The following is a 56,237-nucleotide window of genomic DNA, read 5'->3' on the forward strand; positions in this document are numbered from 1 at the left end:
GGAGTCGACGCGGAGCGTCGGCGACCGACGACAACGCCGCAGATGTGCGTGCCGGACCCCGCGACGCCGGCGTGATCCAAACGACAGGCCCTAGTGGTCGGGCGACGACGGGCCCGCCTGGTGTGATCAGGCGGGCCTTGCGGTTTCGGGGGACGATTGCGGAGGATGCCGGTGGGGACCGGGGCCCCCGTGCCGGTAACGGCAGGGGCGGACCGCTACCCGGAGTACGCAACAGGAGACAGCGATGTCCCAACAGGCTCAGACCAGGCCCCACGAGGCTCAGGAGCCCGAGACCCCGCATCTCGACTTCCAGGGCACCACGCCGTACGAGGACTACGTACAGGCGGATGTCCTGACCCACCTCCAGCACACCCTCTCCGACGACCCCGGCGAGATGGTCTTCCTGGTGACCACCCAGGTCATGGAGCTGTGGTTCACGGTGATCGTCCACGAGTGGGAGACCGCGGCCGGTGCGCTGCGCCGGGACGACGTGCCGACCGCCGTCGCCGCGCTGAAGCGTTCCGTACGTCAGCTGGAGGCGCTGAACGCCTCCTGGAAGCCGCTCGGACAGCTCACGCCGGCCCAGTTCAACTCGTACCGCAGCGCCCTCGGCGAGGGGTCCGGCTTCCAGTCCGCGATGTACCGCCGCATGGAGTTCCTGCTCGGCGACAAGGCCGCGTCCATGCTCGTCCCGCACCGCGGCGCGCCGCGCGTCCACGCCGAGCTGGAGAAGGCGCTGCACGAGCCGAGCCTGTACGACGAGGTGCTGCGGCTGCTCGCCCGGCGCGGGCACGCGGTCCCGGCCGCCGTGCTGGAGCGCGACGTCGCGCGGAAGTACGAGCCCTCGCCCGAGGTCGAGGCCGTGTGGACCGAGCTCTACGCCGGCGACGAGAGCGCTGAACTCGCCCGCCTCGGCGAGGCGTTGACGGACGTCGCGGAGCTGGTGTGGCGCTGGCGCAACGACCACCTCGTCGCCACCCGCCGCGCCATGGGCGCCAAGACCGGCACCGGCGGCTCCGCCGGGGTGGCCTGGCTGGAGAAGCGGGCGCAGAAGAACGTCTTCCCGGAGCTGTGGACGGCGAGGTCCCATGTCTGAGCCGCGCGGCAGGGCGAAGGAACTGGACGCGGCCGACGAACTCGCCGCTCTGCGTGACCGTTTCGTCCTCGACGACACCGTCTACCTGGACGGCAACTCGCTGGGCGCGCTGCCCGCGACGGTCCCCGGCCGGCTGGACGACGTCGTCCGCAGGCAGTGGGGCGAACTGCGCATCAGGTCCTGGGAGGAGAGCGGCTGGTGGACCGCGCCCGAGCGGATCGGCGACCGCATCGCCCCGCTGGTCGGTGCCGCCCCCGGGCAGATCGTCGTCGGCGACTCGACCAGCGTCAACGTCTTCAAGGCGGTCGTCGGCGCCGTGCGTCTCGCCGGGGACGGACGCGACGAGATCCTGGTCGACGCCACGACGTTCCCCTCGGACGGGTACATCGCCGAGTCGGCGGCCCGGATGACCGGGTGCACCCTGCGTCCGGTGGTCCCCGCCGAGGTGCCCGGGGCACTCGGTCCCCGCACGGCGGCGGTGCTCCTCAACCACGTCGACTACCGGACGGGCCGGCTGCACGACCTGCCCGCGCTGACGGCCGCCGTGCACGGGTCGGGGGCCCTCGCGGTCTGGGACCTGTGCCACAGCGCCGGAGCCCTGCCGGTCGGGCTCGACGCGCACGGGGTCGACCTCGCGGTCGGCTGCACGTACAAGTACCTGAACGGCGGTCCGGGTTCGCCCGCGTACCTCTATGTGCGCGCGGAGTTGCAGGACCGCTTCGACTCGCCGCTTCCCGGCTGGACCTCGCACGCCCAGCCCTTCGGCATGCGGCCCGAGTTCGAGCCCGCCCCCGGTGCCCTGCGCGGCCGGGTCGGCACCCCGGACATCCTCTCCATGCTCGCCCTGGAGGCCGCTCTGGAGGTGTGGGACGGCGTCCGTGTCGACGCGGTGCGCGCCAAGTCCCTCGCGCTCACGGACTTCTTCCTCGAGTGCGTCGCGGCGTACGTGCCCGAGGGGCGCGTCGAGTCGCTGACCCCGGCCGCGCACGCGGAGCGGGGCAGCCAGGTGGCGCTGCGCTGCGCGGACGCCGGTGAGGTCATGAAGCGGCTGATCGAGCGGGGGGTCGTCGGCGACTTCCGGCACCCGGACGTCCTCCGCTTCGGGTTCACCCCGCTGTACGTCGGGTTCGCGGACGTCGAGCGGGCGGCCCGGGTCCTGGCGGACGTGCTGGAGTAACGGGCGCCGTGAGCGCCGGTGGCGGCGAGGGCGGGGGCCTCACGCCCCCGCCCGGTCGGGCGTGCACCCGGATCCCCGGGCCGGGTCGGGCCGCGTGTGCGTGGATCCCCGGGCCGGGTCGGGCCGCGTGTGCGTGGATCCCCGGGCCGGGTCGGGCCGCGTGTGCGTGGATCCCCGGGCCGGGTCAAGCCGCGTACACCCGGATCCCCTAGCGGGTCAGCTGCGTGCGCCCGTATCGCCCGGCCGGTCAGGCTGTGTGCGCCCGTATTGCCCGGCCGGTCGGGCGTGCGCCCGGATCCCCTGGCGGGGCAGGCTGCGCGCACTCGGATCCCCGGACCGGGTCAGGCTGCGTGCGCGTGGATCCCCTGGCCGGGTCAGGCCGCGTACCCGTCCCGGCCGGTCAGGGCTGCTGCACCTCCCCGGCCGGGGAAGGCTGCGTGCACCCCGGTCGTCGGGGCAGGGCGCGTACGCCTCCGGCGTCGGGTCAGGGCTGCGTCGCGTACACCCCTGCCGTCGCCGCGGCCACCGCCGCCCGCGCCGCGCGGTCCGCGGCCGCCGGACCGGGGGCCGCCCCCGTGGTGAGCAGGGCGTAGTACAGGGGCGCGGACACCGCTCGTACGACCTGCGCCGCATCGGTGTCCGGCGGCAACTCCCCCCGCGCCACCGCCCGTTCGACGCACGGCACCCACTCCGCCACCCGCACCTCGTAGAAGCGCGCCAGCGCCTGCGCCGTACGCGCGTCACAGGTGGCCGCCGCGATGACCGCGCGGAACAGCGCGCCCTGCCGGGGATCGGCCAGCGTCCGCTGCACCAGTACGGCGTTGGCCCGCAGGTCCTCCAGCACGGACCCGGTGTCCGCGCGGGGCAGCGACTGCTCGGCCATGTCGGCGAGCAGGTCCGCGACCAGCCCGGTCACGTTGCCCCAGCGTCGGTACACCGTCGTCTTGCCCACCTCCGCGCGGCGGGCCACGTCCGCCAGGTCGAGGTGGGCGAACCCCTGCTCGGCGAGGACGTCCCCGGCCGCCCGCAGGACGGCGGCGCGGACCCGTGCGGTGCGGCCCCCGGGGCGTACGGTGCCGGGCTCGGCGGACATGGGGCCTCCTGAAGGGTGCGGTGCCGTGGACCCGGCCGGGTGCGCCGAGATGCGCGCCCGCTCAGCGTAACGAAACGGGAGGACCGTTTAACCCTCACCCAGCGTGACATCCACCTGTCCGCGCACGTCACCGGCCTGATACCGTCCCCGCCAACGGCCGGCCGCTTCCGGCGGCCCACCGTCCTCCCGTCCAATTCCGTTTCGCCGCTGAGAGGTTGGAGCATGCCGGACGACGCCGTCCCCCGCGATGATGAAGGCCGTGCCGACATCGCCCGCGACGCCGCCGAAGAGGCGTCCGCCCTCTCGCATCCGGCCGTCGAACCCGACTCCACCGCGGCCTACGGCGACCACCCCGACCAGGTCATCGACTTCTACGCCCCGCGCGGCCCCGCGACGAGCACCCCCGCTCCCCTCGTCGTCGTCCTGCACGGCGGCGCCTGGCGTGCCCCGCACGACCGCCGGCACGTCACCCCGTTCGCCGGCTTCCTGGCCCGCCGGGGCTTCGCCGTCGCCAACGTCGAGTACCGGCGGGGCGGTGCCGTCCCCGCGCAGGGCGGCACGGCCCCGGTCGCGGGCCGCTGGCCGGACACCTTCGACGACGTCGCGGCGGCGCTCGACGCCCTGCCGCGCCTCGCCCGGGAGGCACTGCCCCTGGCCGACCTGCGCCGGACCGTCGCCGTCGGTCACTCCGCGGGCGGCCACCTGGCCCTGTGGGCCGCCGCCCGGCACCTGCTCCCCGCCGACGCCCCCTGGTACACCGAGCGGCCGGCCCCGCTGCGCGGCGTCGTCGCGCTCGCCCCCCTCGCCGACTTCGGCCTCGCCGGGAAGCTGGACGTCTGCTCCGGCGCGGCCACCCAACTCCTCGGCGGCGCGGACAGGTTCGAGGAACGCCGGCCGTACGCCGACCCGGCGCTCCTCCTGCCGACCGGCATCGCCACCACCCTCGTCCAGGGCCGCGACGACATCGTGGTGCCGCAGGCCGTCGCCGAGTCGTACGCGGACGCGGCGGCGAAGGCGGGCGAGGTCGTCGGCCTGACCCTCCTGGAGGGCGTCGGCCACTTCCCGCTCATCGACCCCGCGGCGGACGCGTGCGCCGTGGTGGCCGAGGAGATCGCCCAGCTGGCGTGGTGAGCACGCGGACGCGCCGGGCTGCCCCGGGCGCGGGTGACCGGGCCGTTCCCGCGCCGCCGGTGACCTGGCCGTTCCCGGGGCGCTGAGCCGGCCGTTCCCGCGGCGCCGGGGAGCCGGCACCGCCCGTAGTACCTGAGACGGATCCCCGAGGACCCACCTCACTGGGGACGACCGCGGGCCCGTGTCCCGCCTACCGTTCCGTATGTGACCGAGACGACCCAGACGAAGACGATGCCGCTGCCCGGCGCCGAGCCGCGCAGCCCCGAGTTCCGGCTGGCCATGGACGCCCTGCGGAGGCTGCGCCAGGACCTGTTCCACGACGCCTTCGCCTACCGCCCCCTGGCGCCCCTGCGCACAAACCGCCGGCTCCCCGGGCGGGTCCGGCGGTACGCGGCGTGGACCCCGCACGCGACGGTCGGGGCGGCGGCCCTGCTGGTGCTGCTCATCGCCGTGGCGTCCGGTGACATCGGCGCGAGCATCCCCAATCTGCTGATCGTGATCCTCTCGGTCGGCCCCGTCCTGCTGACCCTGGTCAGGCCGGTCGCCGCCTTCTGGCTGTCCCTGGCGGCCACCGCGCTCGTCGCCGCGTTCAGCGACGAGTGGACCGACTGGCCCTGGGCGCCCGCGTCCTTCGCCGCCCACCTGGTCGTCCTGACGGTCGTCGCCGCCCGGACCCGTCCGCGCACCGGGGCGTGGATGTGGGCGCTGACCGCGGCCTACGCCTTCCTCGCCGAGGCGCTCCTGGGCGGCGGCCACTACGCGAGCAACAGCGTGCCGTTCCTGTTCGTCTCCGCGCTGGCGCTGCTGGTCGTCACCGTGCGCCAGGTCCGCCGCCAGGCCGAGCAGGAGGTGACCGCCCAGCAGACGGTCACCGCCCACGAGCGGTCCCGGCGCACGCTTCTGGAGGAGCGGACGAACATCGCCCGCGAGCTGCACGACGTGGTCGCCCACCACATGTCGGTGGTCGCCATCCAGGCCGAGGCCGCCCCCTACCGCGTGGAGAACCCGCCGCCCGAGCTGGAGAAGGCCTTCGCCACGATCCGGGAGAACGCGGTCGCGGCGCTGACCGAGCTGCGCCGCGTCCTCGGCGTCGTCCGGGCCGAGGACTACGAGGCCCCCGACGCCCCGCAGCCCACGCTCTTCGACCTCGACGCGCTTCTCGACAACGTGCGGGAAGCCGGCCTGCCCGTCGGCAAGGCGGTCACCGGCGCGGTGCGCGAGCTGCCGCAGGGGGTCGAGCTGTCGGCGTACCGGATCGTGCAGGAAGCACTCAGCAACACGCTGCGGCACGCGCCCGGGGCGACGGCCCGCGTCGAGATCGGCTACGTCCTCGGCGGGCTCGGCCTGCGCATAGTCAACGGCCCGGCGCCCCACCCGACGCTCCGGAAGTCCCCGCACGGCGCCGGACACGGCATCACCGGCATGCGCGAGCGCGTCACGATGCTGAACGGCGAGATGACCGCGGGCGGCACGGACGACGGCGGGTACGAGGTGTCGGTCTTCCTTCCCGTGGCACTCACCGAGGAGACGGCATGACGAGCGCGGCCGACGGCACCGGCGGCCCCGGTGCCCCCGGCACCATCCGGGTACTGATCGCCGACGACCAGGTGATGGTCCGCGAGGGCTTCTCCGTGCTGCTCGGCGCGATGCCGGACATCGAGGTGGTCGGCGAGGCGGTCAACGGGCGGGAAGCCGTCCGGCGGGTCCGTGAGCTGGCGCCGGACGTCGTCCTGATGGACATCCGCATGCCCGAGCTGAACGGCATCGAGGCGACCCGCGAGATCGTCGCCGCCGACACCACCGCGAAGGTGCTGGTGCTGACCACCTTCGACCTGGACGAGTACGTGTACCAGGCGCTGCGGGCGGGCGCCTCCGGCTTCCTCCTCAAGGACGCCTCGGCACGCCAGCTGGCCGAAGGCGTACGCGTGGTGGCGTCCGGTGAGGCGCTGCTCGCCCCGTCGGTGACCAGGCGGCTGATCACGGAGTTCTCCAAGCTCGCGGAGACGCCCCGGTTCCCGGCCGGAGCGCAGGCGGCGTACGGGGAGCTGACCGAGCGCGAGACGGAGGTCCTGGTGCTGATCGCGCAGGGCCTGTCGAACGCCGAGATCGCGAACCGTCTCGTCGTCGCCGAGTCCACCATCAAGACCCACGTCAGCCGCATCCTCGTCAAGCTGGGCCTGCGCGACCGCACCCAGGCGGCGGTGTTCGCGTACGAGGCGCGGCTGGTGCGCCCGGGGTGAGACCGCAGACGCCCGCGACGGCGTCCCCGGCCGGCACCCCTGGTCAGCCGGGGGTGCGGCGGGCTAGCGTCCGGACATGACTGCCTTCGACCCCTGGGACCCGGCATTTCTCGCCGACCCCTACCCCGCGTATGCCGAGCTGCGTGCCCAGGGCCGCGTGCACTTCTACGAGCCGACCGGCCAGTGGCTGGTGCCGCACCACGCGGACGTCTCGGCGCTGCTGCGGGACCGGCGCCTCGGGCGTACGTACCGGCACCGGTTCACGCACGAGGACTTCGGGCGCACGGCGCCGCCGCCGGAGCACGAGCCGTTCCACGTGCTGAACGACCACGGGATGCTCGACCTGGAGCCGCCGGACCACACCCGGATCCGGCGTCTGGTGTCCAAGGCGTTCACGCCGCGCACGGTGGAGGAGCTGCGGCCCTACGTGCACCGGCTGGCGTCCGGGCTGGTGGCCGACCTGGTGGACGCGGGCGGCGGTGATCTGCTGACCGACGTCGCCGAGCCGCTGCCGGTGGCGGTGATCGCCGAGATGCTGGGCATCCCGGAGTCGGACCGGGCGCCGCTGCGGCCGTGGTCGGCGGACATCTGCGGGATGTACGAGCTGAAGCCGTCGCGGGAGACGGCCGAGAAGGCGGTCCGTGCGTCGGTCGGGTTCACCGAGTACCTGCGGGAGCTGATCGAGGTCCGCCGCAAGGAGCCGGGCGACGACCTGGTCTCCGGGCTGATCGCGGCGCACGACGAGGGCGACCGGCTGACCGAGCAGGAGATGATCTCCACCTGCGTCCTGCTGCTGAACGCGGGCCACGAGGCGACGGTCAACGCCACGGTGAACGGCTGGTGGTCGCTGTTCCGCCACCCGGACCAGCTGGCGGCCCTGCGCGCCGACCGCTCGCTCGTCCCCACGGCGGTCGAGGAGCTGATGCGCTACGACACCCCGCTCCAGCTCTTCGAGCGCTGGGTGCTGGACGACATCGAGATCGACGGCACGACGATCCCGCGCGGCTCGGAGATCGCGATGCTCTTCGGTTCGGCCAACCACGACCCGGCCGTCTTCGCCGACCCCGGGAAGCTGGACCTCGCGCGCCGGGACAACCCCCACATCTCCTTCAGCGCGGGCATCCACTACTGCATCGGAGCGCCGCTGGCCCGGCTGGAGCTGGGCGCCTCCCTGGACGCGCTGCTGGTCCAGGCGCCCACCCTGCGCCCGGTGTCCGAACCGGAGCGCAAGCCGAACTTCGTGATCCGGGGCCTGGCCGGCCTGCCCGTGGAGGTCTGAGGACGCCGGCCGTCCCGCCGGACGGCTGACGGGGCCGGGCAGGCCGCACGGGGTCCAGGGGCGGAGCCCCCGGGGCCCCCGCTCACCCCGGGAGCGTCAGGCCCCACGCGTTCTCGCGGACGGTCCACGTCCGGGTCCGCACCGGGCCCGTGATGACCGCGTCCGCGCGGTAGCGGAAGTCCGCCCCTGACACCGTCACGCGCCGCCCGACCGCCCGCAGCGGCGAGGCCTCCGCGCCCACCGACAGCCGCCGCACCTCCACCTCCGCGCTCCCGCCGGCACAGGGCGTCACCGACACCGCCTCCACCGGCTGGTGGAGATCGACGAGCGTCTCGCCGTCCACCTCGATCCGCAGCCGGGTGGGACCGTGCCCCGCCGGCGACGCCACCCGCGAGGGCCGCGTCGCCAGCGTCCGGACGAGGGACTGGCAGGTCCGCAGCCACGGCCGGGCCGAGGAGTCGGCTGGGGAGGAGTCTCCGGCGGCCGAGCCGACGGCGAACGGCAGGGAGGGGATCCGCAGCCCGCCGATCACCACTCCGTCGCTGTCGTCCACCAGCAGGTCGAGACGGCGTACGGTGCCGTCGAGCACGGCCCGGGCCGCCGCCACGGCGCCCGTGGGCACCCCGAGGGCACGCGCGAGCGAGAGCACCCCGCCCACCGGCACCAGCGACAGCGGGCACGCCGCGAGCTCCCGCTGCCGGTGCAGATGGGACACGGCACGCAGCAGAGCGCGGTCGTCGCCTATGACGACCGGCCGCCGGGACCCCCTCCGGGCCAGCGCCCGGGCGAATTCCTCGGGCCCGTCCGGGAGGCACACTTTCGTGGCCGCACCGGCGCTGAGCACGTCTTTCGCGATCCGTACCGACTCCCCGTCGGTGCGACGGGCGACCGGGTCGATGACCACAAGGAGCTGGTCGGAAGCCGCCACCTCGGTCCTGCCTCGCTTCCTCGGGTAGCATCTTTGTGCAAGAGCCCCTTGCGCTATTGCGCCAGGGGCTTCGTCTATTCCGGGGCATCCGGTCCGACGGTCGCGGCCAAAGGTGGTCGCCGGCGTACGCAGCCGTACTGCAAAGACAGCAGCGTACGTCCCGACCTTGGACATGCCCCGCCCGGAAGGGGTGTACGCCTGTGCCCGCACTTGTGCTGCTCGGTGCTCAGTGGGGTGACGAAGGCAAGGGAAAGGCCACCGACCTGCTCGGTGGATCCGTGGACTACGTGGTGCGCTATCAGGGCGGCAACAACGCCGGCCATACGGTAGTCGTGGGCGATCAGAAGTACGCCCTCCACCTCCTCCCTTCCGGAATCCTCACGCCTGAGTGCACGCCGGTGATCGGCAACGGAGTCGTCGTCGACCCCTCGGTCCTGTTCTCCGAGCTGAACGGACTCAACGAGCGCGGTGTCGACACCTCCAGGCTCCTGATCAGCGGCAACGCTCACATCATCACGCCGTACAACGTCACCGTGGACAAGGTGACCGAGCGCTTCCTCGGCAAGCGCAAGATCGGCACCACCGGTCGAGGGATCGGCCCGACCTACGCGGACAAGATCAACCGCGTCGGCATCCGCATCCAGGACCTGTACGACGAGTCGATCCTGACGCAGAAGGTCGAAGCGGCCCTCGAGGTCAAGAACCAGCTGCTCACCAAGCTCTACAACCGCCGCGCCATCGAGGCCGGCCAGGTCGTCGAGGAGCTGCTCGGCTACGCGGACCGGCTCAAGCCGTACGTCGCGGACACCGTCCTGGTCCTGAACCAGGCCCTGGAGCAGGACAAGGTCGTGCTCTTCGAGGGCGGCCAGGGCACGCTCCTGGACATCGACCACGGCACGTACCCCTTCGTGACGTCCAGCAACCCGACCGCCGGCGGTGCCTGCACCGGCGCGGGCGTCGGACCCACGAAGATCAGCCGGGTCATCGGCATCCTGAAGGCGTACACGACCCGGGTCGGCTCGGGGCCGTTCCCCACCGAGCTCTTCGACGAGGACGGCGAGGCGCTGCGCCGCATCGGCGGCGAGCGGGGTGTCACCACCGGCCGTGACCGGCGCTGCGGCTGGTTCGACGCGGTCATCGCCCGGTACGCGACCCGGGTCAACGGCCTGACGGACTTCTTCCTCACCAAGCTGGACGTGCTGACCGGCTGGGAGGAGATCCCGGTCTGCGTGGCCTACGAGATCGACGGCAGGCGGGTCGAGGAACTGCCGTACTCGCAGACCGACTTCCACCACGCGAAGCCGATCTACGAGACCCTGCCCGGCTGGTCCGAGGACATCACGAAGGCCAAGACCTTCGCGGACCTGCCGAAGAACGCCCAGGCGTACGTGAAGGCGCTGGAGGACATGTCCGGCGCCCCAATCTCCGCGATCGGCGTCGGCCCGGGCCGGGACGAGACGATCGAGATCAACTCGTTCGTCTGACCGGTCTCAGGACCACGGGAAGGGCGCCCCTCGGGGCGCCCTTTTCCGCAGGGGCACGCAGTACGGACCGGGCATACGCTGAACGGTGTAGGAGTGCGTGCGTCAGCCAGGAGAAGGTGAGTGCGATGCGCGTCATGCTCAAAGCCACGATGGACACGGACAAGGCCAACGAGGCCCTGACGAGCGGCAAGATGCCGCAGCTGCTCCAGGAGACGATGGAGCACCTGAGGCCGGAGGCCGCGTACTTCGGTCCCGAGGGCGGCTGCCGGACCTGCTACCTCGTCTTCGACATGACGGACAGCTCCCAGCTGCCGCAGGTCAGTGAAACGTTTTTCACGCAGCTCAACGCCAAGGTGGAGATCTTCCCCGTCATGAACGCGGACGACCTCCACAAGGGGCTCTCCCAGCTCCACTGAACCGGGCCGCCCTCAGCTGAAGATGATCATCGATCCCTGGGCGAGACTGCGCGTGGCCGCCGCGTGCAGCCCGAGCCACACGTGCCGTTCCCGGGCGAACGGGCTCGCGTCGTAGGGGGCGGGCGCGGCCGGCTCCTCCAACTCCGTCGGCGCGTGCGGCGGTTCCGGCGCGAGCGGCGGGTTGCCGGGGTCGATGCCGATGGACGGCCCGACGAACTCCAGCTCCCGCAGCAGGCCGTGGGACGAACCGAGCGGGCCGCCGCCGGCGAGGAGTTCGTCGCTGGACAGCGGGTGCGGGAAGTCGACCGGCACGTACGCGCCCGCGTGGTCGTAGTGCCACACCAGGTGGGACTGCTGGGCGTTCGTCTCGAACATCTCGAGGAGCTGCTCGTAGTCGCCGCCCAGTTCGTCCACCGGGGTCACCGCGAGGCCGCACATCTGCAGCAGGTACGCCCGCCGCAGGAAGTGCAGCGCGTCGTAGTCGAAGCCCGCGACCGGGGCCACCTCACCGGTCAGCCCGGGCATGTACGCGTAGACCGGAACCGGCGGGAGCTTCGCCTCGCCGAGCACCTTGTCGTAGAGCGCGAGCTCCTCGGCGAAGGGGTTGTCGGGGGTGTGGCACAACACGTCGACGAGCGGGACCAGCCACAGGTCACAGGCCAACAGACAGCTCCTCTGTTCTTTGCGCGACAGCGGTACGACGATGTCAGGGAAGCGTAATGCGCGCGGCACCCGGGTGACTCCCGGTGCGCGCGACTTGGGCTCATTCCGTTCGCCGGCTGAAGCCCCCGGAGCCGTCCAGGTCCCACACCCAGGCCCCGTCCACGAACGTGCCCGGGTGCCCCACCAGCTTGTCCACGGCCTCCCGCAGCGCGACCTGGCGGGGCTGCGGCGCCAGCACCAGCACCCCCGCCTTCCAGTACGCGAGGTCGTAGCGCGCCTGCGCCCGCCAGTTCTCACCGATCTCCGGGACGGCGCCCGAGTTGGCGATCTCCCGCAGCAGGTTGGACGTGTAGCGGGGCGCGGCGCCGTAGATGCCGACGCGCTCCTCGCCGAAGGGCCCGTTGAAGTAGCCCCCGGGCAGCCGGAAGCCGAAATCCGCCGTGGTCTGCCAGTGCAGCGCGTCCGCGTTGACCGGGTCGGGCAGCGGCACCGGTACGAGGGACTCGCCCTCGCCGACGTACGACTTCCAGGTGCCGTCCGCGACGAACGCGGGGACGTCCGCGCGGTCCACCGACTTCAGCGGCGCCGGGACGAGCGGGAGCAGCGCCGCGGCGACGGCCACCATCCCCAGGTACTGCGTGGCGAGGGCGCGGGTGCGCACGAGCCGGTCGAACGCGAGCGCCACCAGCATGCCCAGCGCGGGCGCGCAGACCATCGCCACCCGTCCCTCGATGACCGACTCGAAGAGCGGCTTGCCGGCCAGCGCCGCCCAGGGCCCGGGCAGGACCACGTCGGTCAGCGGGATGCGGAACCGCGGGCCCAGCGACAGCGCGGCCGCCGCCAGCACGGTGAAGGCGAGCGCCTTGACGAGCGCCCGGTCCCACAGCCGTACGACGACCGCGAAGGCGAGCGCGGCCAGCGGCCAGCCGTAGAAGGCGTTCTGCTCGGTGGGGTTCAGGGACAGCGCGCCCGCGGTCTCCGCGCTCCCGGCGACCAGCGAGCGCTCGGCGAAGGACAGCAGCGCGAGGGGGCTGTTGCCCGCGTTGTCGCCGTGCAGCACGCTCTTGTAGCTCTGCGGCCCGGCGAACTGCCAGTACAGCGGGAAGGCGATCAGCGGCAGGCAGACGGCCGCCCCCACGCCCAGGCCCTTGAGCAGTGGGCGCCAGGACGTCCTGGCGACGTCCCGGCGCACGGCCGCGTAGGCGAGCGCGAACAGGGCCATGCCCATCGACGCGAGCAGCAGCGGTTCCTCGCCGAGGAAGATCTGGTAGGTCGCCATCAGCCCGAGGACGACTCCGTCGCGGACCACCCGGGTGCCCGCGCACAGCCGCAGGGCCCGGTCGATGATCAGCGGGATCATCAGCAGGATCACGAAGTTGGGGTGCGCGTTGGCGTGGCTGACCATCGGCGGTGCGAATGCGGCGAGCGCGGCGCCCAGGAAGGCCGCGCCCCGCTGCCGTACGACCCGCTTGACGATCAGCCAGTACCAGGCGGCGGCCGTGGCGGCCAGGCCGAGCGTCATCACCAGGTTGAGGGCGACCGCCGGGCCGAGGAGCAGGGTGACGGGCGTGAACGGCACCGACAGGCCCAGCATGACCGTGTTGGCCATCAGGTTCACGCCGTCCGGGAAGCCCTGGAAGGTCGTGAAGAGCGGGTTGTGCAGGTGGCGGACGCTGTCGGCGGTGACGGCGAAGAACCACTCCCACTGGTTCTGGTCCTGGAGCGAGTCGACGAGGTACCGGTCGCCGGGGTTCACCCAGCGGCCGGAGTACAGGGCGACCGACATGAGGAGGAAGAGGGCGGCGGCCAGCAGGTCCGCGGGACGGGCGGAGCGGAGTTTGAGGAGGGAGAGTTCGGCGAGGACCCGGCCGTAGTCGAGGGGCCGTACCTTCGAGCCGGACTGGTGCGCCCAGCGCACCGGGACCTCGGCCACCGGCCAGCCGGAGCGGCGGAAGTGCTGGAGTATCTCGACGTCTATGCCCCAGCCGTTGAGCCGGGAGGCGGCGAACGCCTCGCGGGCGCGGTCGCCGTCGAAGAGCTTGAAGCCGCACTGGGTGTCGCGTATGCCGGGCACCGCGACCCTGCGTATCAGGAGGTTCCCGGCCCGGCCGAGCAGCTCCCGCAGCCGGTGCTGGTGCGCCTCTATCGACGCGCCCGGTGTGGCCCGCGAGCCGATCGCCGCGGCCCGGCCGTCGGCGAGCGCCTTGTCGAGGTGCTCCAGCTCCTCGATCGGCGCCGCCAGGTCGGCGTCGGTGACCAGCACGCGCCGGCCGCGGGACGCGGCGACCCCGAGGCGCAGCGCGTGGCCCTTGCCGCGGTTGCGGGGGCTCGTGACGAACCGGACCCGGGGGTCGCGGGCACCGGCCTCGGCGGCGACGTCCTTGGTCCCGTCCGTGGAGCCGTCGTCGGCGACGATCAGCTCCCACTGCCCGAAGCGGCCCTCGTTCTCGCTCAGGTGCGTGACGATCGCGTCCAGCGTCGGCCCGAGCCGCCGTTCCTCGTTGTAGGCGGGGACGACGACCGTCAGGTCCACGTCCACGGCCGGCCTGTCCTCCACGACGTCCGTGCACTGCGGCGCGCTCATCCGGCGGCCAGCCGCTCGACGACGGCGAGGGAGTGCGCGTTGTACGCGGTGACGATCGCGTGCGCCTGCTCGGGCTCGCGGCGCGCCAGCGCGTCCACGAGTTCCGTGTGTCCCGACCACAGGTGCCCCTTGAGGTCGGTCACCCGGCGCAGGTGCTGCACCGTGCAGACCCAGGACTGGACGCGCATGCGGTGCAGGAAGTCGGCGAGGTAGGCGTTGCCGAACAATCCGCTCAGTTCGCGCCAGAAGCGCAGGTCGTAGCCGATCAGGACGTTCAGGTCGCCGGCCACGGCCGCCCGCGCGGCCTCCTCGCCGCGGCGGCGCACACCGGCGAGCGCGGCGAGGGCGCGGGGCTGGTCGGTGGAGGCCGGGGAGCCGTCGGCCAGGCTCCGGAAAATGCCGTCCGTGATCATGCTCCGGGCCTCGATCATGCCCCGGTGGTCGTCCAGGGTGTACGCGTGGACGCGGAAGCCGCGGTGCTGGGCCGCGTCCAGGAGGCCCTGCGCCGACAGGTCGACGAGGGCCTCGCGGACGGGGGTCGCGGAGACGCCGTACTGGTCGGCGATCTCCTTCACCGTGAACTCCTGCCCCGCCTGGAGCCGGCCGGCCAGCACCTCGTCGCGGAGGGCGTCCGCGATCTGCTGCCGCAGGGTGCTACGGGTTACGGCGCCGCCGCCGGTGCCGGGCATGGTGTCTGGCTCCCCCATCGCGTACGGGTACGTGGTCGTCGCTCGTCTGCATCTACGAGCACGTCACCTTACGCGGTGGGGTCGCGGGCCCAGGAGAGTCGGCCCGGACAGCCTCGTCCTTCCCCGGGGCGGTGCGGGCGGGTTGTCACACGGTGTGCTCGTCCGCCACGGACAGCGCCGCGTCCAGGGCCGCGAGCCCCTCCTTCAGCTCCGCCTCGCTGATGTTGCACGGCGGCACGACGTGGGTCCGGTTCATGTTGATGAAGGGCCACAGTCCGCGGGCCTTCGCCGCCGCCCCGAACGCCGCCATCGGCGCGTTGGCCTCCCCGGCCGCGTTGTACGGCACCAGCGGCTCGCGGGTCTCCCTGTTCCGGACGAGCTCCAGCGCCCAGAACACGCCGGTGCCGCGGACCTCGCCGATGCTCGGGTGCCGCTCGGCGAGCTCGCGCAGGCCGGGACCGATCAGGTTCTCGCCGGTCCTGGCGGCCTGCCCGACGATGTCCTCCTCCTCCATCACGTTGATGGTGGCGACGGCGGCGGCGCAGGCCAGCGGGTGCCCGGAGTAGGTGAGGCCGCCGGGGTAGGGGCGGCGGGCGAAGGTCTCGGCGATCGCGCCCGAGATGGCGACGCCGCCCAGCGGCACGTAGCCGGAGTTCACACCCTTGGCGAAGGTCAGCAGGTCCGGCGTCACGCCGAAGTGGTCCGCGGCGAACCAGGCGCCCGTGCGCCCGAACCCGGCCATGACCTCGTCGAGGACGAGGACGATGCCGTACCGGTCGCAGATCTCGCGGACTCCGGCGAGGTAGCCGGGCGGCGGGGTCATGATGCCCGCGGTCCCCGGGACGGTCTCGAGGATGACGGCCGCGACGGTTGCCGGTCCCTCGAAGGCGATGGTGTCCTCCAGGTGCTGGAGTGCCCGCTCGCACTCCTGCCGCTCGCTGTCGGAGTGGAAGGGGGAGCGGTAGAGGAAGGGCGCCCAGAAGTGGACGACTCCGGCGGCGCCGCTGTCGTTGGGCCAGCGGCGCGGGTCACCGGTGAGGTTGATCGCGGTGGAGGTGGCGCCGTGGTACGAGCGGTAGGCGGACAGCACCTTCGGGCGGCCGGTGTGCAGCCGGGCCATGCGCGTCGCGTTCTCGACGGCCTCGGCCCCGCCGTTGGTGAAGAAGATCTTGTCCAGGTCGCCGGGGGTCCGCTCGGCTATGAGCCGCGCGGCCTCCGACCGGGCCTCGACGGCGAAGGCGGGCGCGAACGTGGACAGGGTCGCGGCCTGTTCCTGGATCGCGGCGACGACCTTGGGGTGCTGGTAGCCGATGTTGGTGAAGACGAGCCCGCTGGTGAAGTCCAGATACCGCTTGCCGTCGTAGTCCCAGAAGTACGACCCCTCCGCGCCGGCGACGGCGAGCGGGTCGATGAGCTCCTGCGCGGACCAGGAGTGGAAGACGTGCGCGCGGTCCGCGGCCTTCACGGCGGCGCCGGCCTGGGGGTTGGGCTGAGGGGTCATGCCGCGAGGGTAGATGTCCGCGGTGCGGACACGACATCGGCGTCCTGTCTGCGGTCGGGGACTTTCCGCGACAGGTTGTCGGGCGTACGGGCCCGCCCGGCCGGCGGCACCGGGGGCGGCCGCTGTTACGGAACCGTAGAGACCGCCCCGCCCACCGCCCCGTGGCGGCGCACTATCCTCGGGCTGTTGCTCACGTACGGGGGAAGGCGGCGCAACGATGGAGAAGCTGGGGGCAGGGGAGCCGCAGAGGATCGGGGGCTACCGGCTGCTCGCGCGGCTCGGGGCCGGCGGCATGGGGCAGGTGTACCTGGCCCGCTCCGGCCGGGGCCGCACGGTCGCCGTGAAGCTCGTCCGCCGGGAACTCGCCGAGCAGGAGGAGTTCCGGGCCCGCTTCCGGCAGGAGGTGCAGGCCGCGGGGCGCGTCGGCGGGTACTGGACGGCGCCGGTGCTCGACGCGGACACCGAGGCCGCCATTCCGTGGGTTGCCACGGGGTACGTCGCGGGCCCCTCCCTGCAGACGGTGGTGGGACAAGACCACGGTCCCCTGCCCGAGCGGTCGGTGCGGATCCTCGCCGCCGGGCTCGCGTCGGCCCTGCGGGACATCCACGCGGCCGGGCTGATCCACCGGGACCTCAAGCCGTCCAACGTGCTCGTCACGATCGACGGGCCGCGTGTCATCGACTTCGGGATCGCCCGGGCCCTGGAGACCGTCACCGACGGCGGGCTCACCCGGACCGGCGCGCTCGTCGGATCCCCCGGGTTCATGGCGCCCGAGCAGGTCCGCGGCGACCGGATCACCCCGGCGTGCGACATCTTCTGCCTCGGGTCCGTCCTCGCGTACGCGGCGACCGGCGCCCAGCCCTTCGGCAGCTCCGACAGCGGCGTGCACGCCCTGATGTTCCGCATCGCGCAGGAGGAGCCCGACCTGACGGGCGTGCCGGAGGCCCTGGCGGAACTCGTCCATGACTGCCTGCGCAAGGACCCGGCGGCGCGGCCCACCCTCGACCGGATCCTGGAGCGCACGGGGGCGGAGGACACCGTCGTCGACGGGCGGGCCCGCGACCCGTGGCTGCCGGGCTCGCTGGTCGCCCAACTCGGGCGGCACGCCGTGCAGTTGCTCGACACGGAGAACCCGGACGAGCCGGCGGCCGGAGCGTCCCGGCCGGGCGTCCCGGCCGCCGCCCCAGCGGCCGCCGCTCCTGCGGGTGCCGCTGCCGCTGGTGCCGCCGCGCCGGGCGCCCCTGATGCCGGTGCGCCCGCGGCCCCCGGCGCGGGCGCACCGGCCGGGGACCCCCGCGCCACCCCGGCCCCGGACTCCCCCGACCTCGTCGAGCGCCCCGCTCCGCAGGCGCCCCCGGCTCCGGAGGCGCCCCCCGCCGCGACGCAGGCGCCGCCCGAGCACGGCGCCGCCGCCGAGGCCCCCGGCGGCGCCACCCCGCCCCCGCCCGGGACCCCGGCCCCGGTGAACCACCTCCCCACGATGGTCTCCGGGCCGGGCCTGGCGCCCCCGCCGGCCGCCCCGCCCGGTTACGGCCACCCCCAGCAGCACCCGCAGGCCCCGGCGTACGGCTATCCGCAGAACGGCTGGGGCGCCGGGCCGCCCGCCGGATACGGTCCGGCGCCGGGCCCCGCCCCGTCGTACGGACCGGGCCCGACCCCGCCCTACGGCCAGGGCGCCGTCCCGCCGCAGCCGGAGCCCGGGCGCCGGAGCGGCCGTTCCACCGCGGCGCTCGTCGCGGTCGCCCTGGTGGTCGCGCTCGGCGCGGGCGGTTCCGTGTACGCGCTGATGAAGGACGGCACCGACGACGACGGCAAGGGGCCGACGCCGGTCACCAGCGGGCCCACGACACCCGGCCCTGACCCGTCGCAGCCGTCCCCCTCCGTGTCCGGGTCACCCACCTCCGAGGCGCCGAAGGACGGCGGGATCCCGGAGAAGTACCTCGGCACCTGGACCGGCAGCATCGACAACGCGACGGGCCACAACACCCGGCGTCTGGTGATCCGGCAGGGCAGGGCGGGCGACGCCGTCCTCTCGCTCACCGCCGACGGCCCGGCCGGCGGCGGCACCTACCACTGCGTGTTCCGTGCCGAGCTGGCGAAGACCCCGACCGCCGACGGGCCCCTGGAGATAGGCCCGTCCGAGGTGGTCGTCGGCGAACCGGCCTCCTCGTGCTCCCCGGGCGGCAGCTCGGAGGTCACCCTCCTGCCGGACGGCCGCCTGCGCCGCGTGATCACGGAGTCGGGCCAGGAGCTGACGTACACGAAGGGCGGCTGAGCGGCCGAACGGCGGCTGTCCGCAAAGCCGTTCGGGGCTTGCGGGCCCCGAACCGGCGGCGAACTTCATCTGCCGTATCCCGGCCGTTCCCCCTATGGGCCGTACGGTGACGGCACCGCGCGGCTCGGGGCCCGCGCGGCCCGGGGGAGTGCCGGATGGAGTGGCTGAGCGCGGAGAACGTGGTGGCGATCGCGACCGCGGTGGTCGGCATCGTGGCGTCGGCGGGGATGGTCTGGTACGAGCGCCGGGTGCCGCGGAGCAAACGGGTCGGCTACCGGGTCCAGATGGACAACCCCATCGGCGACGACGTGCGGTCGGGCATCGCGAACGTGCGGCTCGGGCTGTTCGACGAGGTGCCGGGCATGGCCGACGCGACCCTCGTCCTGCTGCGGATCGAGAACGACGGCTCCCAGAGCATCGCGGGCGACGACTACACGGGCCGCGAACGGCACGGTCTCACCGCGGTGTTCACCGACCGCACGATCCGGGGCGTCTCCGTGACGCAGCCGCCCGGCACCGAGCACCTGATGGACCACTTCAGCGCGGCCGCCGGTCTCGGCTACGAGGACGGCACCCTGCGCATCCCGCGCGTCCCCCTCAACCGGGGCGAGCACTACAAGCTGCTGGTGCTGCTGTCGGGCGGTGACGTCGGGCGGCCCATCCGGCTCATCGGCGGGCTCCGGGACGGCGTGGTGAGCCCCAACCGCAGTACGACCCCGGACGACCAGCCGCCGCTGTTCAGCCGCGCGGCCCGGCTGATCACCGTCCTGCTCACGGTGTGCGTCGTGACGCTCGCCGCCATCGTCGTCGTCCGGGACGACACCCCGCCGCCGATCGGCTGTGCGCGGGGCACGCTGACGGTGACCGGGTCGACCGCCTTCGCACCCGTCATGCGGGAGCTGGCCGACAAGTACGAGAGGGACTGCGCGGGGTCGCTCATCACGGTCGACGCACACGGCAGCACCGCGGGAGTGCGCGAACTCCAGGCCGCCGGCGCCGCGTCCGACGGCGGCTCACCGGCCGTGGTCGCCCTCTCCGACGGGCGCAAGCCGGACGGGCTTCCCCAACTGCGGGAGAGCCGCCTCGCGGTGTCCGTGTTCACGCTGGTCGTCCACGAGGACATCCCGCTGAAGAGCCTGTCCCGTACCGACGTACGCCGTGTCTACCGCGGGGAGATCGGGAACTGGAAGCAGCTCGGCGGCCCGGACCGTCCGGTCGTCCTGGTCAGCCGTGACGCCAACTCCGGTACCCGGCAGGTCTTCCAGCGGCGGGTGCTGGGGCGCGGCGAGATCGCCAACTCCTCGCTGGACTGCGTCCACAAGGACGACGCCGAGGCCCCGGTGGTGCGCTGTGAACTCGACTCCACCGAACAGGTGCTGAACACGGCCGCCCGGCTGCCCGGCGCGATCGGCTACAGCGAGCTCACCCTCGCCACCGGCTTCGCCGGCCTGCACCGCCTCGCCCTCGACGGCCACGACCCGTCCGTCGAGGAGCTGGAGCAGGGCGCCGGCGACTACCCGTACCGCGAGATCGAGTACGCCTACACCTACGGCCGCCCGCCCGCCGCCTCCCTCGCCTCCAGCTTCCTGGCCTACGTCAGCCGCGGCGCCGGCCAGGACGTCGTCCGCACCCACGGCCACCTGCCCTGCGGGACCCCGGTGGGGCTGCGAATCTGCGGCGAGGGGGGGGGGGGGGGGGGGGGGGGGGGGCCCCCCCCCCCCCCCCCCCCCCCCGTCCGCGTCGGCCATGACATCTGTCATCCCGGGCCGAGGACATCGCGCACTGCCGGTGCGGCCCCCGCGCGGCCACGATGGCTGCCATGACGAAGGACACCCCGAGGGCATGAGCGGCGTCGGCACCGGGCAGCGCCCGGACAACCGCAGGCAGAAGCTGGTCAAGTCCCTGTGGACCGGCATCTGGCTCGTCTATCTGAGTGCGCCCGTCACCGACCTGCTGCACGGCGGGCACAGCACCGGCGTCACCGTGCTCGGCTGGCTCGGTCTCGCGGTCTTCGTGGCCTGGTACTGGGCTCTGGTCCTGCGCACCGGGCGCGGCGAGGCCGACGGCCTGGTCCTCGGCTCACTGGCCGTGCTCGCGGCTCAGTCCGCCGTCCTCTCCCTCACGCTGGGCCGGCAGTGGCTCGTCCTGTTCGTGTACGTGTCGATCGCGTCCGGCGCCGCGCTGCCGCTGCGGACCGCGCGCTGGAGCATCCCGGCCGTGTCCGCGCTGATGGCGGCGCTCGCGCTCACCGTCCCCGACGGCAGGGAGTACCTGGGGGGTCTCCTCGTCCCGGCGTTCCTCGGCGGATTCGCCATGACGGGTGTGCGCGAACTCGTGCGCACCACCATCGCGTTGCGCGAGGCCCGCGCCACCGTCGCCCAGCTCGCCGCGAACGAGGAACGGCTGCGGCTCGCCCGCGACCTGCACGACCTCCTCGGCCACTCCCTCTCCCTCATCACGCTGAAGAGCGAGCTGGCCGGCCGGATGCTGCCCGGCCAGCCCGAGAAGGCGGCCCAGCAGGTCGCCGACATAGAGAACGTCAGCCGCCAGGCACTCGTCGACGTACGGGAGGCGGTCAGCGGCTACCGGCGGCCCCGGCTGTCGGGCGAACTGGCGGGAGCACGGGTCGCGTTGACCGCGGCGGATGTCGTCGCCGACCTGCCCGCCGGGGCCGGCCCCGGCGAACTCGCCGAGGACAGCGAGTCGGCGCTGGCCTGGGCGCTGCGCGAGGCGGTCACCAACGTCGTACGGCACAGCGGGGCCCGGCGGTGCACGGTGGAGCTGATCCGCCGCGAGACCCTGGGCGGACCGGTCCTCGAACTGTCCGTCGAGGACGACGGCTCGGGCGGCTCGGGCAAGGGCCCGGGGAACGGCCTGTCCGGGCTGGCGGAGCGGCTGGAGAAGGCGGGCGGCACGCTGGACGCGGGCCGGTCCCGGCACGGGTTCCGGCTGGTCGCCCGGGTGCCGTCGGCGGCCGTACCGGAGCCGGCCGAAGGCCGCGGGGGCTGACGGACGACGCCGTAGGATCCGGGGCATGAGCCGTACGATCAAGGTCCTGCTCGCCGAGGACCAGTCGATGGTCCGCGAGGCGCTGGCCGCCCTGCTCGGCCTCGAACCCGACATCGAGGTCGTGGCCCAGGTCGCGCGCGGGGACGAGGTGCTGGCCGGGGTCCGCGCGCACGACGTGGACGTGGCTCTCCTCGACATCGAGATGCCGGGCATGACCGGCATCGAGGCGGCGGCCCTGCTCCACCGGGAGTTCCCGGCCCTCAAGCTGGTCGTCCTCACCACCTTCGGGCGGCCCGGCTATCTGCGCAGCGCGATGGAGGCCGGCGCCGACGCCTTCCTGGTGAAGGACGCCCCGGCGGCCCAACTCGCGCAGGCGATACGGAAGGTGCTCGCCGGGGAGCGCGTCATCGACCCCGTCCTGGCGGCCGCCGCGCTCGCCGGGGGCGCCAATCCGCTGACCGGACGCGAGCGCGAGGTGCTGCGCGCGGCGGCCGACGGCTCCACCAACGCCGAACTCGCCGCGGCCCTGCACCTGTCCCAGGGCACGGTCCGCAACTACCTCTCCACGGCGATCCAGAAACTGGCGGTCCGCAACCGCGCGGAGGCGGTCAGGACGGCACGGGAGAAGGGCTGGCTGTAGCCGCCGGTGCTCGCTCCTCCCGGTGTCAGTTGAGCATCGCCCGTGCCGCGCGGGCCTGTTGGCGTATCCGGTCGGCCGCCGGTTCGTCGACGGCGGCCACCACGTCCGCGTACGCGTCCAGTTCGGCGGCGCCCGCCAGGAAGTCCCCGCGCTGTACCAGCAGTTGGGCGCGCTCGTGGCGCAGCGCGGCCGGGTGCGAGGGCAGCAGCAGGGACAGCTCGACGGCCCACAGGGCGACGTCGGAACGCTCGGGGCGGGCGGCCGCCCAGGCGCGGATGTTGTTGAGGACGCGCAGGACGACGTCGAGCGGGTCGGCGGGCGCGAGCATCGACGGGTCGAGCGGCGCGCCGGTGGCCCCCGTGACGAGCAGCTCGGCGTCCGGGCCCGACAGCACCCGGCCGCCGTCGAAGGGGTCGGCCAGCACCTGGTCCCCGGGCGGGCCGAAGCCCACCACGAAGTGCCCGGGCAGCGCGACCCCGTACACCGGGGCCCCCGCCCGCCGTGCCACCTCCATCCACACCACGGACAGCAGGATGGGCAGCCCGCGCCGTCGCCGCAGCACCTCGTGCAGCAGCGACGACTCCAGCCGCTGGTAGTCGCCCGGCGTGCCGTGGAACCGGCACCGGGCGCCGAGGAGTCCGGCGAGCGCGGTGGCCCAGGACCGCGGACCGCCCGGCCGGAACGGGAGCTGTCCGGCCAGCCGGTCCAGTTCGATCTGCGCCGCGTCCATACCGGCCTCGTCCAGCGTCCCGTCGGCGGCGGCGCCCACCAGCAGGCACAGCACCGCCAGATCGGGCCGCTCGGACCGGGCCTCGTCGGCGAACCGCCGCCGCACCTCGGCGGCACGTTCCGGTTCCGGGGGGTGAGGGGGACGCATGGCAGCCTCGTGTCCTCTCACGCCGTCCGGCGGGGGCCGTCGTGCGGCGCCTGCGGTTCCGGCGCCGCCTGGGGCGCGCGGTAGTGGTGGTACGCGTGATGCGCGCCGAAGCCCATCCCCGCGTACAGCGCCCGCGCCCCCGTGTTGTCCGCCTCGACCTGAAGCCAGGCCGCAGAGGCGCCCTCGTCCAGCGCGCGCCGGGCCAGCGCGGCCATCACGGCCGTCCCGAGACCCTGCCGCCGGTGCGCGGGGTCGACCTCGACGGCCGCGAAACCGGCCCACCGCCCGTCCACCACGCACCGCCCGATCGCGGCCGGCGGGCCGCCGTGTGCACCGGGCACCGTCGCGAACCACACGGACGGACCACTGCCCAGCACCCTCAGCGCCACCTCGCTGAGGCCCTTGCGCTGGTACCGGCCGAGCCACGCCTCGTCCGCATGCCGGGACAGCGTCACCTCGGGAGCCTCCCGGTCGCCGAGCGGTGCGAGCGGGCCGGTCCACAGCTCGGCCGTCACCTCACGCGTCCAGCCCCGCGCCTCCAGCTCCGCGCAGAGCAGCTCCTGAGTGCCCTCGGCCCCGGTCGCCGTCTGGACGTACGCGGGCAGCCCGCGGACGGCGTACCAGTCACGTACCGCCGCGAGCGCCTCGTCCAGCGGTCTGTCCGGATCGCCGAGCGGCAGCACGGAGTTGGCCCGCCGGGTGAATCCGGAGGCCGCCCGCAGCTCCCAGTCGCCGAGCCGCTCGCTCTCGACCGGCTGCCAGGCCCGCGCCGCGATCCGCGCCAGCTCCCCGTACGAGGCGGCGGGGCCCCGCCGCCGCGCCGGTGCGGCGGGCACCACCTTGCCCGCGACCAGCGAGGATTCCGGAATGCGGACGCTCTCCCCGGTGCGTCGTGTGATCAGCACCACACCGTCGTCCCATGATGTGAGAACTCCGACCGTGTCGGTGAACTTCTCTTCTGTGTCTCCGTCCTCGTTCAAGCGGCGTACGGAGACACGTTTGCCCACGTCAGCAGCGGTGATGCGGACCTCAAGGCGGCCGGCCGCGGAGATTTCCACAGGTCAGTTCACCCCTCCTGTTCGGATCGTGCCCAAGAACGGAGATACTAGGGGCGGGCATCGACGACGCCGCGCTCCCGCGCGCCAGGCGGCGGAGCCTGAGGAGGCCCGCCAGCGCCCTATCGAGGAGGAACGACAGCGTGACCTACGTCATCGCGCAGCCTTGTGTCGACGTCAAGGACAAGGCGTGCATCGAGGAGTGCCCGGTCGACTGCATCTACGAGGGCCAGCGGTCCTTGTACATCCACCCGGACGAATGCGTCGACTGTGGTGCCTGTGAGCCGGTCTGCCCGGTCGAGGCGATCTTCTACGAGGACGACACTCCCGAGGAGTGGAAGGACTACTACAAGGCGAACGTCGAGTTCTTCGACGAGCTCGGCTCGCCCGGTGGTGCCAGCAAGCTGGGACTGATCGAGCGCGACCACCCCTTCGTCGCAGCGCTTCCGCCGCAGAACCAGTAAGCGGCCGGATCCGCGCCGCCCCGGTCCCGTACGGCCTCGCTGCCGTGCGGGACCGAGGTGTTTGGCGCGTGAGCCGTCCGTACCCGCCGTGAGTGCGGCCCGCAGCCGCGAGCCGCATCTGCGAGAAAGTGAGCCCGACCCCGTGTCCGCAGTCTCCGACCGGCTTCCCACGTTCCCCTGGGACAAGCTGGAGCCCTTCAAGGCGACCGCCGCCGCTCACCCGGGCGGCATCGTCGACCTGTCCGTCGGCACCCCGGTCGACCCGGTGCCCGAGCTGGTCCAGAAGGCTCTGGTCGCCGCGGCCGACTCGCCCGGGTATCCCACGGTGTGGGGCACGCCGGAGCTGCGGGACGCGATCACGGGCTGGGTCGGGCGGCGCCTCGGCGCCCGCGAGATCACGCACCACCACGTGCTCCCGATCGTCGGCTCCAAGGAACTGGTGGCCTGGCTGCCGACCCAGCTGGGCCTCGGCCCCGGGGACAAGATCGCCCACCCGCGCCTCGCCTACCCGACGTACGAGGTCGGCGCCCGCCTGGCCCGCGCGGAGCACGTCGCCTACGACGACCCGACCGAGCTCGACCCCACGGATCTCAGGCTCCTGTGGCTGAACTCCCCGTCGAACCCGACCGGCCGCGTCCTCGCGAAGGACGAGCTCACCCGGATCGTCGCGTGGGCCCGGGAGCACGGCATCCTGGTGTTCTCCGACGAGTGCTACCTGGAACTGGGCTGGGAGGCCGACCCGGTCTCGGTGCTGCACCCGGACGTGTGCGGCGGCTCGTACGAGGGGATCGTGTCGGTCCACTCGCTCTCGAAGCGGTCGAACCTGGCGGGCTACCGGGCGGCGTTCCTCGCCGGCGACCCGGCCGTCCTCGGTCCGCTGCTCCAGATCCGCAAGCACGGCGGGATGATGACGTCCGCGCCGACCCAGGCCGCGGTGGTGGCCGCCCTCGGCGACGACACCCACGTCCGCGAGCAGCGCGAGCGGTACGCGGCCCGGCGCACGGCCCTGCGCGCCGCCCTCCTCGGCCACGGCTTCCGCATCGAGCACAGCGAGGCGAGCCTGTACCTGTGGGCCACGCGGGACGAGTCCTGCTGGGACACCGTCTCCCACCTCGCCGACCTCGGCATCCTCGTGGCGCCCGGCGACTTCTACGGCCCCGCGGGCGAGAGGTTCGTACGCGTGGCCCTGACGGCTTCCGACGAGCGCATCGCGGCGGCGGTGGCCCGCCTGGCGTAGCGGCCGGGCATGACGCCGGCCTGAAGCGACGTCCGGCCGGCCGGACACGGTGACGGGGCCCGGGGAACTCCCCGGGCCCCGTCACCGTGCGGTCCCGCGTGTCAGCCGAGCGGCAGGCCCTGCGTCGGCAGCCCCTGCGTGGGGAGGCCGCCCTTGGCGACGGAGCCGGTCGGCAGGCCGCTGCCGGTCGCCTTCGCGGTGTCGCCGAGCAGCCCGCCCGCGGAGCCCGCCGCCTCCCCGGCCGTCTTCTGGGCGGCGGGGGTGGCGGTCTTGGCGACCTTGCCGCCGGTCCTGCCCGCGGCGGGCAGGGCCTTCTTGACGGCCTTGCCGCCGGCGTCGCCGGCCAGGCCGGTGGCCTTCTGGGCCGTGCTGTCCACGGTGTTGCCTGCCTGCGCGCCGTCCAGGGCGGTCAGCCCACCCAGGTTCGGGGTGGCCGGCAGTTCGGCCGCCGCGCAGGCGGAGCCGGCCGCACCGACCACGGGTGCCGCCCCCGCTGCGACGAGCAGCGCGACACGGGCGATCCGGCGGGTCAGGGGGAGGGACATGATGCTCCTTAGACGGGAGAAAACACTGGTGTGTCCGGCATCCCCGGCATCTGACCGACTGGCTGTCGACCGGACGGCTGTGATCGTCCCGGGGCGCGGACGCAGTGACTACCGCTCGAAGTCCGCGAAGGTTGCGGTGACCCGACGTAAAGAGTTGGCAATGCGTCGCATTATCGGCTGCGGATGAAAGCGGGCAAAGGCCACCCGGTCCGACAGTCTGTCGAATGCTTACGGCCCTTTGGTCCCAGGGGATTTGGCGGAGGTGGGGGTGACCGCGCGGAAATCCGGGCAGCGACTGCATCCGGGGCAGGCGGAGTACCCCCGAAGAGTGAGGGCCCGCACTACTGACCGGTGACGATCCGGACCTCGGCCGTGGACGTCGCGGACTTCCCGGGCCCGGCGACCCCGGTCGCGGTCCACTCGCTCTCGGAACGCCCCGCCGACCATTCGCGTCCCGCGTAGGAGACGTGCGCGATGTGCAGCGCGGACGAGTTGGCCACGGCCCAGTGGGCCAGCTCCCAGCCGCGCTGACGGCGGCTGCCCTCCGCGGTCGTCCCCTCCGGCACGGGCACGGTGACGGCGGAGCCCCCGCCCGGCGAGGACGGGGAGGGCGCCGCGGAGGGCGACGCCTGCCCGGCCCCGGATCCGGCATCGACCTCGGCCCCGGCCACCTGGAGCACCTCGCGCCCGAAGTCCCGCACGAGCGCGGCCCGTACGGCCTCCGGACCGCCGGAGCGGGTGGCGCCCGGCCGCCCCTCACAGGTCAGCGTGGCCGCCGCACGGCCGGTCAGGGCCGCGGCCAGCAGCGTGGCGTCCGGCTCGTGCTTCGCGTACGCCTGGGGATAGCCGCTGCGCTGCACACGCTGCGCCGCGACCGTGAGCGGCAGCCGCGAATAGCCCGGCACCTCGGCCAGATGCGTGTAGAACTCACCCGCCGCGTACGCCGGATCCATGACCTGCTTCCGCGTGCCCCAGCCCTGCGAGGGCCGCTGCTGGAACAGGCCGAGCGAGTCCCGGTCGCCGTGGCGGATGTTGCGCAGCCCCGACTCCTGGAGGGCCGTCGCGAGGGCGATGGTGACCGCCCGCTCGGGCATGCCGCGCGTGGTGCCGACCGCGGTGATCGTCGCCGCGTTCACCGCCTGCTCCGGGGTGAACTCGTACGAGGCGCCGTCGCCCTTGCCCGAGACCACCTTGCAGCGGGGCGCGCCCGTGCCGCCCGTCACGTACTGCACGACGAGATAGCCCGCGACGGCGAGCAGCACCGCGACGGCCGCCCCGAGACGGAGCAGGCGGCCGCGCCGGGAGGAGGTGGGGGACGGCTCTGGCACGCCCCCAAGGTACTGGAGGCGCCTGTGGCCGGGGTGCGGGGCTGTGGACGAAGGGGCCAGGGGCGTCGCGTTAGGCTCGGCGGCATGGCCGACACCCCGCTTGACCTCACGCTGGACGCCGCCGCCCTCACCGCGCGGCTCGTCGACTTCCCCTCGGAGAGCGGCAGCGAGAAGCCGCTCGCGGACGCCGTCGAGGCCGCGCTGCGCGCCCTGCCGCACCTGACGGTCGACCGGCACGGCAACAACGTGGTGGCCCGTACGAACCTGGGCCGCCCGGAGCGCGTCGTGCTCGCCGGCCACATCGACACCGTGCCGATCGCGGGCAACGTGCCGTCCCGGCTCGACGAGGACGGCGTCCTGTGGGGCTGCGGCACCTGTGACATGAAGTCGGGCGTGGCCGTCCAGCTGCGCATCGCCGCCACCGTCCCCGAGCCCAACCGCGACCTCACCTTCGTCTTCTACGACAACGAGGAGGTCGCCGCGCACCTGAACGGCCTCAAGCACGTCGCCGAGGCTCACCCCGACTGGCTGGCGGGCGACTTCGCGATCCTCCTGGAGCCGACGGACGGCCAGGTGGAGGGCGGCTGCCAGGGCACCCTGCGGATGCTCCTCAGGTTCACGGGGGAGCGGGCGCACTCCGCGCGCGCGTGGATGGGCTCCAACGCGATCCACGCGGCCGCCCCGGCCCTGGCCAGGCTCGCCGCGTACGAGCCCCGCAGGCCCGTCGTGGACGGCCTGCGGTTCCACGAGGGGCTCAACGCCGTCCGCGTCGAGGGCGGCGTCGCCACGAACGTCATCCCCGACGCCTGCACCCTCGTCGTCAACTTCCGCTACGCGCCCGACCGCACGGAGGCGGAGGCGGAGGCGTTCGTCCGGGACTACTTCGCCGACTGCGGCGTGGACGAGTTCGTCGTCGACGACCACACCGGCGGCGCCCGCCCCGGTCTGACCCACCCGGCCGCCGCCGCCTTCCTCGCGGCCGTCGGCGGCGAGGCCCGCCCCAAGTTCGGCTGGACGGACGTCGCCCGCTTCAGCTCGCTCGGCGTGCCCGCCGTGAACTACGGCCCCGGCGAACCGCTCCTGGCCCACAAGGTGGACGAGCGGGTCCGGGCCTCCCTGATTCCCGAGGCCGAGGAGCGGCTGCGCGCCTGGCTGACGTCCTGACAGCCCCGTTCCGCGCCGTGGCGGTTCATGGCGGACATGCTCAGGTCCCCCCTCCGTAACCCGCGTGGATCTACGCTGGGGTGGAACTACCGCAAGCGGAGGGAGCGGACATGGCTACCGGCAATCCCGAGGGCAAGAAGCGGCCACCGGAGGAGCAGCGGCTGGGACCGGTGCTGCGCAGGCGGGACCAGGTGCAGGCGAGCACCACGGACCAGCGTCTGCTGGACGGACGCGCGCCCTCGGACTGGGTGCACACCGACCCCTGGCGGGTGCTGCGCATCCAGTCCGAGTTCATCGAGGGTTTCGGCACGCTGGCCGAACTCCCCGCCGCGATCAGTGTGTTCGGCTCGGCCCGCACCCCCGTCGACTCCCCGGAGTACGCGGCCGGTGTCGAGCTCGGGCGCGGTCTGGTCGAGGCCGGCTTCGCCGTCATCACCGGCGGCGGCCCGGGCGCCATGGAGGCCGCCAACAAGGGCGCCTGCGAGGCCAAGGGAGTCTCCGTCGGCCTCGGCATCGAGCTGCCCTTCGAGCAGGGACTCAACCAGTACGTCGACATCGGCCTCAACTTCCGCTACTTCTTCGTCCGGAAGATGATGTTCGTCAAGTACGCCCAGGGGTTCGTGGTGCTGCCCGGCGGCCTCGGCACCCTCGACGAACTCTTCGAGGCGCTCACCCTCGTCCAGACCCAGAAGGTCACGCAGTTCCCCATCGTCCTGTTCGGCACGGAGTACTGGGGCGGTCTCGTCGACTGGCTCAAGAACACCCTGATCGCCCAGGGCAAGGCCTCCGAGAAGGACCTGCTTCTCTTCCACCTGACGGACGACGTGCAGGAGGCGGTGGCGCTGGTGTCGAAGGAGGCGGGCAGGTAGCGGGACTTCCGGCCGAACCCCGCGACCCGCGGGCCCGCGTCTCGAAGCCGGTTCTGGCCCGACCCGCGGTCGGGGACGAGCGCGTCACCGCGGGCGCGGGCCGGCGCGACAGGGCAGGGGGCGCAGCCCCCGGGTACGGGAGCGCCGGGGCTACGCCAGCCCCCGGCGCGCCACCGCGGGCGGCCGGTGTCCGGCGATGGACGCGACCATGTCGAGCACCTGCCGCGTCTCCTCGACCTCGTGGACCCGGTACACCTGCGCACCCAGCCAGGCGGACACCGCGGTCGTGGCCAGCGTCCCCACCACCCGCTCCTTGACCGGCCGGTCGAGCGTCTCCCCCACGAAGTCCTTGTTGGACAGGGAGACGAGGACCGGCCATCCCGTGTCCACCATCTCGCCCAGCCGCCGGGTCGCCTCGAGACTGTGCCGGGTGTTCTTCCCGAAGTCGTGCCCGGGATCGATCAGCACCGATTCCCGCGGCACCCCCAGCGACACCGCCCGTTCGGCCAGCCCGAGGGTCACCCGCAGGATGTCGTCCATGACGTCGTCGTAGGTGATCCGGTGCGGACGCGTCCGCGGCTCGGACCCGCCCGCGTGCGTGCACACCAGGCCCGCCCCGAACCGCGCGGCGACCTCGGCCAGCCGCGGATCGACCCCGCCCCACGCGTCGTTCAGCAGATCCGCGCCCGCCTCGCAGACCGCCTCACCGACCTCGTGCCGCCAGGTGTCGACGCTGATGACCACGTCGGGGAACCGGCGCCGCACCTCGGCGACGAAACCGACCGTACGGCGTGCCTCCTCCTCGGCCGTGACCTCCTCGCCCGGGCCCGCCTTGACCCCGCCGATGTCGACGACGGCGGCGCCCTCGGCCACCGCCTGCTCGACGCGGGCGAGCGCCGGCTCGTCGAGGAACGTCGCCCCCTGGTCGTAGAAGGAGTCCGGGGTCCGGTTCACGATCGCCATGATCACCGGCTCGTGCGCGTCGAATTCACGCCTGCCCAGCCTGAGCATCCCCTGTGACCTCTCCTAGTACTTCCCGCTGTTCGGCCGCCTGCGACCCTAGCTGTCAGCGTCGCATGGCACGATCGGACCCTGACACTTCCGATACTTTCCACGTCGGCGCGCCCCGTGCCGGCACCAGAGCGTGGGGACCTCAGCGATGTTCATGTTCTTGTTCCTGGTCGTCGCGCTCGCCGTCGTGGTCGCCGCGGTCACTCTGTCCGTGGTGGGCGGCGGCGAGAGCGGCCCGCTGACCGACGTCGCGCCCGAGCGGCTGGAGGACCCCCTGCCGGCGCACCGGCCGGTGAACCGCGACGACGTGGACCTGCTGCGCTTCCCCGTCGCCGTCCGCGGCTACCGCATGGCGGACGTCGACGACGCGCTCGGCCGCCTCGGCGCCGAGATCGCCGAGCGGGACGCCCGGATCGCGGACCTGGAGGCCGCCCTCGCCGGCGCCCGCGCGTCCGCCGCCCCGTCGCTGCGCAAGCCCGCCGGGGAGGAAGACCGGTGAGCGGCGCCCTCCCCGGCACCGACGGGACGCCGCGCTGCCCCTGGGCGCTGTCGACCGAGGACTACGTGGCGTACCACGACGAGGAGTGGGGCCGTCCGGTCCACGGCGACGACGCGCTGTACGAGCGGCTGTGCCTGGAGGCCTTCCAGTCGGGCCTGTCCTGGATCACCATCCTGCGCCGCCGCCCCGGCTTCCGGGCCGCCTTCGCCGGTTTCGAGATCGCCGAGGTGGCGGCCTTCACCGAGGCCGACGCGGAGCGCCTGCTCGCCGACCCCGGCATCATCCGCAACCGCGCCAAGATCGAGGCGACGCTCGCCAACGCGCGCGTGCTGGCCGGCTGGGCGCCGGGCGAGCTGGACGAGCTGATCTGGTCCTTCGCCCCCGAGCCTGCCTCCCGCCCGGTCCCGGCCACGCTCGCCGACGTGCCCGCCGTCACCGCCGAGTCGACCGCCCTGTCCAAGACGCTGAAGAAGCGCGGCATCCGCTTCGTCGGCCCGACGACGGCGTACGCGCTGATGCAGGCGTGCGGCCTGGTCGACGACCACCTGGCGGACTGCGCGGCCCGGGGCCGCTGACCCGCCCCGGGAGGCGTTGGTGCCGGTCAGCGCCCCAGGTACGTCGGCTTCTCCTTGCCGATGAACGCCCGCACGGCGATCAGGTGGTCCTCGGACGCGCCCGCCCGGGACTGGAGTTCGTCCTCCTTCTCCAGGGACTCGTCCAGGGAGTGCGAGAGGGCGTGGGCGAGGGACTCCTTGAGCGCGGCGTACGCGAGCGTCGGGCCCTCGGCGAGCGCCCGGGCCACCTTGACCGCCTCGGCGGCCAGCTCGGCCGAGGGCACGATCCGGTTGGCGATGCCCAGCTCGTACGCCTCCTGCGCGGAGATGCTGCGCGGGAAGAGCAGCAGGTCGGCGGCGCGGCTCGGCCCGACGACCCGCGGCAGGGTCCACGAGATGCCCGAGTCGGCGGTCAGCGCGACCCCGGCGAAGGAGGTGTTGAAGGCGGCGGTGTCCGCGACGATCCGGTAGTCCGCGGCGAGCGCGAAGCCGAAGCCCGCCCCGGCCGCGACGCCGTTCACGGCCGCCACCACCGGCTTCGCCGCACCGGTCAGCGCCCGCACGATCGGGTTGTAGTGCTCCCGCACCGTGCTCATGACGCCCTCGCCGGAGCCCGACTCGCGCGCCGTGAGCAGCCCGCCGACGTGTTCCTTGAGGTCCTGGCCCACGCAGAACGCCCGGTCGCCCGCGGCGGTCAGCAGCACGGCCCGTACCGAGTCGTCCGCGGCGGCCGCCTGCGCGGCGTCCCGGAGGGCGACCTTGGCGGCGACGTTCATCGCGTTCATCGCCTCGGGGCGGTTCAGCGTGATCGTCGCGAGCCCGTCGCTCACCTCGTAGAGCACGGTGTCGGCCATGGTGGGTCCCCTCCGGTGTCACGGCTCGTCGTACCGGTCGGTACGCGCTGCTTCCGAGGACAGCATGGCGGAGATCGCCGACGGTGGCGCGAGCCGGACATGTGACCTGCGTCAAAGAATTCCGGCGCGGGAAAGTCCATGCGGCGGCGCAGTATCGCAGTCACATCGCCGAATTGAGTGGTTTTGCTCAAGCGCGTTGCGCAAGCGATGCCGACTGATGTTGGTCATCGGGTCCTGAGATGCGGGATAATGGCCTGGAAGCAATGTGTTCGATGCCGGTGACGTGTGTCCTATGAGGGGACGTGCGTGCCCTCCTAAGGGGCCGTCGGCGACGATGAGCTGGTTTCAGGAAGGGGAACGAGCATGGCGGCCATGAAGCCGCGGACGGGCGATGGCCCGCTCGAGGTGACCAAGGAGGGGCGGGGCATCGTCATGCGCGTTCCGCTCGAAGGCGGCGGTCGGCTCGTTGTCGAGCTGACTCCCGACGAGGCCGACGCGCTCGGCGACGCCCTCAAGAAGGTCGTCGGCTGACGCGGAACGCGACCCTACTTTTACAGCTGTCCCGGCATCGTACGCGGTGCCGGGACACTGTTTTCCGGGGGCAGGGCGGCGTCCTTCCGGTCCGGTGGTCCCGGTGTACTCCCTGGTCAGCGTCCTGGGCCGGGGTTCCGGCTCAGCGCTTGACGGCGCAGAGCAGCCCGTCGCCCACCGGGAGCAGCGAGGGCACCAGCTCCTGGCTCTCGCGCACCGCGCGCAGCAGTTCCCGCAGCCGGCCGACCTCCGCGGGCTGCGGTCCCGAGTCCACCGTGCGGCCGTCCGCGAAGACGCCCTCGAAGACCACGAGGCCGCCGGGACGCAGCAGGCGCAACGATTCAGCGAGATAGTCCAGGCACTCCAGACGGTCGCCGTCGCAGAAGACGAGGTCGTACCCGGCGTCCGCGAGCCGCGGCAGGACCTCCAGGGCGCGGCCCGGAATGAAGCGGGCCCGGTTGCTGGCGAAACCGGCCGAGCGGAAGGCCTGGCGGGCGAACTGCTGGCGCTCCGGCTCAGGATCCACGGTGGTCAGTACCCCGTCCGGCCGCATGCCGTGCAGGAGATGAATTCCGGAGACACCGGTTCCGGTTCCGATCTCCGCGACGGCCTTCGCGTCCACGGTGGCGGCGAGCAGCCGCAGCGCGGCACCCGTGCCGGGCGACACCGAGCGCAGCCCTGCTTCCTGGGCCCGGTCCCGGGCCCAGCGCAGCGCCTCTTCCTCGGCGACAAAGGCGTCGGCGAACGCCCAGCTCGTCTGCCGGTTGCCGGTAATGACCCTCTCCTGTCCCCGTAGTTGCCTGGCCGTGACTGTATCCGTTGCCGTCGGGAACCCGCCGATGGGACCAGGCGTTCAGGAGAGTGGGGAAGGCAGTGGGGGGACGCTGATGAAGCAGGACACCGAGCAAGTGCTGACGCAGCCGCAGAAGCGCACATCAAATTCTCGTAAAACCGCTTATCCGGAGCTAACGGGCGAGGTGGCTATGGTAGGGGCTCCACTGGACACCGCCAGAGCCGACAGGGGAGGTGCGGCTGCGCCTGAGGATCGGGGAGGAGTGCTGCGGCGCTTTCTCAGGTCGGCGGGTGAGCCGAGATCCGTGATTGACACCGCTGACCGATCCCACACCGCTGACTCCGCACAGACCGCGACTTTCGCCACCGACGCGGACTCGCAGGCGTGGACTCCTCCCACCTGGGAGGAGATCGTCAGCACGCACAGCGGCCGGGTCTACCGGCTCGCCTACCGCCTGACCGGCAACCAGCACGACGCCGAGGACCTCACCCAGGAGGTCTTCGTCCGCGTCTTCCGCTCGCTGTCGACCTACACGCCCGGCACCTTCGAGGGCTGGCTGCACCGCATCACCACGAACCTCTTCCTGGACATGGTGCGCCGCAAGCAGCGCATCCGCTTCGACGCCCTCGGCGACGACGCGGCCGAGCGCCTCCCCAGCCGCGAGCCCTCCCCGCAGCAGGTCTTCAACGACGCGCACTTCGACGCCGATGTCCAGCAGGCGCTGGACACCCTCGCGCCCGAGTTCCGCGCCGCGGTCGTCCTCTGCGACATCGAAGGCCTTTCGTACGAGGAGATCGCCGCGACCCTCGGCGTCAAGCTCGGCACGGTCCGCAGCCGTATCCACCGTGGCCGCTCCCAGCTGCGCAAGGCCCTCGCACACCGCTCTCCGGAAGCCCGCGCCGAGCGCCGCGGCTTCGCAGTCACGGGAGTTCCCGCGCTGGGAGGAGGGGGCGCGACCGCGTGAGTGGATCCCGGCCCAACCCCGCCGAACGGCGCGTGGCAGACCAGCACCTGGGAGACCGGCTCTCCGCCCTGGTGGACGGCGAGCTCGGTCATGACGCGCGCGAGCGTGTCCTCGCCCACCTCGCCACCTGTGCGAAGTGCAAGGCAGAGGCGGACGCGCAACGCCGCCTGAAGAACGTGTTCGCGGAAGTCGCTCCGCCGCCCCCTTCCGAGAGTTTCCTGGCCCGGCTCCAGGGGCTCCCCGGGGGAAATGACTCCGACGGCGACGGATCGCCGCTGGGCGGAAGCGGATTCGGCGGAAGACTTTCCGGCTCCGGGACGCACTCGGGCGTCGCCGGGGTCTTCGGGACGAGGGGCGAGTCCTTCGGCTACGTGCCGGCAGGACCGCACGCCGACGTGCTGCCCCCCTCCCCGGGCCGCGGCTTCCGTATCCATGACGTCACGCGCCAGGAGGCCGAGCGGTCGTCCTCGCGCGGGCTGCGCCTCGCCTTCGCCGCCGCCGGCGCGGTGTCGCTGGCCGCGGTCGCGCTCGGCGGGGTGTCCACGGGCGTGCCCGGTGACACCCCGGAAGCGCGCGGCGGTTCCGGCTCGGGGAGCAACGTGACACCGCTGCGCACCCAGGGCACCGGCGGGACGACGGCTCCCGACTCCCAGCGTCGGCGGTCCAGCGCCCCGCTGCTCGCCCAGGGCCAGCGCGCCCCCGGCGACGGCCCGGTCATACCGACCTCCCTGTCGGCGCCCCTGCTGCCCGGAGTCCCCACCCCGCCGTCGGGGCAGGAGGCCACGCGCACACTGACCGCACCCATCGTGGCCGGTGCCGCCGCGATGTCCCCGCTCATACGTCCGCTCACCACGGTCCAGCCCACCGAGCCGGCCACCTGGTCGGCGTCGTGGGACGTCGTGAAACCGGGCCTGCTGACCGTGCCACCGACCACCCCGTCCCCCTCTCCCTCCTCCCGCTAGGCCTGGGTCCCGCCGCGGGACCGGCCCCGGCCGATCTCTGCGCGCCGCCGCGTGAACCTGGTTGAATCCGGGGTGGGCCGCGCCCGCGGAGGATTCCGGGCGCGGAGTCGACAGTCTGCGGTGACCGCCGGTGCCGTCGTGCCGCGGGCCAGGTGTGGGGAGAGCATGGACCAGGGGAAGCCCGCGAGGGCGAAGTGGTGGAGCCGACCCCGGCCGGACGACCCCGGGGCCGGCCCGGCGGTGCCGACTCCTCCGGAGGCCGTCGGGACGGGGCCCAACGAGCCCCGGGAAGCGGGTCGGGAGACCCCGGCCACCGCCGACGGGGACTTCGAGCTGGAACGCCCGCTGCCGCCGGAGACCGGCGCCGACGGCGACTTCGAGCCGAACCGCCCCGCGCCGACCGAGCCGACCATTGCGACCGCTGCGCCCGGTGGGGCCGACGAGGGTGACTACGAGCTGGACCCGCCGGATGCCCCGGAGCCGGAGGTGCCGGACACGGGCGATGCGGCCGGCCCGCGAGCACCGCACGCGGTCGCCGCGCCTGCGCTCGCTCCGACCGCGGTCCCCGCCGCTCCGCCCTCCGAGGCCGCCACGTCCGACGCGGTTCCTGCGCCCGGAACGGATGGGTCCGCGGTTCCCGCGCGCGGAACGGACGGGTCCTTGGCGCTCACGCCGGACACGGTCCCCGCCCCCCCGCCCGGAACGGGCGACACCTCCCCGGCGCTTACGCCGACCGCGGTCCCCGCGCCCGGAACGGATGCGTCCTCGGCGCTTTCGCCAAACGTGGTTCCTGCGCCCGGAACGGACGCGTCCCCGGCGCTTAAGCCCGCCCCCGCCCCCGCGCCCGGAACCGACGCCTCCCCGGCGCTCACGCCGGACACGGTCCCCGCCCCCGCGCCCGGAACGGACGACACCTCCCCGGCGCTTACGCCGACCGCGGTCCCCGCCGCTCCGCCCTCCGATGCCGCCACGTCTCCCGTAGGCGCGCTCGCTGAGGCCGTCAGGCCTCCCGTAGTCGCCCCCTGTGAGCGTCCCCGCCCCCTGCACGCCCCCGACCCCTACAGCACCCCGCCGTACGGCGAGCCGGGGCCCTGGGCGCCCGCGCCGCCCGTCCAGCACCCGGGCGCCACCCCGAGCCGGGGGACCCACCTCCCCACCGTTCCGCAGACAGCCGTCCCGGCCGTCCCGGCCCATGCCACACCCCCGCCAGGCACCGCCCCCGTCCACGGTTCGCCCCTGCCCCCCGGCCCCGAGGCTCAGTCTGCGGTCGGGCCGGGGGCGGAGGGTGCCCCGTCCTCCGGTCAGGACGCGGCGGTGTCCGCGCCCTGGCGGAACTACGACCCGTGGGCCGCGGGGCCGCTCCAGCAGAACGGGGCGGCCGTCGCGTCCAAGGCGCAGCGCCGCCGGCGGGCGAAACGGGTCATCGTCGGCGGGGCCCTCCTCGTCGCCCTGCTGTCCGGCGGCGTCGGCGGTCTCGTCGGGGCCTATCTGGAGCGCAACGGCGGCATGGCGGACGTGGAGCTGCCCCAGGCCGGGAGGGAGCCGAACGACCGGGCCCCGGGCACGGTCGCCGGGATCGCGGCCGGCGCGCTGCCCGGCGTCGTCACCCTGCACGTGCGCGGCTCGAAGGCCCAGGGCACCGGTACCGGGTTCGTACTCGACGGCTCGGGGCACATCCTCACCAACAACCACGTGGTGGAACCCGCCGGCACCGGTGGCGACATAACCGTCACCTTCAGCGGGGGCGAGACCGCCACCGCCAGGGTGGTCGGACGGGACAGCGGATACGACCTGGCCGTCGTCAAGGTCGGCTCGGTGAGCGGCCTCAAGCCCCTGCCGCTGGGCAACTCCGACAACGTGCAGGTCGGCGACGCCGTCGTCGCCATCGGCGCGCCCTTCGACCTCCCCAACACCGTCACCTCCGGGATCATCAGCGCCAAGGAGCGGCCCATCACCGCGGGCGGCGAGAAGGGCGACGGCGGCGACGTCTCGTACGTCGACGCCCTGCAGACCGACGCGCCCATCAACCCCGGCAACTCCGGTGGCCCGCTGCTCGACTCGCAGGGCCGGGTCGTCGGCATCAACAGCGCCATCCGCTCCGCCGACAGCGGCTCCGACCCGGAGAGCGGCCAGTCCGGTTCCATCGGGCTCGGCTTCGCCATCCCCGTCAACCAGGGCAAGCGCGTCGCCGAGGAGCTGATCAACACGGGCAGGGCGACGCACCCGGTCATCGGCGTCACCCTCGACATGGACTACGGCGGCGACGGCGCCCGCGTCGGCACCGGGGCCGAGGACGGCGGCGCCCCGGTCACCTCCGGCGGCCCCGGCGACCGGGCCGGCATCGAGGCGGGCGACGTCATCACGGAGGTCGACGGCCGGCCCGTCCACTCCGGCGAGGAACTCATCGTCAGGATCCGTGCCCACCGCCCCGGCGACCGGCTGGAGCTGACCCTGGACCGCGACGGCACCGAGAAGCGGCTCACGCTGGTGCTCGGCTCCGCCGACGGCGACTGACGGAAGCCGCGGCCGGGGCCCCGCGGCCCGCCGCCGTTCCGCGGCCGGCGGGGGACATCGCGGGAAACCGGCCGTGTACACGAAGCCGGAAGGCCCGGGACAGTACCGGACGGGAGGGATCGCCGGGTACCGTGGATCCGGCCCGGACCACGGAAGACCTGCCGGGGGCCGAGGACATCGCAAGGAGCTTCAGGTGTTCAATGACATAGGACCGCTCGAGCTGGTGACGCTCGTTGTCCTCGCCGTGCTCGTCTTCGGTCCGGAAAAGCTCCCGAAGATGATCCAGGACGTCACGCGCACCATCCGCAAGATCCGCGAGTTCAGCGAGAGCGCGAAGCAGGACATCCGCCAGGAGCTCGGCCCCGAGTTCAAGGACTTCGAGTTCGAGGACCTCAACCCCAAGACGTTCCTGCGCAAGCAGCTGGACAACGACGAGCTGGGGCTCAAGGAGATCCGCAACGGCTTCGACCTGAAGAAGGAGATGGCCGAGGTGACGGACGCGGTCCACAGCCGGGACGCCGACGCCGCCTCCGACTCCTCCGGGGCCTCGGCGAACGGCAGCGCCGGCGGCTCCGTCGACATGACGAAGAAGCGCGAGCAGCTCGAGACGGACGAGCGGCCGCCCTTCGACGCGGACGCCACCTGAGCCGCGAGCGGCCTCCCGTGGCGGGTCCCCCGGTCGCGCGTCCGGGCCGCACCCCCTCCGCGTACGTGATATGAGTCATACACGTACGCCCTCGTTCACGGCCCTGACGGCCGCACACGCGCCCCACGCGCCGGACGGCTACCGGGCCCCTCGCAACGGTGTGGCTATGCTGCCCAGTTGTCGTGTGGACCAGGTGTGAGCGAGGACGCCCGCGGGGGGCGGGCCGCTCGGGTCCAACAAGAGCGAGGAGGCGTCCGGGAGATGGAGACGACAAGTCGGGTAGGCGCGCAGGCGCCGGCCGCGGAGGGCGGACAGCAGGTCCCCTCCGCCCGGCGTACGGTCGACGGCTACCTGCTCGCGCCCTTCCCGTGGTACGGCCTCGACGAGGCCTTCACGGGGCCGCGCTGGCTGATGCAGGTCGGCACCTCGGCGGACGGTGCCGTCGAGCACGGTTCGATCGGGCACGGCGACGAGCCCACGCTGCGCAGCGAGTCCGGCGAGGACAAGGAACGGTTCGCGGTGGTGGTCACGGTCGCCGCCAGCCCCGTCCGGCGTAGCGCCGACGGCACGGGAATGCTGGAGGCCACCTCGGTCTCCTCCGCGGCCTGGCTCGCCGGGGTGGGGCTGCTCTCCTGCACCTGGCCGGGTCAGATGGACCACACGCTGCGGGACGACTGGCTGGACCAGCAGACCGAGACCGCGTGGGTCCTCGCCGACGACCTGACCGGCGCCGACTGGTCCACGCTGTCGCTCCCCGTGGACGCCGTCCCCACGCCCTTCCACTACCGGGAGTCGGAGTTCGGCTGGGTCCTCGCCGGCTCCACCCAGGAGGGCGTGCACGTGGGCGCGTACGGGCGTGGGATGAGCGCGTACGGACTCGGCTTCTCGATGATCAAGGACATCGCGGCGTACGCCTAGGAATCGCCGCTACGCCGAAGGGGGCGCCGTCCGATGACGGCGCCCCCTTCGGCGTAGCAACGGTCAGAACTTGTTGCGCGGTGTGATGCCCAGCGACATGCCCGACAGGCCGCGCTGGCGGCCGCCCAGCTTGCCCGCGATGGCCCGCAGGGCGGAACCCGCCGCGGACTCCGGGTCCGTGAGCACCACCGGCTTGCCGTTGTCGCCGCCCTCGCGCAGGCGGACGTCGATCGGGATGGAGCCGAGGACCGGCACCGTCGCGCCCGTCGTGCGGGTGAGGCCGTCGGCGACGGTCTGACCGCCGCCCGTGCCGAAGACGTCGACCATCTCGCCGCAGTGCGGACAGGGCAGCCCGGACATGTTCTCGACGACGCCGACGATCTTCTGGTGGGTCTGGACGGCGATGGAGCCGGCCCGCTCGGCGACCTCGGCCGCGGCCTGCTGGGGGGTCGTGACGACGAGGATCTCCGCGTTCGGGACCAGCTGCGCGACCGAGATCGCGATGTCGCCGGTGCCCGGGGGCAGGTCCAGCAGAAGGACGTCGAGGTCGCCCCAGTACACGTCCGCGAGGAACTGCTGGAGGGCACGGTGGAGCATCGGGCCGCGCCAGACCACGGGCGCGTTGCCCGGGGTGAACATGCCGATCGAGATGACCTTCACGCCGTGCGCGGACGGCGGCATGATCATGTTCTCGACCTGGGTGGGACGGCCGTCGACGCCGAGCATGCGGGGCACCGAGTGGCCGTAGATGTCGGCGTCGACGACGCCGACCTTCAGACCGTCGGCCGCCATCGCCGCCGCCAGGTTCACCGTCACCGAGGACTTGCCGACGCCGCCCTTGCCGGAAGCGACCGCGTACACGCGCGTCAGCGAGCCCGGCCTGGCGAAGGGGACCTCGCGCTCGGCCTGCCCGCCGCGCAGCGCCCCCGCCAGCTCACGGCGCTGCTCGTCGCTCATGACGTCCAGCGTGACGTCGACGCGGGTGACGCCTTCGACCGCCGAGACCGCCGTGGTCACGTTGTTCGTGATGGTCTCGCGCATCGGGCAGCCGGAGACGGTCAGGTACACCGCGACCGCGACCACGCCATCCGCACCGATCTCCACGGACTTGACCATCCCCAGTTCGGTGATGGGTCGCTGGATCTCTGGGTCGTTCACCGTCGCCAGTGCTTCACGCACCGCGTCTTCCGTAGCCATAGGCACGATGGTACGGCGCCGGACGGGGGGCCCGGAAAGCCCCGTCACCGGTCGTCTACGTCACGTCCCCGCACGTGCTCCGCCGGGAATACGACCCGCCCGTCCCCGTGCCGCTCCTCCAGCTCCTTGACCAGGTCCTGGAGCTCGGAGCGGATCCAGTCGCGGGTGGCCACCTCGCCGAGGCCGACACGCAGCGCGGCGATCTCGCGGGTCAGGTACTCGGTGTCCGCGATCGACCGCTCGTTCTGCTTGCGGTCCTGTTCGAGATTGACCCGGTCGCGGTCGTCCTGGCGGTTCTGGGCGAGCAGGATCAGCGGGGCCGCGTAGGACGCCTGGAGCGAGAGGATCAGCGTCAGGAAGATGAACGGGTACTGGTCGAAGCGCAGGTCCCGGGGCGCGGCGATGTTCCACACCACCCACACGGCCACGACCGCGGTCATCCAGACCAGGAACCGTCCGGTGCCGAGGAACCGGGCGATCCGCTCGGAGAACCGCCCGAAGGCCTCCGGGTCCCATTCGGGCAGCAGCCTGCGGCGCCGCGGCAGCGGCTGGTCGAGCCGGGTGCGCGGCCGGGGCGTGGCGGTCGCCCCGGCGGGCGTCCGCTCGCGGGGATCGCGGTCAGGAGCCATGTGCGGCTCCCGTGCCCTCGGCGGCCGGGGTCTCGTCGAGGTGGAACTCCGTCTCGCGCCAGTCGTCGGGCAGCATGTGGTCCAGCACGTCGTCCACGGTCACCGCGCCGAGCAGCGAGCCGCTCTCGTCGACGACGGGCGCCGCGACCATGTCGTACGTCGCGAAGAAACCGACCACCACGGGCAGCTCCGCGCCGGGCGCCAGCGGTTGCAGGTCGTCGTCGACGAGCGCGCCGACCAGGGTGTACGGGGGGTCGCGCAGCAGGCGCTGGAAGTGCACCGTGCCGAGGTACTTCCCGGTCGGCGTCTCGTCCGGCGGCCGGCACACGTACACCTGGGCGGCGAGCGCCGGGGAGAGATCGGCGTTGCGGACCCGGGCGAGCGCGTCGGCGACGGTCGCGTCCGGGCGCAGCACGATCGGCTCGGTGGTCATCAGACCGCCCGCGGTGCGGTCCTCGTACGCCATCAGCCGCCGCACGTCCGCCGCCTCGTCCGGCCGCATCAGCGCGAGCAGCCGCTCCTTGTCCGCCTCGGGCAGCTCGCCCAGCAGGTCGGCCGCGTCGTCCGGGTCCATCGCCTCCAGGACGTCGGCCGCGCGCTCCTCCTTGAGCTTGCCGAGGATCTCGATCTGGTCGTCCTCCGGGAGTTCCTCCAGCACGTCGGCGAGCCGGTCGTCGTCCAGCGCCGCGGCCACCTCGGCGCGCCGCTTCGGCGACAGGTGGTGCAGCACGTTGGCGAGGTCGGCCGGGCGCAGCTGCTCGAAGGTGGCGAGGAGGCTCTCGGCGCCCTGCCCGTGCTCCTCCAGCGAGAACCCGGTGACGGCGGACCACTCGACGGTCAGCGTCTCGCCCTTGGCGCGCCGGAACGTCCCGCTCTTGCCCTTCCGCACGAAGACCCGGTCGATCTCCCAGTCCCGGCGCGCGGGCAGCTGCTGGACCGACACGTCGAGAACGGTGACCTCCTCGCCGCCGTCGGCGAGCCGCACCCGCCGGTCGAGCAGCTCCCCGAACACGAGCCGCTCGGTGGGCCGTTGCTCGAAGCGGCGCACGTTGAGCACGCCGGTGGTGATGACCTGGCCCGACTCGATGCCGGTGACCCGGGTCATCGGCAGGAAGATGCGGCGGCGCGTGGACAGCTCGACGACCAGGCCGAGCAGCCGGGGCGGGCGCCGGCCGACCCGCAGTATGGCGACCAGGTCGCGCACCCGTCCCACCTGGTCACCGTTGGGGTCGAAGACGGCGGTGCCGGAGAGGTGGGAGACGAAGATCCTCGGGGCGCCTGCCGCCATGCCCGCGCCTCCTTCTCGTACTGAACGCCATATGCCGCGATGTCCGCTCGGATGGGCTTCAGGCTAGCCCGTCCCGGTCGGATACGCGCTGGTGGGGGGTGCGGATGGACTGCCTCCGAAGGCCTCGCCCGGCCCCGGTACGCTGCCGTACGCCGTTGAGGACCCCCGCACGAGAGGCAGCCCATCCGTGACTGCAATTGCTCCCCTGGGCCGTACCCGCAGCGCCGTCCTGGTGAGCGCGGTGTGCGCGCTGGTCGTGACGGGGACGGGGCTGACGGGGTGCAGCAGCGAGGACCCGGACGCGGGCACGAACGGGGTGGGCAAGCTGTCCGCCGAAAAGATCCGGAGCAGGGCGCGCACGACCGCGGACGCGGCGAAGGCGGTACGGCTCTCGGGATCCGTGGTGACCAACGGGCGCACGTACCGGCTCGACATGCGCCTCAAGGGCGACGGCGGCACGGGCTCGGTCACCTCGAAGGGTGCGACGTTCCGGCTGCTGCGAGTGGGGGAGCACCTCTTCCTGAAGGCCGACGCGGAGTTCTGGAGCCATCAGGACGGCGCGGGTGACGACGCAGGCTCGGACGCGGCGGCCGCCGACAAGCTGGAGGGCATGTACGTGAAGGTCCCGACCGGCGACCCGGCGTACAAGCGCTTCAGCGGCTTCACCGACAAGGACGTCCTCCTGGACGGTCTGCTCACGCTGCACGGGGCTCTGGAGAAGGACGGGCACCACGAGGTGAACGGCACGCGCACCGTGCGGATCACCGCCGAGGAGGGCGCGGGCGGCAGCCTCGACGTGTCCCTGGAGGGGAAGCCGTATCCCCTGCTGCTGGTGCGCGCCGGAGACGCCGGCACCCTGCGCCTCACCGACTGGGGCGAGGACTTCGCCCTGGAGGAGCCGTCGAAGAAGGAGACGGTCGACTACGGGCAGCAGCTGCCGGCCTCCTGACCGCCGCAGTCGCCGCTCCCGCCGGTCTACGAGCGCTTGCGCTTCTTGAACAGGAGGCGGGGGAGGCCGGCCGGGGCCGCCACGCAGGTGGTCGCCGGGGTCGGGAGGGGCACAGCGGCCAGGGAACCGGTCGGGAGCGCGGCCGTGGTGCCCCGCGGCTCCAGGCGCAGCACCCGGCACTCGGCCGCCCAGCGCTCCGGCATGGCCTCGCCGTCGGGCGCGTTCAGCCGCTTGCCCTTGAGGTCGGCGACGGCCGCCTCCCACTCCGGGGACCGCGGCGCCAGCTCCACGACCTGAGCGGCCCAGGACACCAGCCGCCCGCCCTTGTCCTTGCTGCGTACGGTGACCACCGCGTCGCCGCCGTCGGCCAGCCCCGGCAGCGGCTGCTCACCGGGGCCGTCGCCGACCAGGCACACCGCACCGTCGTGCCAGACGTGCCACAGGGGACGCGAGGGCGCCGCGTGGCCCTCCGGGACGTCCGGCGCCTGCGGGCGGCCGCCCGTCACCCAGATCAGCCCGGACTTCTTGGTGGCCTCCTCGACGAGGGCCTGGTCGAGCAGCTTCTTGGTCATGGGGCCAAGACTATCCAGCGGCCCGGCGCCGCGACCGGCCCGCTCAGAGCCAGCCGTTGCGCTTCAGCGTGCGGTGGATGCCCAGGCAGATGACCACGGTGATGCCCATCACCACGGGGTAACCGAACCGCCAGTGCAGCTCCGGCATGTGCTCGAAGTTCATCCCGTACACCCCGCACACCATCGTCGGCACGGCGATGATGGCCGCCCAGGACGTGATCTTGCGCATGTCCTCGTTCTGCGCGACGGAGGCCTGCGCGAGGTTCGCCTGGAGGATCGAGTTGAGCAGCTCGTCGAAGCCCACGACCTGCTCCTGCACCCGGGCCAGGTGGTCGGCGACGTCCCGGAAGTACTTCTGGATGTCGGGGTCGATCAGCCGCATCGGCCGCTCACTCAGCAGCTGCATCGGACGCAGCAGCGGCGACACCGCACGCTTGAACTCCAGCACCTCGCGCTTGAGTTGGTAGATCCGCCCCGCGTCGGTGCCGCGCGGCGTGCCCTTGCGGCCCGGCGAGAACACCTCCGTCTCGACCTCGTCGATGTCGTCCTGCACCGCGTCGGCGACCGCGATGTACCCGTCGACGACGTGGTCGGCGATCGCGTGCAGCACGGCCGAGGGTCCCTTGGACAGCAGCTCGGGGTCGTCCTGCAGCCGGTGCCGCAGCGCCCGCAACGAGCCCTGCCCGCCGTGCCGGACGGTGATGAAGAAGTCCCGCCCGGTGAAGCACATGACCTCGCCGGTCTCCACCACCTCGCTGGTGGCGGTGAGTTCGGTGTGCTCGACGTAGTGGATGGTCTTGAAGACGGTGAACAGCGTGTCGTCGTACCGCTCCAGCTTGGGCCGCTGGTGCGCCTGCACCGCGTCCTCGACGGCCAGTGGGTGCAGCCCGAACTCACTGGCGATACCGGCGAATTCGGCCTCGGTCGGCTCGTGCAGGCCGATCCAGACGAAGCCGCCGTCGCGGCGCACCTGACGCATCGCCTCGTGCGGTGTCAGCTGCCCGCCACTCTGGACGCGGGCGCCGTCGAGGTAGACCGCGCAGTCGACCACGGCGGAGGGCGTGGCCGGGTCCCGGGTGGCGTCGTACGAGCCACTGTCCTTGCGCAGCGAGGGGCGCGGACGGACCGCTGCGCGGAGGTCACGGATCATCGACATGGGCAGGCTCCTTCATACGGAGGCCGCCGGCGACGGTTGGAACTGCCCGGAATGGGGACGTCCTTGCAAGGGGCCTCCCCGCCCGTCGAGGCAGGGGAAGGATGTCTGGCACGTCCACAAAGCGGGGAGCACCGCACCGTCGCGGTGGCAGCTTCGCTACTGATTCAGATCAGACGGATCAGTCGGATGGATCAGGCGGAAACGAAGTGCTCTTCCGTCGGTGCACCGGACAGACAAAGATGCGAGCGCGGGAAGCGGCGGACAGGCAGAGCCGAAGCTGCGTCAGCGGCCGGAAGAGCGGGTGGTACTGCACGGTCGACTTCGGTCGTCCATTGCAGCCCCACCTCCTCCGGCCGGTCCCCCGTGAGGGACGATCCGTCCCCCGAGGGGGAGTCGCATGCGTCGAGGCTCGAGAGCGACGCTTCTGCGTGCTGCCCCGACCAGCGGCCAAGACTATCAGCGCACCGAAGCGTCAAGACCCCGCTTTGCGCGTTGTTGACTCCGTGGCGCGGGGTGCGTGCGGGGTGCCCAGGTCGGAAGGACGCCGCCTATGCTCGGCCCATGGCAGATGTTCTCCCGCTGGTCGAGGCCCGGTTGCGTTCCGCGCTGGGCGAGCCGGACGCGCGCGCCGCCGTCACCTTCCTGGGCACCGACCGCATCGAAGTGCTGCGCTTCACCGCGGGCGACATCGTCCGCTACGCCACGCTCGGCATGTCGGCGCAGCCGATGGGCGACCCGACCGCGGTCCTCGCCGACCCGGTCAAGGGCCCGCGCGCCGAGCTGGTCCTGTCGGTGCGCGCCGCCGGTGCCGACACCGACAAGGTGCTCCGCCGCCTCGCCGTACTGGCCGCGTCCCCCCAGGTGGAGGGCCTCGTCGTGGCCCCGGGCGCGTCTCTCGACGTGGGCGAACCCCTGTGGCCGGGTGCACCGTTCACGTCCGTCCTGGTCGCCGAGTCGGGCGGTCTGGTGGAGGACCTCGACCTGGACGCGCCCGCCGATCCCGTGCGGTTCCTGCCGCTGCTGCCGATGACCCCGAACGAGGCCGCCTGGAAGCGGGTGCACGGCGCGGGCGCCCTCCAGGAACGCTGGCTGGGCAGCGGGACGGACCTGCGCGATCCGCTGCGCAGGTCCGTCCCGCTGGACTGAGCCGGGGCCGGCTCCCTGCCAGTCCGCACCCGGCCGCCGCCGGTCCCGCCGACAAGTGCGGGTGCCTACTCACCCGGGGTGAAGGGCTCACGCCGGACGGGTGATCGTCCTTGACGCGGCGAAGGACGGGGAGGACCGTTGGGGCTTATGAGGGGCGAACCCAGTTGCCCGAAGTGTGGTGGCCGGGTCAGGGCTCCCGGACTCTTCTCCGATTCCTGGCAGTGCGACGTGCACGGGACGGTGCATCCGCTGCAGCCCGTGATCCCGCCCAGCGTCGAGGCGCTCAGTGTCGTGGTGCACCGCGCGCAGGTCCCGGTGTGGATGCCGTGGCCGCTGCCGGTGGGCTGGCTGTTCACGGGGGTGGGCTGCGCCGGCGACGACCGAAGCGGCGGCCGTGCGACCGTCGTCGCCTGCTCGGGCCCCGGCCCGCTGGGCGGGATGGGGGAGCTGGTCCTCGTCGCGGAGGAACTCGGCGTCGGCCTCGGCGCGCGGTACGCGGGCGTCGACGGCCCCGACCCCGGTCCGTACCTGAACGTGGAGAAGCCTCCCCAGGCCAAGGTCCTCGCGGCCGGCCGGCCGACCCCGCTCTGGCTCGTCTCCGGCTCCCCGGACGACCGCGCCGTCTTCGCGGGCGAGGCGCGCGGCCTGTGGCTGTGGGCCGTCGTGTGGCCGGAGCAGTCGGGGCTGCTGATGTACGACGAACTGGTGCTGACGGACCTGCGGGACGCCGGTGCGGAGGTGGACCTGCTGCCGTGCGGGGCGCTGTCGCCACGGATTCTGGAGCCGTAGGTACGGCACCCGCTCGCGGCCTGCTCGGCCCTGCGTGACCGTAGGGGGCCCTCCGTGCGGTTCCTGTGCGCACTGCCACCGGCGTGCGCGATCGTACGGGGTGCGGTTCCTGCCGTTCCTGTGTGCTCCGGTTGCGGGGCGGAGCGCGGCGGGCGTAGGGGGTGCTCGGCCGTAGCGGGTGTGACAGGGGGGCGTCGGATTCCCGTTATCCTTGAGCAGCCCCTTCCGTACCGACACCGCTTGGAGTCCGCGTCGTGCGCATCGACCTGCACACCCACTCCACCGCCTCCGACGGTACGGACACCCCCGCCGAGCTGGTCCGCAAGGCCGCCGCCGCCCGGCTGGACGTCGTCGCGCTGACCGATCACGACACGACCCGGGGCCACGCGGAGGCGATCGCCGCCCTCCCCGAGGGGCTGACGCTGGTCACCGGCGCCGAGCTGTCGTGCCGGCTCGACGGCGTCGGCATGCACGTACTGGCGTACCTCTTCGACCCCGAGGAGCCCGACCTGCTCGCCGAGCGCGAGCTGGTCAGGGACGACCGGGTGCCGCGCGCGCGGGCCATGGTCGCCAAGCTCCAGGAACTGGGCGTTCCGATCACCTGGGAGCAGGTGGCACGGATCGCGGGCGACGGCTCGGTCGGCCGCCCGCACGTCGCCTCCGCGCTGGTCGAGATCGGCGTCGTGCCCACCGTGGGGGACGCCTTCACCGGCGAGTGGCTGGCCGACGGCGGCCGGGGTTACGTCCCCAAGCACGAGACCGACCCGTTCGAAGCGATCCGGCTGATCAAGGGCGCGGGCGGCGTCGCCGTCTTCGCCCACCCGGGCGCCGCCAAACGCGGCAGGACCGTGCCGGACTCCGCGATCGCCGAGCTCGCCGCCGCCGGACTCGACGGCATCGAGGTCGACCACATGGACCACGAGCCGGCCACCCGGGCGCGACTGCGTGGCCTGGCGGGCGAGCTCGGGCTGCTCACCACGGGGTCCTCCGACTACCACGGCAGCCGCAAGTCGTGTGCGCTCGGCGAGTACACCACCGACCCCGAGGTCTACGGGGAGATCACCCGGCGGGCCACCGGGGCGTTCCCCGTGCCCGGCGCGGGGGGAAGCCACCGCTCCGTCTAGCTCCCGTCCGGTCGGGCTTCGCGGGCCGGTCACGAGGTCCGAGCCGGCGTGGCTCGGGCCGGCCGGTTTCTCCGGGCTCCTGGCGTCCCTGGCTCGTTCGGTTTCCTCGGTCTCTCCGCTCTCCGGGCGGCCTCCGGTTCTCCGGGTCCGTTTCCGGGTCCTGCCGGGACAAGGGCCGGGACCGGGACGGGGGTCGGGATCCCTTCTTGTCACCCGAGCTCGTTCCGGCTCGCCGAGTCCGTTCCCCGGAACACCCGTACGTGTGGCCTCCGCCCGCCAAGGCGTGGCCGCCTCGTCCTGCCCGTCTCGTCTCTCCGCAAGCAGCAAGGCACCACCGTGTTCGACGTCGCCGTCTTCGGCTCCCTCTTCCTGACCCTCTTCGTGATCATGGATCCCCCCGGGATCACCCCGATCTTCCTCGCGCTCACCGCCGGACGCCCCGGCAAGGTGCAGAAGCGCATGGCCTTCCAGGCCGTCTGCGTGGCCGGCGGTGTGATCACCGTGTTCGGTCTGCTCGGGCACCAGATCCTGGACTACCTGCACGTGTCCGTGCCCGCGCTGATGATCGCGGGCGGGCTGCTCCTGCTGCTGATCGCCCTCGACCTGCTGACCGGCAAGACCGACGAGCCCAAGCAGACCAAGGACGTCAACGTCGCCCTGGTACCGCTTGGCATGCCGCTGCTGGCCGGTCCCGGCGCGATCGTGTCCGTGATCCTGGCCGTCCAGAAGGCGGACACCGCGACCACCCAGGTGTCCGTGTGGGCCGCGATCCTCGCCATCCACGTCGTGCTGTGGCTCGTGATGCGGTACTCGCTGCTGATCATCCGCGTCATCAAGGACGGTGGTGTCGTGCTGGTGACCCGGCTCGCGGGGATGATGCTCTCCGCGATCGCCGTGCAGCAGATCATCAACGGGGTCACGCAGGTGATCCGGGGCGCCTGAGCGGCGCCGGCCGGGGGCGCCGAGCCTTGGCGCGGGCCACGTGCAAAGCCCCCGTACGGCATGTGCCGTACGGGGGCTCCGAAGTCTGCGAAGCGTCTGCGGGTTACGTGGAAATCACCCGCGTGTTACGAGGCAGTCGAGTCGGCCGGGCGGATCCAGAGGCGCTGGCCGATGGCCGCGGCCTGCTGAACGATCCGGTTGACGGAGGCGGCGTCCACGACGGTCGTGTCCACGGGGGTGCCGTCGACATCGTCGAGTCGCATGATTTCGAAGCGCATTGGCTTCTCCCTTCGTCTGGTCATCCTCCTGAGGAGAACTACTGATGTGTGAGGCGTGGGGCGTCGCTGCCCTTCCGCTTCATACGGATTCAACGGGATGCGTGTTACAAACATTCCCTACGCTAAGGAAATTTTTCGAGAACCTAACTACTGACCGGTAAGGAGTGGGCGGCGGCGGCCGCGCACCCGGCCGGGACCGGCAGGGGCCGGTTGTGTTCGCAGCGTGACCGCCGGGACAATGGAAGCGATGAACGACGACCTCGCGGCGCTGGGCGGCCGCATCGACCGTACGAACGAGCTGCTCCAGCGCATGCTCGCCGAGGTGGCGAAGACGCCCTCCACCCACGCGATCTTCGTCGACGCCGGGTATCTGTACGCCGCCGCCGGACGGCTCGTCTCCGGGTCCGAGGACCGTCGGGCCTTCGACCTCGACGCCGGAGGCCTCATCGAGGCGCTCATTGACCGGGCCCGCACGATCTTCGCGGACAGCAGGCTGCTGCGCGTCTACTGGTACGACGGCGCGCGGCGCCGTATCCACACCTCCGAGCAGCAGTCGATCGCCGAGCTGCCCGACGTCAAGGTGCGCCTCGGCAATCTCAACGCCAACAACCAGCAGAAGGGCGTCGACTCGCTGATCCGCAGCGACCTCGAGTCGCTCGCCCGGCACCGTGCCATCAGCGACGCCGCGCTGCTCGGCGGCGACGAGGACCTGGTGTCGGCCGTCGAGGCGGCGCAGGGGTACGGGGCGCGGGTCCACCTGTGGGGGATCGAGGTTCCCGAGGGCCGCAACCAGGCCGAGCCGCTGCTGTGGGAGGTCGACAGCCAGCGGACGTTCGACCTCGACTTCATCAAGCCGTACGTGTCCCGGCGGACCGCCGCCACGTACGACGCCGCCGGGACGGCCCGGCCCGGGCGGGACGACGTGCGGTTCGTGGGCGCGCAGATCGCCGCGAAGTGGCTCGCGGAGCGGGGGCGGGAGGCGCTGGTGGACCTGCTCCCCGGGCACCCCTACCTGCCGGGCTCCGTCGACCAGGACCTGCTCGTGGAGGCCGAGGGGCTGCTCCAGTACTCCCTGCGCGGGCAGGCGGAGCTGCGGCGGGCGCTGCGGGACGGCTTCTGGGCGCATCTTCAGGCGCAGTACTAGGGCGTGCCCGGCGCGACCGCCCGGCGCAACTGTCCGGCGCGTGTCAGGCCGGGCCGCAGCGGTCCCAGAAGCGGGCGAGGGCCCGGGCCGTCTCCTGCGGCCGGTCCGTGTTGGGGGAGTGCTCGGCGCCCTGTACGACGCTGCGTTGCGCGTGCAGGCGTACGGCCATGTCGTCCAGGAGCGGCACCGGCCAGGCGTCGTCGCAGGCGCCGGAGAGCACGTGCACCGGCAGGGGTACGGCGGCGAGTTCCGCGACGCGGTCGGGTTCCGTGCACAGTTGCCGGCCCGTCGCGATGAGCTGGGCCGGGCTGTTGGCCAACCAGCGCCGGAGCAGGTCGGCGCGGTCGTCCAGGCCGGCGTCGAGATTGCCGGAACCGGGGCCGTCCGAGTCGCCGGGGTCGCCCGGGCCGGTCTGCGCGGGGGCTTCCATCGCCTGGATAGCCTCCCAGACGTCGGCCATGCCCATCACCGCGAGGGCGTCTCTCAGCAGCTTCACGCGCTGCTGCTGGGGTGCGGAGATCTGGGCGGGGCCCGAGGACATGAGGGTGAGCGAGCTGAACGGGGCCGGGTCCAGCAGGACCGCGGCGCGCGCGATCTGTCCGCCGAGAGAGTGGCCCACGAGGTGCACGGGGGTGCCGAGGGCGGCTGCCTGCGCCAGTACGTCCTGCGCCAACTCGGCCTGTGCGTAGGGAGATTCGTCGTCCGGGGGCCCCGGAGTCTCGTACTGGCCGCGGCCGTCCACGGCGACGGTCCGGTATCCGGCCGCCGCCAACGGCTCGTGCAGCGCGATGAAATCCTCCTTGCTGCCGGTGAAACCGGGGATCAGGAGGGCGGTTGCCTTCGGCGGTGCCTGGGGTGCGTGGGGTGCGTGCGGTGCCTGCGGTGTCGCGTCGAGCACGGCGAACTCGCCGCGGGTGGTCGCGAGACGGTACGCGCGGACACCGGGCGGGGGGACGAAGGTGGGCGGCCTGCTCATGCAGCGAGGCTATCGGTGCGGGGTGTTGCTTCTTCCGGGGTGGGTCGTAGGTCCCGTCGCGCCTCGGCTCCTGTGGGTGGGTCGGGGCCGCGCCGGTACATCCGCCCGTTGCATGTCGGGCGCCCGGCCGCGTTGCATGGGGCCCCCTGGGTTGTCTGCCCGACCTGCAACGGGCATCTGATGTACCGGCACGGCCCCTTCGGTGGGAGGGCGGGTGCGGGTGGCTTTCGGGCTTGGCTGCCGGCAGGCGTGCCGCAGGTGTGTTCACGCGCGGTCGGCCCCCGGCGGCGTGCGGAGACGCCGATGGCCCGGTTCCCGCGGGTGCGGGGACCGGGCCATCGGGTCGGTGATCAGCTGTCCGCGGGCTCCGTGGCGGCGACGGCCTTGCGCGTACGCCGACGCGGCTTCGCCTCGGGCTCCTCAGCCGTCTGCGCCGGGATGGCGGCGTCGACGGAGGCAACCGCGGCCTTGCGGGTACGGCGCTTCGGCGTGGTCTCGACGGCGGCCTCGGCCTCCGGCGCCGCGGCCTTGGCACGGCTGCGGCGCGGCTTGGCCTCCGCGACCTCACTCGCGGCCTCCGCCGTGGCGGCGACGGCCTTGCGCGTGCGGCGCGGCTTGGCCGGGGCCTCGGCGGCACCCTCGGCGGTGTCGACCGCTGCCTCCGCGGCCTTGCGCGTACGGCGACGCGGCTTGGCCTCGGGCTCGTCGACCGCCTGCGCCGGAATGTCGGCGTCGGCCACGACAGCCGCCGCCTTGCGGGTGCGGCGCCTCGGCTTGGCCTCCGCGGCCTCCGCGGTGTCCAGAGCGGCCTCGGCCTCCGGCGCCGCGGCCTTCGCACGGCTGCGACGCGGCTTCGGCTCCACGACCTCGGCGGCCTCGGGTGCCACCTCGGCGACGGGCGCGGCGGCCTTACGGGTGCGGCGGCGCGGCTTCGTCTCGGTGGCCTCCGGGACCTCGGCAACCGGGGCCTCGGTGACCAGGGCCTCGGCAACCGGGACGTCGGCAATCGGGGCTTCGGCGACCGGGGTCTCGGCGGCCGCCGTTTCCGCGGTCCTGCGCGTGCGGCGGCGGCGCGGCTTCGACGGCTCCTCGGTGACGCCCTCGGCCGTGTCGACCGCGGCTTCCGCCGACGGCTGCTCGGCGACGACGGTCTCGGTCACCGCGACCGGCTCGGCGGACGCTCCGCTGCCGCGGGTACGGCGGCGACGGCGCGGGGTACGGGGCTCGGTGACCTCCGCGGTCCCGGCCGACTCGGCGGGCTCGGTGGCCGTCACCGCGGGAGACGCGGTGGCCTCCTCCAGCGGCGTCCCGTTGCGCGTACGGCGGCGGCGCCGCGGCGTGCGCGCCGGGCGCTCACGCTCGCTCTCGCGCTCCGCGACCGGCGCGGCGGCGCGGCCACCACGGGCCCCGCGCTGACCGCGGCCGCCCGTCTCGCCCAGGTCCTCGACCGCCTCGGCCGAGAGCCCGGCGCGGGTGCGCTCGCCGCGCGGCAGGACACCCTTGGTGCCGGCCGGGATGCTCAGTTCCTCGAAGAGGTGCGGGGACGTGGAGTACGTCTCCGGCGGGGCCGGGAACCCGAGGTCCAGCGCCTTGTTGATGAGCTGCCAGCGCGGGATGTCGTCCCAGTCGACGAGCGTGACGGCGATGCCCTTGGCACCCGCGCGGCCCGTACGGCCGATGCGGTGCAGGTACGTCTTCTCGTCCTCGGGGGACTGGTAGTTGATGACGTGCGTGACGCCTTCGACGTCGATGCCGCGAGCGGCGACGTCGGTGCAGACGAGGACGTCCACCTTGCCGTTGCGGAAGGCGCGCAGCGCCTGCTCGCGGGCGCCCTGGCCGAGGTCGCCGTGGACCGCGCCGGACGCGAAACCGCGCTGCTGGAGCTGGTCGGCGAGGTCCGCCGCCGTCCGCTTGGTGCGGCAGAAGACCATCGCGAGACCGCGGCCGTCGGCCTGCAGTATCCGCGAGACGATCTCGGGCTTGTCCATGTTGTGCGCGCGGTAGACGTACTGCGCGGTGTTGCGGACCGTCGCACCCTCGTCGTCGGGCGACGTGGCGCTGATGTGCGTGGGCTGCGACATGTAGCGGCGGGCCAGACCGATGACGGCGCCCGGCATCGTGGCCGAGAACAGCATCGTCTGACGGCGGGCCGGCAGCATGTTGATGATTCTCTCGACGTCGGGCAGGAAGCCCAGGTCGAGCATCTCGTCGGCCTCGTCGAGGACGAGCGACTTGATGTGATTCAGGTCCAGCTTCTTCTGGCCCGCGAGGTCCAGCAGCCGGCCGGGGGTGCCGACGATCACGTCGACGCCCTTCTTCAGGGCCTCGACCTGGGGCTCGTAGGCGCGACCGCCGTAGATGGCGAGCACGCGCACGTTGCGGACCTTGCCCGCGGTCAGCAGGTCGTTCGTGACCTGGGTGCACAGCTCACGCGTCGGCACGACGACGAGCGCCTGCGGAGCGTCCGTGAGCTGCTCGGGCAGGGCCCGGCCCGCCTCGACGTCCGCGGGGACGGTCACGCGCTCCAGGAGCGGAAGGCCGAAGCCCAGCGTCTTGCCGGTGCCGGTCTTCGCCTGGCCGATGACGTCCTTGCCCGTGAGGGCGACCGGGAGCGTCATCTCCTGGATCGGGAAGGGGTTGAGAATGCCGACGGCCTCCAGGGCTTCGGCCGTCTCGGGAAGGATTCCGAGGTCACGAAAAGTCGTAGTCAGGGTGCTGCCTCTTCTGTGTACGCGGTGCGAGGCGAGCGCGGGGGTCGTGTCTGGACCGTGCCGGGGACGTCGGCCGCTTTGCGGGCTGGCCGAGTGGCATGGGACCACTGCCGACGCTCGAGCGCTCGTACCGCTGAGGGTTCCTCCGGGTGTCGTACGCAAGGTGCCGTACGGACGTGGAGGTCTGTCGGGTCGGAGCCGATCGGGCCTCCGACCGGGCATCCTCATTCACGCGGCCCGTCGCAATACTCAACGGGCGCATTACCACCATACCCCGGAATCACGCACACGCGATGGCCGATTCGGTCACATGGTCGTCGTCACACTGATTGACCGGGAACGTCCACGCCGCGGTGAGCGGGCTATTGTGCGCTTCATGACGACGCCTGACAACGCCGCTGCCACCCCCGCCGAAACCGCTCCCGCGGCCACCGGAGTCGCCGCCCAGAACTGGGACACGGCCTCCGCGGACCCCCAGTACCGGGCTGCGGTCGTGGACCTGCTCGGAGCCCTCGCGTACGGCGAGCTGGCGGCGTTCGAGCGGCTCGCGGAGGACGCCAAACTGGCGCCCACCCTCAACGACAAGGCGGAGCTGGCGAAGATGGCGTCGGCCGAGTTCCACCACTTCGAGCAGCTGCGCGGCCGGCTGGCCGCGGTCGGTGTGGAACCGACCGGGGCGATGGAGCCGTTCGTGGCAGCGCTCGACGGATTCCACCGCCAGACCGCCCCCTCGGACTGGCTCGAGGGGCTCGTCAAGGCGTACGTCGGCGACTCGATCGCCAGCGACTTCTACCGCGAGGTCGCCGCGCGACTCGACACCGACACCCGGCGTCTGGTCCTCGCCGTCCTCGACGACACCGGGCACGCCAGCTTCGCCGTCGAGAAGGTGCGGGCCGCGATCGACGCCGATCCGCGCGTCGGCGGACGGCTCGCGCTGTGGGCCCGCAGGCTGATGGGCGAGGCCCTGTCGCAGTCGCAGCGAGTGGTCGCCGACCGTGACGCCCTCTCCACCATGCTGGTCGGAGGGGTCGCGGACGGGTTCGACCTCGCGGAGGTCGGCCGCATGTTCTCCCGGATCACCGAGGCCCACACCAAGCGCATGGCGGCGCTGGGGCTGGCGGCCTGACCGGAGGGTCCACGGACGCTCACGACGCCGGCCGGCCTTTCGAGAAGGCCGGCCGGCGTCCGTCGGCTCAGTGCTGTCCCCGGTGCGCGGCGGTCCTACGCCGGTGCCGAGCGGCGGCGAAACCTCTCGGCCGGGCGGAGCAGCAGCGACAGCGAGGCGGACGACACCGCGATCGCGCCGATCAGCGTCGGCATGAAGTGGCCGGGTCCGAGCGCGCTGT

Annotated in this window: 53 protein-coding genes (1 of these 53 running past the window's edge); 31 read left to right on the forward strand and 22 right to left on the reverse strand. The window is 73.1% G+C overall.

The features are described 5' to 3' along the window. Positions 1-244: 244 nt before the first annotated feature. Together AC069T_RS17650 and kynU are read left to right on the forward strand one after the other, a co-directional pair. Entirely contained in the window at positions 245-1,096 is an 852-nt protein-coding gene (locus AC069T_RS17650; protein ID WP_478783619.1) for a tryptophan 2,3-dioxygenase family protein, read from the forward strand. Beyond that, entirely contained in the window at positions 1,089-2,273 is a 1,185-nt protein-coding gene (kynU, locus tag AC069T_RS17655; protein ID WP_478783620.1) for a kynureninase, read from the forward strand. The genes AC069T_RS17650 and kynU overlap by 8 nt, the downstream gene beginning before the upstream one ends. Positions 2,274-2,757: 484 nt before the next feature. On the opposite strand, the gene AC069T_RS17660 is transcribed toward kynU, so the two are convergent. Further along, entirely contained in the window at positions 2,758-3,366 is a 609-nt protein-coding gene (locus tag AC069T_RS17660; RefSeq protein ID WP_478783621.1) for a TetR/AcrR family transcriptional regulator, read from the reverse strand. 222 nt (positions 3,367-3,588) lie between these two features. Between AC069T_RS17660 and AC069T_RS17665 the strand changes: the two genes are divergently transcribed. The 4 genes from AC069T_RS17665 (at position 3,589) to AC069T_RS17680 (ending at position 8,016) form a co-directional block, all read left to right on the forward strand. Next, positions 3,589-4,497 carry an alpha/beta hydrolase family protein gene (locus tag AC069T_RS17665; RefSeq protein ID WP_478783622.1) on the forward strand — a complete coding sequence of 303 codons (909 nt, stop codon included), beginning with the start codon at positions 3,589-3,591 and terminating at the stop codon, positions 4,495-4,497. A 204-nt stretch (positions 4,498-4,701) separates the two neighbouring features. Continuing rightward, entirely contained in the window at positions 4,702-6,033 is a 1,332-nt protein-coding gene (locus AC069T_RS17670) for a sensor histidine kinase (RefSeq protein WP_478783623.1), read from the forward strand. Beyond that, positions 6,030-6,737 carry a response regulator gene (locus AC069T_RS17675; protein WP_478783624.1) on the forward strand — a complete coding sequence of 236 codons (708 nt, stop codon included), beginning with the start codon at positions 6,030-6,032 and terminating at the stop codon, positions 6,735-6,737. The genes AC069T_RS17670 and AC069T_RS17675 overlap by 4 nt, the downstream gene beginning before the upstream one ends. Before the next feature lie 76 nt (positions 6,738-6,813). Continuing rightward, positions 6,814-8,016, forward strand: a complete 1,203-nt coding sequence (locus AC069T_RS17680; RefSeq protein ID WP_478783625.1) for a cytochrome P450 — start codon at positions 6,814-6,816, stop codon at positions 8,014-8,016. 82 nt (positions 8,017-8,098) lie between these two features. Here AC069T_RS17680 and AC069T_RS17685 read toward each other — a convergent pair whose 3' ends face one another. Further along, the gene (locus tag AC069T_RS17685) at positions 8,099-8,944 is read right to left on the reverse strand and encodes a diacylglycerol kinase family protein (protein WP_478783626.1); all 846 of its coding nucleotides are present in this window, start codon (positions 8,942-8,944) and stop codon (positions 8,099-8,101) included. Positions 8,945-9,144: 200 nt separating this feature from the next. Here AC069T_RS17685 and AC069T_RS17690 point away from each other — a divergent pair, with 200 nt between their 5' ends. Continuing rightward, a complete protein-coding gene (locus AC069T_RS17690; protein ID WP_358854805.1) occupies positions 9,145-10,428 on the forward strand; it encodes an adenylosuccinate synthase in 1,284 nt (427 codons plus the stop codon). Positions 10,429-10,553: 125 nt separating this feature from the next. Then, positions 10,554-10,844, forward strand: coding sequence for a DUF3303 family protein (locus AC069T_RS17695; RefSeq protein WP_478783627.1), 291 nt, complete (start codon positions 10,554-10,556; stop codon positions 10,842-10,844). Positions 10,845-10,856: 12 nt separating this feature from the next. Here AC069T_RS17695 and AC069T_RS17700 read toward each other — a convergent pair whose 3' ends face one another. The 4 genes from AC069T_RS17700 to AC069T_RS17715 all read right to left on the reverse strand — a co-directional run bounded on the left by AC069T_RS17700 (position 10,857) and on the right by AC069T_RS17715 (position 16,281). Beyond that, positions 10,857-11,507 carry a hypothetical protein gene (locus tag AC069T_RS17700; protein WP_358854807.1) on the reverse strand — a complete coding sequence of 217 codons (651 nt, stop codon included), beginning with the start codon at positions 11,505-11,507 and terminating at the stop codon, positions 10,857-10,859. Between the two features lie 100 nt (positions 11,508-11,607). Next, positions 11,608-14,091, reverse strand: a complete 2,484-nt coding sequence (locus AC069T_RS17705; RefSeq protein ID WP_478783628.1) for a dolichyl-phosphate beta-glucosyltransferase — start codon at positions 14,089-14,091, stop codon at positions 11,608-11,610. Next, entirely contained in the window at positions 14,088-14,780 is a 693-nt protein-coding gene (locus AC069T_RS17710; RefSeq protein ID WP_478783734.1) for a GntR family transcriptional regulator, read from the reverse strand. The genes AC069T_RS17705 and AC069T_RS17710 overlap by 4 nt, the downstream gene beginning before the upstream one ends. Before the next feature lie 145 nt (positions 14,781-14,925). After that, the gene (locus AC069T_RS17715) at positions 14,926-16,281 is read right to left on the reverse strand and encodes an aminotransferase class III-fold pyridoxal phosphate-dependent enzyme (protein WP_478783629.1); all 1,356 of its coding nucleotides are present in this window, start codon (positions 16,279-16,281) and stop codon (positions 14,926-14,928) included. A gap of 217 nt (positions 16,282-16,498) precedes the next feature. Here AC069T_RS17715 and AC069T_RS17720 point away from each other — a divergent pair, with 217 nt between their 5' ends. The 4 genes from AC069T_RS17720 (at position 16,499) to AC069T_RS17735 (ending at position 22,205) form a co-directional block, all read left to right on the forward strand. Further along, entirely contained in the window at positions 16,499-18,556 is a 2,058-nt protein-coding gene (locus tag AC069T_RS17720; protein ID WP_478783630.1) for a serine/threonine-protein kinase, read from the forward strand. A 155-nt stretch (positions 18,557-18,711) separates the two neighbouring features. Beyond that, complete coding sequence (locus AC069T_RS17725; protein ID WP_478783631.1) at positions 18,712-20,379, forward strand: substrate-binding domain-containing protein; 1,668 nt, start codon at positions 18,712-18,714, stop codon at positions 20,377-20,379. Positions 20,380-20,398: 19 nt separating this feature from the next. Beyond that, on the forward strand, positions 20,399-21,565 hold the full coding sequence (locus AC069T_RS17730; protein ID WP_478783632.1) for a sensor histidine kinase: 1,167 nt from the start codon (positions 20,399-20,401) through the stop codon (positions 21,563-21,565). A 25-nt stretch (positions 21,566-21,590) separates the two neighbouring features. Continuing rightward, complete coding sequence (locus tag AC069T_RS17735; protein ID WP_478783633.1) at positions 21,591-22,205, forward strand: response regulator; 615 nt, start codon at positions 21,591-21,593, stop codon at positions 22,203-22,205. Between the two features lie 25 nt (positions 22,206-22,230). Here AC069T_RS17735 and AC069T_RS17740 read toward each other — a convergent pair whose 3' ends face one another. Together AC069T_RS17740 and AC069T_RS17745 are read right to left on the reverse strand one after the other, a co-directional pair. Then, positions 22,231-23,082 carry a transglutaminase family protein gene (locus AC069T_RS17740; RefSeq protein ID WP_478783634.1) on the reverse strand — a complete coding sequence of 284 codons (852 nt, stop codon included), beginning with the start codon at positions 23,080-23,082 and terminating at the stop codon, positions 22,231-22,233. A gap of 17 nt (positions 23,083-23,099) precedes the next feature. After that, positions 23,100-24,140 carry a GNAT family N-acetyltransferase gene (locus tag AC069T_RS17745; protein ID WP_478783635.1) on the reverse strand — a complete coding sequence of 347 codons (1,041 nt, stop codon included), beginning with the start codon at positions 24,138-24,140 and terminating at the stop codon, positions 23,100-23,102. Between the two features lie 140 nt (positions 24,141-24,280). Between AC069T_RS17745 and fdxA the strand changes: the two genes are divergently transcribed. Continuing rightward, positions 24,281-24,601, forward strand: a complete 321-nt coding sequence (fdxA, locus tag AC069T_RS17750) for a ferredoxin (protein ID WP_003973842.1) — start codon at positions 24,281-24,283, stop codon at positions 24,599-24,601. 142 nt (positions 24,602-24,743) lie between these two features. Further along, the gene (locus AC069T_RS17755) at positions 24,744-25,838 is read left to right on the forward strand and encodes a bifunctional succinyldiaminopimelate transaminase/glutamate-prephenate aminotransferase (protein ID WP_478783636.1); all 1,095 of its coding nucleotides are present in this window, start codon (positions 24,744-24,746) and stop codon (positions 25,836-25,838) included. 101 nt (positions 25,839-25,939) lie between these two features. Here AC069T_RS17755 and AC069T_RS17760 read toward each other — a convergent pair whose 3' ends face one another. Both AC069T_RS17760 and AC069T_RS17765 read right to left on the reverse strand, forming a co-directional pair. After that, positions 25,940-26,383 (reverse strand): ATP-binding protein, encoded by a 444-nt coding sequence (locus AC069T_RS17760; protein ID WP_478783637.1) that lies wholly within the window; start codon positions 26,381-26,383, stop codon positions 25,940-25,942. 341 nt (positions 26,384-26,724) lie between these two features. After that, positions 26,725-27,711, reverse strand: a complete 987-nt coding sequence (locus tag AC069T_RS17765) for a VldE C-terminal domain-containing protein (RefSeq protein ID WP_478783638.1) — start codon at positions 27,709-27,711, stop codon at positions 26,725-26,727. Positions 27,712-27,795: 84 nt separating this feature from the next. Between AC069T_RS17765 and dapE the strand changes: the two genes are divergently transcribed. Together dapE and AC069T_RS17775 are read left to right on the forward strand one after the other, a co-directional pair. Then, positions 27,796-28,875 carry a succinyl-diaminopimelate desuccinylase gene (gene dapE / locus AC069T_RS17770; protein WP_478783639.1) on the forward strand — a complete coding sequence of 360 codons (1,080 nt, stop codon included), beginning with the start codon at positions 27,796-27,798 and terminating at the stop codon, positions 28,873-28,875. Between the two features lie 110 nt (positions 28,876-28,985). Then, on the forward strand, positions 28,986-29,744 hold the full coding sequence (locus AC069T_RS17775; RefSeq protein ID WP_478783640.1) for an LOG family protein: 759 nt from the start codon (positions 28,986-28,988) through the stop codon (positions 29,742-29,744). A gap of 150 nt (positions 29,745-29,894) precedes the next feature. On the opposite strand, the gene folP is transcribed toward AC069T_RS17775, so the two are convergent. Beyond that, complete coding sequence (gene folP / locus AC069T_RS17780; protein ID WP_478783641.1) at positions 29,895-30,755, reverse strand: dihydropteroate synthase; 861 nt, start codon at positions 30,753-30,755, stop codon at positions 29,895-29,897. A 148-nt stretch (positions 30,756-30,903) separates the two neighbouring features. Here folP and AC069T_RS17785 point away from each other — a divergent pair, with 148 nt between their 5' ends. Continuing rightward, positions 30,904-31,254, forward strand: a complete 351-nt coding sequence (locus AC069T_RS17785) for a DivIVA domain-containing protein (RefSeq protein WP_478783642.1) — start codon at positions 30,904-30,906, stop codon at positions 31,252-31,254. After that, positions 31,251-31,829: a DNA-3-methyladenine glycosylase I gene (locus tag AC069T_RS17790; RefSeq protein ID WP_478783643.1), complete on the forward strand. Its 579-nt coding sequence runs from the start codon at positions 31,251-31,253 to the stop codon at positions 31,827-31,829. Before AC069T_RS17785 ends, AC069T_RS17790 begins: the two co-directional genes overlap by 4 nt. Positions 31,830-31,855: 26 nt before the next feature. Here AC069T_RS17790 and chcB read toward each other — a convergent pair whose 3' ends face one another. Next, the gene (chcB, locus tag AC069T_RS17795; protein ID WP_478783644.1) at positions 31,856-32,662 is read right to left on the reverse strand and encodes a 2-cyclohexenylcarbonyl CoA isomerase; all 807 of its coding nucleotides are present in this window, start codon (positions 32,660-32,662) and stop codon (positions 31,856-31,858) included. Positions 32,663-33,025: 363 nt separating this feature from the next. Between chcB and AC069T_RS17800 the strand changes: the two genes are divergently transcribed. Then, a complete protein-coding gene (locus AC069T_RS17800; protein WP_003966491.1) occupies positions 33,026-33,193 on the forward strand; it encodes a DUF3117 domain-containing protein in 168 nt (55 codons plus the stop codon). Between the two features lie 142 nt (positions 33,194-33,335). Here the strand turns inward: AC069T_RS17800 and AC069T_RS17805 are convergent, their stop codons facing one another. Continuing rightward, positions 33,336-34,034 carry an O-methyltransferase gene (locus AC069T_RS17805; RefSeq protein ID WP_478783735.1) on the reverse strand — a complete coding sequence of 233 codons (699 nt, stop codon included), beginning with the start codon at positions 34,032-34,034 and terminating at the stop codon, positions 33,336-33,338. 214 nt (positions 34,035-34,248) lie between these two features. Between AC069T_RS17805 and sigE the strand changes: the two genes are divergently transcribed. The 5 genes from sigE (at position 34,249) to AC069T_RS17830 (ending at position 39,990) form a co-directional block, all read left to right on the forward strand. Further along, on the forward strand, positions 34,249-34,950 hold the full coding sequence (gene sigE / locus AC069T_RS17810; protein ID WP_478783645.1) for an RNA polymerase sigma factor SigE: 702 nt from the start codon (positions 34,249-34,251) through the stop codon (positions 34,948-34,950). Next, positions 34,947-35,912, forward strand: a complete 966-nt coding sequence (locus AC069T_RS17815; protein WP_478783646.1) for an anti-sigma factor family protein — start codon at positions 34,947-34,949, stop codon at positions 35,910-35,912. The genes sigE and AC069T_RS17815 overlap by 4 nt, the downstream gene beginning before the upstream one ends. Before the next feature lie 783 nt (positions 35,913-36,695). Continuing rightward, positions 36,696-38,426, forward strand: coding sequence for a S1C family serine protease (locus AC069T_RS17820; protein ID WP_478783647.1), 1,731 nt, complete (start codon positions 36,696-36,698; stop codon positions 38,424-38,426). A gap of 193 nt (positions 38,427-38,619) precedes the next feature. Further along, positions 38,620-39,072 carry a sec-independent translocase gene (locus AC069T_RS17825; protein ID WP_478783648.1) on the forward strand — a complete coding sequence of 151 codons (453 nt, stop codon included), beginning with the start codon at positions 38,620-38,622 and terminating at the stop codon, positions 39,070-39,072. Between the two features lie 261 nt (positions 39,073-39,333). Further along, positions 39,334-39,990 carry a hypothetical protein gene (locus AC069T_RS17830; RefSeq protein ID WP_478783649.1) on the forward strand — a complete coding sequence of 219 codons (657 nt, stop codon included), beginning with the start codon at positions 39,334-39,336 and terminating at the stop codon, positions 39,988-39,990. 63 nt (positions 39,991-40,053) lie between these two features. Here AC069T_RS17830 and AC069T_RS17835 read toward each other — a convergent pair whose 3' ends face one another. Genes AC069T_RS17835 through AC069T_RS17845 form a run of 3 tightly spaced genes read right to left on the reverse strand, consistent with a single transcriptional unit; the run spans position 40,054 to position 43,104 of the window. Further along, entirely contained in the window at positions 40,054-41,187 is a 1,134-nt protein-coding gene (locus tag AC069T_RS17835) for an Mrp/NBP35 family ATP-binding protein (RefSeq protein ID WP_478783650.1), read from the reverse strand. Positions 41,188-41,231: 44 nt separating this feature from the next. Beyond that, positions 41,232-41,816, reverse strand: coding sequence for a DUF1003 domain-containing protein (locus tag AC069T_RS17840; RefSeq protein WP_478783651.1), 585 nt, complete (start codon positions 41,814-41,816; stop codon positions 41,232-41,234). Beyond that, positions 41,806-43,104 carry a magnesium transporter MgtE N-terminal domain-containing protein gene (locus AC069T_RS17845; RefSeq protein ID WP_478783652.1) on the reverse strand — a complete coding sequence of 433 codons (1,299 nt, stop codon included), beginning with the start codon at positions 43,102-43,104 and terminating at the stop codon, positions 41,806-41,808. Before AC069T_RS17845 ends, AC069T_RS17840 begins: the two co-directional genes overlap by 11 nt. 187 nt (positions 43,105-43,291) lie before the next feature. Between AC069T_RS17845 and AC069T_RS17850 the strand changes: the two genes are divergently transcribed. After that, on the forward strand, positions 43,292-44,053 hold the full coding sequence (locus AC069T_RS17850) for a hypothetical protein (protein ID WP_478783653.1): 762 nt from the start codon (positions 43,292-43,294) through the stop codon (positions 44,051-44,053). A gap of 26 nt (positions 44,054-44,079) precedes the next feature. Here the strand turns inward: AC069T_RS17850 and AC069T_RS17855 are convergent, their stop codons facing one another. Continuing rightward, on the reverse strand, positions 44,080-44,625 hold the full coding sequence (locus AC069T_RS17855; protein WP_478783654.1) for a hypothetical protein: 546 nt from the start codon (positions 44,623-44,625) through the stop codon (positions 44,080-44,082). A 43-nt stretch (positions 44,626-44,668) separates the two neighbouring features. Next, on the reverse strand, positions 44,669-45,781 hold the full coding sequence (locus AC069T_RS17860; RefSeq protein ID WP_476752405.1) for a magnesium and cobalt transport protein CorA: 1,113 nt from the start codon (positions 45,779-45,781) through the stop codon (positions 44,669-44,671). 561 nt (positions 45,782-46,342) lie between these two features. Between AC069T_RS17860 and AC069T_RS17865 the strand changes: the two genes are divergently transcribed. The 4 genes from AC069T_RS17865 (at position 46,343) to AC069T_RS17880 (ending at position 49,782) form a co-directional block, all read left to right on the forward strand. Further along, positions 46,343-46,927 carry a suppressor of fused domain protein gene (locus AC069T_RS17865; RefSeq protein ID WP_478783655.1) on the forward strand — a complete coding sequence of 195 codons (585 nt, stop codon included), beginning with the start codon at positions 46,343-46,345 and terminating at the stop codon, positions 46,925-46,927. A gap of 147 nt (positions 46,928-47,074) precedes the next feature. Further along, positions 47,075-47,716, forward strand: a complete 642-nt coding sequence (locus AC069T_RS17870) for a DUF6758 family protein (protein WP_358850201.1) — start codon at positions 47,075-47,077, stop codon at positions 47,714-47,716. A 254-nt stretch (positions 47,717-47,970) separates the two neighbouring features. Next, complete coding sequence (locus AC069T_RS17875; protein WP_478783656.1) at positions 47,971-48,840, forward strand: PHP domain-containing protein; 870 nt, start codon at positions 47,971-47,973, stop codon at positions 48,838-48,840. A gap of 336 nt (positions 48,841-49,176) precedes the next feature. Next, a complete protein-coding gene (locus AC069T_RS17880; protein ID WP_358850199.1) occupies positions 49,177-49,782 on the forward strand; it encodes a MarC family protein in 606 nt (201 codons plus the stop codon). 125 nt (positions 49,783-49,907) lie between these two features. On the opposite strand, the gene AC069T_RS17885 is transcribed toward AC069T_RS17880, so the two are convergent. Further along, positions 49,908-50,060 (reverse strand): hypothetical protein, encoded by a 153-nt coding sequence (locus AC069T_RS17885; protein ID WP_121405831.1) that lies wholly within the window; start codon positions 50,058-50,060, stop codon positions 49,908-49,910. 238 nt (positions 50,061-50,298) lie between these two features. Between AC069T_RS17885 and AC069T_RS17890 the strand changes: the two genes are divergently transcribed. Beyond that, on the forward strand, positions 50,299-51,204 hold the full coding sequence (locus tag AC069T_RS17890) for an NYN domain-containing protein (RefSeq protein ID WP_478783736.1): 906 nt from the start codon (positions 50,299-50,301) through the stop codon (positions 51,202-51,204). Between the two features lie 43 nt (positions 51,205-51,247). On the opposite strand, the gene AC069T_RS17895 is transcribed toward AC069T_RS17890, so the two are convergent. Next, positions 51,248-52,180, reverse strand: coding sequence for an alpha/beta fold hydrolase (locus tag AC069T_RS17895; protein WP_478783657.1), 933 nt, complete (start codon positions 52,178-52,180; stop codon positions 51,248-51,250). A gap of 350 nt (positions 52,181-52,530) precedes the next feature. After that, the gene (locus AC069T_RS17900) at positions 52,531-54,798 is read right to left on the reverse strand and encodes a DEAD/DEAH box helicase (protein ID WP_478783658.1); all 2,268 of its coding nucleotides are present in this window, start codon (positions 54,796-54,798) and stop codon (positions 52,531-52,533) included. A gap of 460 nt (positions 54,799-55,258) precedes the next feature. Here AC069T_RS17900 and AC069T_RS17905 point away from each other — a divergent pair, with 460 nt between their 5' ends. Further along, positions 55,259-56,017, forward strand: coding sequence for a ferritin-like fold-containing protein (locus tag AC069T_RS17905; protein WP_358850196.1), 759 nt, complete (start codon positions 55,259-55,261; stop codon positions 56,015-56,017). 95 nt (positions 56,018-56,112) lie between these two features. On the opposite strand, the gene AC069T_RS17910 is transcribed toward AC069T_RS17905, so the two are convergent. Then, positions 56,113-56,237, reverse strand: partial view of a hypothetical protein gene (locus AC069T_RS17910; RefSeq protein ID WP_478783659.1) — the 3' end only. The gene runs 145 nt beyond the window's last position; the window shows 125 of its 270 coding nt (coding positions 146-270); its start codon lies off the right edge, out of view; the stop codon is at positions 56,113-56,115.

It is taken from the genome of Streptomyces sp. NPDC043867, assembly GCF_056435845.1.

Excerpts from the sequence above, each read along its gene's own strand:
- AC069T_RS17860 (WP_476752405.1), bottom strand. The coding sequence starts at position 45,781 with ATGTCGATGATCCGTGACCTCCGCGCAGCGGTCCGTCCGCGCCCCTCG.
- AC069T_RS17715 (WP_478783629.1), bottom strand. The coding sequence starts at position 16,281 with ATGACCCCTCAGCCCAACCCCCAGGCCGGCGCCGCCGTGAAGGCCGCG.
- AC069T_RS17680 (WP_478783625.1), top strand. The coding sequence starts at position 6,814 with ATGACTGCCTTCGACCCCTGGGACCCGGCATTTCTCGCCGACCCCTAC.
- AC069T_RS17890 (WP_478783736.1), top strand. The coding sequence starts at position 50,299 with ATGGAAGCGATGAACGACGACCTCGCGGCGCTGGGCGGCCGCATCGAC.
- AC069T_RS17720 (WP_478783630.1), top strand. The coding sequence starts at position 16,499 with ATGGAGAAGCTGGGGGCAGGGGAGCCGCAGAGGATCGGGGGCTACCGG.
- AC069T_RS17775 (WP_478783640.1), top strand. The coding sequence starts at position 28,986 with ATGGCTACCGGCAATCCCGAGGGCAAGAAGCGGCCACCGGAGGAGCAG.
- kynU (WP_478783620.1), top strand. The coding sequence starts at position 1,089 with ATGTCTGAGCCGCGCGGCAGGGCGAAGGAACTGGACGCGGCCGACGAA.
- AC069T_RS17730 (WP_478783632.1), top strand. The coding sequence starts at position 20,399 with ATGAGCGGCGTCGGCACCGGGCAGCGCCCGGACAACCGCAGGCAGAAG.
- AC069T_RS17800 (WP_003966491.1), top strand. The coding sequence starts at position 33,026 with ATGGCGGCCATGAAGCCGCGGACGGGCGATGGCCCGCTCGAGGTGACC.
- AC069T_RS17785 (WP_478783642.1), top strand. The coding sequence starts at position 30,904 with ATGTTCATGTTCTTGTTCCTGGTCGTCGCGCTCGCCGTCGTGGTCGCC.
- folP (WP_478783641.1), bottom strand. The coding sequence starts at position 30,755 with ATGCTCAGGCTGGGCAGGCGTGAATTCGACGCGCACGAGCCGGTGATC.
- AC069T_RS17725 (WP_478783631.1), top strand. The coding sequence starts at position 18,712 with ATGGAGTGGCTGAGCGCGGAGAACGTGGTGGCGATCGCGACCGCGGTG.
- AC069T_RS17695 (WP_478783627.1), top strand. The coding sequence starts at position 10,554 with ATGCGCGTCATGCTCAAAGCCACGATGGACACGGACAAGGCCAACGAG.
- AC069T_RS17660 (WP_478783621.1), bottom strand. The coding sequence starts at position 3,366 with ATGTCCGCCGAGCCCGGCACCGTACGCCCCGGGGGCCGCACCGCACGG.
- AC069T_RS17895 (WP_478783657.1), bottom strand. The coding sequence starts at position 52,180 with ATGAGCAGGCCGCCCACCTTCGTCCCCCCGCCCGGTGTCCGCGCGTAC.
- chcB (WP_478783644.1), bottom strand. The coding sequence starts at position 32,662 with ATGGCCGACACCGTGCTCTACGAGGTGAGCGACGGGCTCGCGACGATC.
- AC069T_RS17835 (WP_478783650.1), bottom strand. The coding sequence starts at position 41,187 with ATGGCTACGGAAGACGCGGTGCGTGAAGCACTGGCGACGGTGAACGAC.
- AC069T_RS17760 (WP_478783637.1), bottom strand. The coding sequence starts at position 26,383 with ATGTCCCTCCCCCTGACCCGCCGGATCGCCCGTGTCGCGCTGCTCGTC.
- AC069T_RS17855 (WP_478783654.1), bottom strand. The coding sequence starts at position 44,625 with ATGACCAAGAAGCTGCTCGACCAGGCCCTCGTCGAGGAGGCCACCAAG.
- dapE (WP_478783639.1), top strand. The coding sequence starts at position 27,796 with ATGGCCGACACCCCGCTTGACCTCACGCTGGACGCCGCCGCCCTCACC.
- AC069T_RS17840 (WP_478783651.1), bottom strand. The coding sequence starts at position 41,816 with ATGGCTCCTGACCGCGATCCCCGCGAGCGGACGCCCGCCGGGGCGACC.
- AC069T_RS17650 (WP_478783619.1), top strand. The coding sequence starts at position 245 with ATGTCCCAACAGGCTCAGACCAGGCCCCACGAGGCTCAGGAGCCCGAG.
- AC069T_RS17900 (WP_478783658.1), bottom strand. The coding sequence starts at position 54,798 with ATGACGCTCCCGGTCGCCCTCACGGGCAAGGACGTCATCGGCCAGGCG.
- AC069T_RS17740 (WP_478783634.1), bottom strand. The coding sequence starts at position 23,082 with ATGCGTCCCCCTCACCCCCCGGAACCGGAACGTGCCGCCGAGGTGCGG.
- AC069T_RS17710 (WP_478783734.1), bottom strand. The coding sequence starts at position 14,780 with ATGCCCGGCACCGGCGGCGGCGCCGTAACCCGTAGCACCCTGCGGCAG.
- AC069T_RS17870 (WP_358850201.1), top strand. The coding sequence starts at position 47,075 with ATGAGGGGCGAACCCAGTTGCCCGAAGTGTGGTGGCCGGGTCAGGGCT.
- AC069T_RS17865 (WP_478783655.1), top strand. The coding sequence starts at position 46,343 with ATGGCAGATGTTCTCCCGCTGGTCGAGGCCCGGTTGCGTTCCGCGCTG.
- AC069T_RS17830 (WP_478783649.1), top strand. The coding sequence starts at position 39,334 with ATGGAGACGACAAGTCGGGTAGGCGCGCAGGCGCCGGCCGCGGAGGGC.
- AC069T_RS17705 (WP_478783628.1), bottom strand. The coding sequence starts at position 14,091 with ATGAGCGCGCCGCAGTGCACGGACGTCGTGGAGGACAGGCCGGCCGTG.
- AC069T_RS17665 (WP_478783622.1), top strand. The coding sequence starts at position 3,589 with ATGCCGGACGACGCCGTCCCCCGCGATGATGAAGGCCGTGCCGACATC.
- AC069T_RS17675 (WP_478783624.1), top strand. The coding sequence starts at position 6,030 with ATGACGAGCGCGGCCGACGGCACCGGCGGCCCCGGTGCCCCCGGCACC.
- AC069T_RS17735 (WP_478783633.1), top strand. The coding sequence starts at position 21,591 with ATGAGCCGTACGATCAAGGTCCTGCTCGCCGAGGACCAGTCGATGGTC.
- AC069T_RS17845 (WP_478783652.1), bottom strand. The coding sequence starts at position 43,104 with ATGGCGGCAGGCGCCCCGAGGATCTTCGTCTCCCACCTCTCCGGCACC.
- AC069T_RS17885 (WP_121405831.1), bottom strand. The coding sequence starts at position 50,060 with ATGCGCTTCGAAATCATGCGACTCGACGATGTCGACGGCACCCCCGTG.